Raw genomic sequence first — 54,447 nt, 5'->3', positions numbered from 1 at the left:
ATAGACCTCGCCGCTGTCGATGTGCCAGTCCCACAGCCCGTCGGCGGCCCCGGCCGCGGCAAGGGCGTAGCGTTCCTCACTCTGGCGCAGGCGCTGCTCGGCGGTCTTGCGGTCGGTCACGTCGGCTTGGCTGCCGACGAGGCGGATCGGCTTGCCCGCGGCGTCCAGAACGGCGATGCCGCGGCAGGCCATCCAGCGGATCGCCCCGGCGGCGTTGCGCATGCGGTATTCGACCTGGAAGGCCGCCTCCGCCCCGGTTTCCGATTCGGGCTCCGCCCGGCCGAGGGAGGCCATCGCATCGGTCAGGATGGCGCGGTCGGCAGCAAGGATGCGGCCCAGCCACTCCTGCGGTTCGTCGGTCAGGTCCGCCGGCGACAGCCCGAGAAGCGAGGCCCAGCGCGGCGAGTAATAGACGCGGTCGGTGACCAGGTCCCAGTCGTAGAGCCCGTCGTTGCTGGCCGCGGCGGCGAGCGCATAGCGTTCCTCGCTGCGGCGCAGCTCCTGTTCGGCATGCTTGCGGTCGGTGATGTCGGCGACCGACCCGACCAGCCGGATCGGCTCACCCGAATCGTCCATCACCGCCATGCCGCGGCAGACCAGCCAGCGCCAGTGCGGCTTCGCCGCAACGGACGCATCGGCGCGGCGGACGCGGTGTTCGATCTGGAAGGGGACGGACAGCCCGACCATCTGCGCCTCGAACGAGGCATGCAGCCAGTCGACATCCTCCGGATGGACCAGCGAAAGCCAGTCGTTCGGCCGGTTGGATTCGCGGCTGGAATCGCCCGGCGGCAGCCCAAGGAAATCCTTGAAGCGGGGGGAAAGGTACAGCGTGTCGCTGCGCAGGTCCCAATCCCAGACGCCTTCGGTTCCGGCCTTTTCCGCCAGCAGATATCGGTCGATGTTGGTGTTCAAGACCCCTCGTCGGACCTGTCGGCGGTCAGCGATTGGTGGGGCCTCCCACCGTTGAGGGTCCGATGGTAGGGGTATTTTGGTGAAGAAACCATAAATGCTCCAAGCACGCCGTTATCGCGGTTGCCGAGGGTTCCTTCTGCGAAATTTTTTCCTATATTAGGATAGCTCGCCACCTCTTCCGAAACCGGCACCGATGGATTGGTCCGATCAGGGAATCGTTCTGTCCTCCCGTCCCCAGGGGGAAGGGTCCGCCGTCGCGACTGTGCTGACGCGCGAACACGGCCGCCATGCCGGGATGGTGATGGGCGGACGCTCGGTGCGCCAGCGCGGCACGCTGGAGCCGGGAACCCTGGTCCATGCCCGCTGGCGCGGCCGGCTGCCCGAGCATCTCGGCCATTTCACACTGGAGTCGGTGAAGGGCTATGCCGCCAACTTCTTCGACGACGCCCAGGCGCTGGCCGCGCTCATCAGCGCCTGCGCGCTGGTGGAGGCGGCGCTGCCGGAGCGGGAGGCGCACCCCGCCCTGTTCGACGGGCTGCTCGCCCTGTTCGGCCTGCTGGACGGGCCGGCCTGGGCGGAGACCTATGTGCGGTGGGAGATCGGTCTGCTGGCCGAGCTTGGATTCGGCCTCGACCTCGACCGCTGCGCGGTGTCGGGGGCCAACGACTACCTCGCCTATGTCAGTCCGCGCACCGGCCGCGCGGTGACCGCGTCGGTGGGTGAACCCTACCGCGACCGGTTGCTTCCCCTGCCCGATTTCCTGGCCGGGCGCGGCGGCGGCGGACCTGCCGCGGTGGCGGACGGGCTGCGGCTGACCGCGCATTTCCTGGAACGCCACGTGCTGAACGGGCCGCTGCCGCCCGCGCGTGAACGCTTGAGAGAACGTTACGCGAACGCGGTAGCGCGTTCCGCCTGAAACTGCTAGACCCCCTCATCATGAAGCCGCAAAACCCCGCCTCCGAAATCCTGGAAAAGCCGCTGGCCGACGCGCTCGGCGAGCGGTATCTCAGCTACGCGCTGTCCACCATCATGTCCCGCTCGCTGCCCGACGTGCGCGACGGGCTGAAGCCGGTGCACCGACGCCTGCTGTTCGCCATGAGCCAGCTCCGGCTGGAACCGACGACGCCGCCCAAGAAGTCGGCCCGCGTCGTCGGCGACGTGATCGGCAAGTTCCATCCGCACGGCGACACCTCCGTCTACGACGCGCTGGTGCGGCTGGCGCAGGACTTCTCCGTCCGCTACCCGCTGGTCGACGGCCAGGGCAATTTCGGCAATATCGACGGCGATAACGCCGCGGCGATGCGGTACACCGAAGCCCGCCTGACCGAGGTCGCCAAGGCCCTGCTGGAGGGCATCGACGAGGACGCGGTCGATTTCCGCCCGACCTATGACGGCGACGGCGACGAGCCGGCGGTTCTGCCCGCCAACTTCCCCAACCTGCTGGCCAACGGGTCGAGCGGCATCGCCGTCGGCATGGCCACGAACATCCCGCCGCACAATGTCGGCGAGATCTGCGACGCGCTTCGCCACCTGATCAAGCACCGCGACGCCAGCATCGAGACGCTGGTCGGCTTCATGCCCGGCCCGGATTTCCCCACCGGCGGTCTGCTGGTCGAGTCGCGGCAGAATGTGATCGAGGCCTACCGCACCGGCCGCGGCGCCTTCCGCCTGCGCGCCCGCTGGGAGGTGGAGAAGCTGGGTCAGGGCACCTGGCAGATCGTCGTCACCGAAATGCCCTATCAGGTGCAGAAGGCCCGGCTGGTCGAGAAGATCGCCGAGCTGCTGCTGGCCAAGAAGCTGATCCTGCTGGACGACGTGCGCGACGAATCGGCGGAGGACGTCCGTCTCGTCCTGGTGCCGAAGAACCGCAACGTGGATCCCGAGGTGCTGATGGCCTCGCTGTTCCAGGCCACGGACCTGGAAATCCGCTTCTCGATGAACATGAACGTGCTGGGCGCCGACCATGTGCCGCGGGTGATGAACCTGCGCGAGGTGCTCCAGGCCTTCCTCGACCACCGGCACGAGGTGCTGGTCCGCCGCTCCAACCACCGGCTGAAGCAGATCGATCATCGCCTCGAGGTTCTCGGCGGCTATCTCGCCGCCTACCTGAACCTGGACGAGGTGATCCGCATCATCCGCGAGGAGGACGAGCCGAAGCAGGAGCTGATCCGCGCCTTCACCCTGACCGACGTGCAGGCCGACGCCATCCTCAACATGCGGCTGCGCAATCTGCGCAAGCTGGAGGAGATGGAGATCCGGCGCGAGCACGAGGCGCTGACCACCGAGAAGAACGGCCTGCTGGAACTGCTGGGCGACGAGACCCTGCGCTGGAAGCGGATCGCCGAGGGTGTGGCCGAGATCAAGAAGAAGTTCGGCGCCGGCGCACTCGGCAAGCGGCGCACCGACGTGGCCGACGCGCCGACGGTGATCGAGGTGCCGCTGGACGCACTGGTGGAGCGCGAGCCGGTGACCGTGATCTGCTCGGCCAAGGGCTGGATCCGCACGGTGCGCGGCCATCTGACCGACGTCGAAGCGGAGGATGTGAAGTACAAGGACGGCGACGAGCGCGGCTTCATCGAGCGGTGCGAGACGACCGACAAGCTTCTGGTCTTCGCCAGCAACGGCAAGTTCTTCACCATCGGCGTCGACAAGCTGCCGCGCGGCCGCGGTTTCGGCGAGCCGGTGCGCTTGATGATCGACCTCGGCAACGACGTCGACATCGTCGACCTGTTCCGCCACCAGCCCGGCCGTACCCTGCTGGTGGTGTCGGAGGACGGCCGCGGCTTCCGGGTCGAGGAAGCGGAAGTGCTGGCCCAGACCCGCGCCGGCAAGCAGGTGCTGAATTTGGAAGACGGCAAGTCCGCCCGCATCTGCCAGCCGGTGAGCGGGGATACGCTCGCCATCATCGGCAACAACCGCAAGATGCTGGTCTTCCCGCTGGAGCAGGTGCCGGTGATGACCCGCGGCAAGGGCGTCCAGCTTCAGAAATACAAGGATGCCAGCGTCGCTGACGTGAAGACCTTCACGCTGGCCGAGGGACTGAGCTGGAAGAACGGTGAGCGCAACTTCAACGTCACCGACCTGACCGGCTGGATGGGCGACCGCGCCGGCCAGGGCAAGATGCCGCCGAACGGCTTCCCGAAGAACAACCGCTTCCTGTGAGAATTGTATTTGGCGACAAGCGCCCTCTCTCCCCGGGAGAGGGCGTAATTGTTTTTACTTCGGCGTCGTGACCGTCGCCGTCAGCGGCACGCGGCGTTCGACCAGGGCCGAGGTGACCTCCTTGGCCTTCACCGGATCCATGGCGGCCAGGATGGGCGCGGTCTTCTGTTCCTTCATCTTCTGGATGACGCCCAGCAGCACCGGCATGTCGAGTTCCTCGAAGATGCGGGCCGCTTCCTTCGGCTTCATCGTCTCGTAGATCTTCACCAGGCTTTCCAGCTGGGCCGACTGCTTCTCGTCACCCTGGGCCATCAGCTTCTGGATGTCGGAGCGGGTCTTCTCCATCTCCGCCACCTTCTGGTCGATCCGCTTCTCGGCAGCGGCCAGCAGGGCCTCGCGCTGCTCCATCTCCTTGGTGCGGCGCTCGATCTCGGCGCGGCGGTCGGCGAAATGCTGGAGCAGTTCCTGGTTGTCGATGGGACCGAGAGGCGCCAGGGGCGCATTGGCCGCCGGAGCGTTGGCCGGACCGCTGGAACCGCCGGGAGCCGGAGGAGCGTCCTTGCCGGCCGGCTTGGTGGTCGCGGCGGGAGTCTGCCCGGCCGCCATCTGCACGGGCGGCGTCGCCGGGGTGGAGCCCTGCGGCCCCTGGGCGAGGCTGACCGGGAAATCGGGCAGGCGGGCGTCATGGGTGGCGAGGCGCCACAGATCGCCGACCCGCACGCCCAGCATCAGCACCGCGACGAAGATGGTCAGCGGCAGCAGGCGGAAACGGGCGCCGCGCATCCGTGCCCTCAGCCGCTGGGTCAAGGGTACCCGCGGCGTCGCCGGCTTGCGCGCCTTGGCCTTCGCCTTGCCCTTCTTCGCCGGCACCTTTCCCGCCGCAGGGCGGACGGCCGGCAGTTGCGCCTGCTGGGCCTGCTGGGCGGCCAGAGTGGGAGAGGTGCGGACGCCGGTCGGGGCGGCGCCAGCCGGGCGGATCACGACCTTGGGTTCGCCGCCCGCCGCAGCGGGCCTGCCGTCACTGGTGCGCATGGTCATCCAAGCCCCTTGCCGGCATTCTCGATTGCCTGAAGCAGTTCGCGTTCGGCCCGCGACAGGCTTTCCCCGTCGCGGGTAATGGGGTCACGGGTGATGGGGTCGCGCGCCTCGGCCGGCGGTTCGGCGCGGGCGGCGGCACGGCGCGGCGCAACGTCCAGCCGGGCCGGTGGTGGCGCATGGTCGTGATGGTCGTGGTCGTCCTCGACCGGCAGGCTGCGCAGGGCCGGTCGTGGCGCCACCAGCGGCGCCTTCGCCGGGCTGCGCGCGGCCAGCGTCGGGGCAACCGCCACGGAACGGCCGCCGTCACGCCCGCTGTCGCGGCGACCGCCATCACGTCCGCCGTCACGCTCACCGACGCCGCCCAGCCGGTTGGCCAGCGCGTCGGCCGCTTCGATCATGAATTCCAGTTCGTCGCGCAGGGTCTGCGCCTTGTTGACGGTGCGCTGGAGATCCTCGCCGGTGTCGCTCGCCGCCTTCTTCAGCGTTCGCACGCCGGTCTCCGCCCGCCCCATCGCGTCGTTCAGGCCCTGGATCAGTTCGGCCATCTCGCCACGGCTCTCGCGCAGCGCGATGATCTGCCGGTTCAGGATGATCGCATAGGCGATGGTGGCGGCCAGCAGGCCGACCATCACGACGTCGATGATGATGGAGACCAGCGGACTCATAACCTCATGACCTCCTGCTTGGGCAGTTCCTTTTCCAGGCGGACGGCGATATGCCCGCCCTTGCGCCCCATCCGCCCCTGGAACATCGACACGTCGCCGCAGCGCAGTTCTATCGCGCCGTCGGGGGTGGCGTTCAGCAGGATGCGGGTGCCGACGCGCCAGTTCAGCACGTCGTGCAGGGTCATCGTCACCTCGTCCAGCACGGCCGACAGATCGACGTCCGTCACCATCAGTTCCGAGGCCAGGTGGGTTTCCCAGATCGAGTCACGGCCGAACTTCTCGCCCATGAACATCTGGAGCAGCAGCTCACGCACCGGCTCCAGCGTCGCATAGGGGATCATCAGTTCCAGCCGGCCGCCGCGATCCTCCATGTCGATGCGCAGCTTGACCAGCACCGCCGCGTTGGCGGGACGCGCGATGGTGGCGAAGCGCGGGTTGGTCTCCAGCCGGTCGAAGCGGAAGGTGACGGGCGACAGCGGATCGAAGGCGGCGGACAGGTCGGACAGCACCACATGGACCATGCGTTCCACGAGGTTGCGTTCGATGGTCGTGTAGGGACGGCCTTCGATGCGCATCGCCGCCGTGCCGCGCCGGCCGCCCAGCAGCACGTCGACGATGGAGTAGATCAGCGCGGAGTCGACGACCATCAGGCCGTAATTGTCCCACTCCTCCGCCTTGAACACCGACAGCATCGCCGGCAGCGGGATGGAGTTCAGGTAATCGCCGAAACGCACCGAGGAAATCTGGTCGAGGCTGACCTCGACGTTGTCGGAGGTGAAGTTGCGGAGGCTGGTGGACATCATGCGAACGAGGCGGTCGAAGACCACCTCCAGCATCGGCAGGCGTTCGTAGTTGACCAGCGCCGAGTTGACCAGCGCCATGATGCCGGAATTGTCGCCGTCGCCGGCGCCACCCTGGTCGAAGCCCAGCAGGCTGTCGATCTCGTCCTGGTTCAGGACGCGGGTCGACCCGCCGCCGCCCATGTCGCCGACATCGCCGCTGTCCTCGGCCAATGCGGCCCATTCGGCAGCAAGCCGTTCTTCTTCGCTCAGTTCACCGGTGTCGCTCATCGGCCCCCATCCCCACCTGACCGGGCCCTCACTGGACCAGCATTTCCTTGAACAGCACGTCCTTCACCTTCACCGGGAACGCGGCGGCGGTGATGCGCAGAAGCAGTTCCTGGCGCAGCCGGTACATGCCGGCCGACCCGCGCAGATCCTCCAGGCGCAGCTCGCGCAGGTAGACCTGGAAATTGTCGATGATGCGCGGCAGCACATGCTCCACCGCCCCGACATCCTCCGGCTTCGACAGCTGGATGGAGATCTTGATCTTCAGGAAGGCCGGACGCTTGTTGCCGGTGTTCAGGTTCACCAGCATGTCCGGCAGGTCGTAGAAGATCGGGGCGGCATGGGCGGCGTCGCCCTTGCCGGCCTCCGCCCCATGTTCGCCTTCCGCCGCCGCCGCGTGCTCCCCCTCCTCCGCCGGCTTCTCCTTGCCCAGCAGCCCGTCGAGCAGACCGGAGAAATAGACGCCCGCACCGGCGCCGATCAGCAGGACCAGGGGAAGAACGACGAACAGGACCAGCTTCTTGCCGCTGAATTTCTTCCGGGGCAGGCCGTCGGTCAGTTCACCGGCATCGGTTTCGGCAGCCATGACATCCTGGGATCGTTCGAGGTACGCAACGGCTCAGGCATGCGCCGCCTGACAAGGGTCAAAGCTACTTTTGGGATAGTTAATAACTCCTTTCGAGTGGGGAATGGACCGCCCCGGACGGGCAGGTTTCCCCCGCCTGTCACCATTTCGGCACGGTTCTTGATTGGGACTGACCGGCAATCCGTGTCCGCACTGCGTCCGCTCTCCACTCGGAACGCAGGCACGCCTGGATTCCGCCTCCAGCGGCCCGCCGTCCCCATTGGGATTGCAGGCCTGCCGGCCATCGCCCTGCCGCACCCCTCTTGCGGCGGGAACGGGAGAGTCTTGCCCGGTGACACCCGGCAAGGAACGCCCTCCCCCCGGCAGATTCTGCCCGGCATCCCCTGCCCCACCCGGCGGGAACGCCCGCCCCTTGCCCGCATCCTGCGGATTCCAAGGCTTCGGCGACGTTGGCACGCCGCCTGCAATACCCCTTTCGCCGGTCGGACGCTGTCGTTCGATCCGTTCGCAAGGTGAAGAGGCCGCAAGATGGAAAATTCGATCTACGTCGCCCTGTCGCGCCAGATGGCGCTGCAACGCCAGCTGGACGTGACGTCGAACAACATCGCGAACATGAACACGACCGGCTACAAGAACCAGCGGATGCTGTTCACCGAATATCTGGAAAAGCCCGGCCTGCACGAGAAGGTCAGCTTCGTCCAGGACCGCGCGGTGGTGCGCGACCTGTCCAACGGCCCGATGACGCAGACCGGCAACCCGCTGGATCTGGCACTGACCGGCCAGGGCTACTTCACCGTCGATACCGCCAGCGGCCCGCGCTACACCCGCGCCGGCAATTTCCGCCTGAACGACCAGCGCCAGCTGGTGGATGCCGGCGGCCTGCCGGTGCTGTCCAACAACGGCCAGCCCATCACCATTCCGGCCGGCACCAGTGACGTGAAGGTGAGCGGCGACGGCACCGTCGCCACCGAGCTGGGCCCGGTCGCCAAGCTGAACATCGTCACCTTCAAGACCGAGCAGCTGATGACCGAGGTCGGCAACGGCCTGTACGTCACCGACGAGCAGCCGCAGCCCGCCCCGGTCGAGACGAAAGTGGCACAGGGCTTGCTAGAGGGTTCCAACGTGAAGCCCGTGGTCGAGATGACGCAGATGATCGACATCCAGCGTCAGTACATGTCCGCTCAGAAGATGATGGACAACGAACACGAGCGCATCCGCACGATGCTTCAGCGTCTGGGCCGCACCGCCTGATCCAGACCGACGACGAGAGGAGAAGACCAGAATGCGCAGCCTCGCCATCGGCGCCACCGGCATGATCGCCCAGCAGTTCAACGTCGAGACGATCTCCAACAACATCGCCAACTCGACCACCACCGGCTACAAGAAGCAGCGGGCCGAGTTCCAGGACCTGCTGTACCAGAACTTCCGCCGCATCGGCTCGACCTCGTCGGATGCCGGCACCGTGGTGCCGACCGGCGTGCAGGTGGGTGCCGGCGTGCGGGTCGCCGCGGTGGCCCGCGTGCTGGAACAGGGCAACCTGAACATCACCGACAACAAGCTGGACGTGGCGATCAACGGATCGGGCTACTTCCAGGTGACGCTACCCAGCGGCGACACCGCCTACACTCGCGCCGGCAACTTCAAGCTGTCGCCGGAAGGCATGATCGTCACCGCCGACGGCTATCCGATCCAGCCGAACATCACCGTCCCGACCAACGCGGTGGACATCTCCATCAACTCGTCGGGCGAGGTGCTGATCAAGCTGGACGGCCAGACCGCCACCCAGAATGTCGGCCAGATCCAGCTCGCCACCTTCGCCAACGCCGCCGGCCTGGAAGCCACCGGCGACAACCTGTTCATGGAATCCGGCGCGTCCGGGCAGGCAGTGACCGGCAACCCCGGCGCCCCCGGCTTCGGCCGCGTCACCCAGGGTGCGCTGGAGACCTCCAACGTCAACGTGGTGCAGGAGATCACCACCCTGATCACCGCGCAGCGCGCCTACGAGATGAACTCCAAGGTCATCAAGACCACCGACGAGATGATGCAGCAGGCCAGCCAGATGAAGTAACGCCGCCGACCTCGCCGTCGCCTCGCTTCAGCCTTCAAACCGGGAACCACCGCCATGATCCGCCACCTCGCCGACCGCCGCCTGCCCGCCCTGCTTCTCGGTGCCGCCCTGCTGACCGTTCCGGTCATGGGGTTCGGCATCGGGCAGGCCGCTGCGGCCTCGGCCATGGCTCCGGCCCCGGCCGGCTCGGGTCTGGCGCCCGACGTGGTGTACGGGATGCCGCATGTGGAGGCGGTTCTGTCGGATGCGCTGTCGCGGGTCATCACCGCCGGACGGCTGCAGATGGAGCTGGACAGCCGCGCGGTGGAGCTGCGCGCCCCCCAGGGCGCCGGCGGGCTGGCGGTCGAGAACCTCTATTACAGCCCGGTCCAGGGCCGCTTCGCCGCCGAGATCGTGGTGACCGGCAGTCAGGTCCGCCTGCCGGTGTCGGGCCGCGCCTTCGGCGTGGTGCAGATCCCGGTGCTGTCGCGCCGGATCATTCCCGGCGACGTCATCGGCCCGGGCGACATCGACTGGCAGGACGTGCGCGCCGACCAGACCACCAGCGACACCGCCGCCACCGACGCGCAGCTGATCGGCATGACGCCGAAGCGCGGCGTGTCGACCAACCAGCCCGTCCGCCTGCGCGACCTGCAATCGCCGCGCATGGTCGACAAGGGCTCGATGGTCACCATCACGCTGACCACCCAGTCGATGACGCTGACGACCCAGGGCAAGGCCCTGCAGGACGGCGGCAAGGGCGAGGTCATCCGCGTCGTGAACACCCAATCCAACCGCATCGTCGAAGCGACGGTTGCGGGGCCCAACGTCGTCGCCGTGGCAAAGCCCGGCATCATCGCGCAGTAAGGAGAAAGCTCCAATGTCCGCCACCATGACCGCCCGCCTGATCCGCTTCGCGATGATCGCCACCGCTGCCACCTCATTGACCGCCTGCGGCGCCGCCTCGCGCATCGCCGACATCGGCAAGGCCCCCGAGATGAGCGGCATCCAGGACCCGCAGGCCAAGACCGGCTACCAGCCGGTCAGCCTGCCGATGCCGACCCCGCTGCCGACGGAGCGCAACCCGAACTCGCTGTGGCGGACCGGTGCCAAGGCCTTCTTCAAGGACCAGCGTGCGGCCAAGGTCGGCGACATCCTGACCATCAACATCTCCATCGCCGATCAGGCCAAGCTGTCGAACGAGAGCAAGCGGTCGCGTGCCAACACCGAAAAGGCCGGCATGCCGAACCTGTTCGGCCTGGAAGGCGCCACGCTGAACCGCGTCCTGCCGGCCGGCGCCTCGGCCGCCAGCCTGGTGGATCTGTCGAGCGACACCTCGAACGACGGCAAGGGCTCGGTCGACCGCAACGAGAAGATCGAACTGAAGGTGGCGGCGCTGGTGACCCAGACCCTGCCCAACGGCAATCTGGTCATCCAGGGTCATCAGGAAGTCCGCGTGAACTACGAGCTGCGCGATCTGCAAATCCACGGCGTGATCCGTCCGGAGGACATCACCGCGCAGAACACCATCAGCTACGAGAAGATCGCCGAAGCCCGCATCTCCTACGGCGGCCGCGGCCAGATCACCGACGTCCAGCAGCCGCGCTACGGCCAGCAGCTGTACGACATCATCATGCCGTTCTGAGGATTGCCGGGGTAACGGCGGCGGAACCGGCGGCCATGGCGGGAAACATCCCTCCGTGGCCCTGCGGTGCGTTGGGAACCGCCGCGATCTCTGGAACTCATCGCCAGCGGATGGGAAATTGCTGCCGGCCGGAGGGTTGTGCCGGGCCGATGTTGCCGACTGGCCCTCTCTCGGCGAAACCGACGCGCTCCGCCGCTTCAGCCTTCCAGCGAATGCCGCGATGCCGCGGTGAATCCATCCATCATGCCGACGGCCATGTTGCCGCAGATCCGCCCCAAAGCCGGACCGATGAGTTCGGTGGCACGGCGGTAAGCCTCGCGTTGGGCGACGCAGTCGATCAGGTCCGCCGCGTTGGTGACGCTCTGGGACAGGGTGAGGTCGCTCGTCATGGTTCGTCTCCCTCATCCCGGCCATGATCGGCCGGTCGAGGATGACCATAAGCTCCACTCACACCGCCCGCTGTTGCGTGCATCACGTTTCCGGCGCGACGCCATGAAACGGCCCGGCCCCTCATCGGGAGCCGGGCCGTTTCATGGCCGTTCGTCCGCTTACTGGTAGCCGCCTTCGCGGGCGCGGTCCTTGGCGGCTTCCTCCTGCGCCTTCACGGTCTCGCTGCTGATCTTGCCGCCCGCCTTATTGCCGGGATCGGCGGGCTTCTGCGGTCGGTCGTCGCGGACGGCGTCGGCCGGTTGCTGGTTCGGCTGGTTGGCCATGATGCTGCTCCTCGATGGGTTTCGTCTGGCGATGACGAGGAAAACAGCAGAGGCGGAAGATCGTCGCGGAAATGGTCCGGCCGCCTCAGCCAGCCGGAGACTCGGGCTCGCCACCGGCATCGGCGCGCTCCAGGGCGGCATTGATCTGGTCCAGCGTGCGGCCGCAACCGGTACAGACATCGCCGTCGATGGCGCACATGCCCAGGCAGTCGGGATCGTCGCTCATGGAACTGGCTTCCTTCGGGATTGGCGCTCAGGGGCCATCCCTAACCGAAAGGCCGCTGTGCCTCAAGCGGTCCGGTTCGAAGGCGGGGGCTCCCCAACCAGGGGCTTCCCCTCCCTCGCATGCCTGCCGAGACAATGTAAGGTATCGGCGGCGGTGTAGATTGCCGATAAAACGATTAGGCCTTAAACCATCAACCCGTTTTCTCCCACGCGAAGGTGTGCATGCCCACGGCATTGCTGGTGTCCTGCGCGATGTATCGTTACGGTACCGCAAGGATGCCTGCCGCATTGAAGGCGGCAGGATTTCGGGTGTTCGTCATCTGTCCGAAGGACTCCCTGCTCGAGTTCTGCGACCAGATCGACGGCCGGCATTGTTTCTCTCCCGAATTGGCCGCCGATGACCTGACCGTGATCGCCGCACGGGCGGCGGCACAGTTCCGGGCCGACATCGTCATCGGCTGCGAGGAATCCGCCGTCCGCGTTCTCGGCCTGGCGGGACGGTTGCAGGAACGGGTAAAGGCGGACAGCGCCGACGCCCGAAATCTGCGGTTCGTCCAGGCTTGGTGCAGCGACGATCCCTGGGAAGAGAAGCGGTCTCGCTGTGTGGACATGGCCGCGGCGGCGGGCGTCCGGACGCCGCGTCAGGTCGCCGTCGATCCGCACCGTACCGCTGCGGCCGATCTGGCCGCGCTTGGCGAACCGCTTCTGCTGAAATACGACGGCAGTTCGGCCGGCCGCGGGGTACTTTTCGCATCCTCCGCCGGACAGGCACTGGCCATGGCGGCAAGCCGGTCCGCGGAATACCCGGACCAGCAGGCGGTCGCGCAGGAATTCGTGCGCGGGCGCGCAGCGTCGGTATCGTTCTGCGCGCTGGGCGGGAAAATGCTGGAAGGCTTCGCCTACACGGTCCTGCGTCATGAGCCGGCCCCCTTCGGCCCGGCATCCGTGATCGAACTGACCCCCCATCCCGGGCTGATCGACATGGCCCACCGGATGGTGGAAGTGACGGGCTACTCCGGATTCGGCGGCATCGACGCCATTCTGCCGGACGATGGCAGCCCGCCGGTTTTCCTGGAGTTCAATGCCCGGCCGACCCAGACAACCCATCTCGGCAACCTGGCTGGCAGCGACCTGTGCCGGGCGATGGCCTGCGCCCTGACCGGCGACCCCTATGACGCGGTCCTTGGCCGAACCTCAGGAAGGCAGGTCGCGCTGTTCCCGAGCGAATGGGCCCGCGACCCCAACAGTCCCTACCTGACCTCGGCCCACCACGATGTGCCATGGACCGAACGCCGGCTGACCGCCGCGATCCTGACCGTTACCCCACAGCTCCATGGCACCCGGGCCGTCACTCCGGCGGCTGTTCAAGCGACAGCTCACCCGTAACTTCGTGCGTCAGCCCGATACCGTCGACCGTCAGCACCATGCGGGCCGACAGGGACTTCACTCCGTCCAGCCGTCCTTCGGCCAGCGCGCGGCCGACCGCAAGCTCGATCTCCCGCTGCGAGGTGACGCCGACCTGCTTCAGAAATTTACGCAGGTCGAGGTTCAGGGTCTCGTTGTCCATGGCTGCCCTCCCGGCTTGGAACCGTCGTTTCGGATGACGTTCCGAACCCTGTGAGGACGGCTTGGTTCCATCGCCGGCCCTGAAGCCAACGGATGCAGGCGACGGCAACAGCCTTGAAACGACGAAAGCGCCGGTCGGGACCGGCGCTTTCCATCCGTTCGGTGCCATCTGTCCCGTGCAATGCCGACGCGGCGCGCCGCCCTGCCCCTGGTGAGCGGCACTGTGCGGGCCTGCGGGACCGGAAGGCGCGGCGTCAGTCGTCGCGCTGGGTCCGTTCCATCCGCTCGTGACGCTCCTGGGCTTCGAGGCTCAGCGTCGCGATCGGTCGGGCATCGAGCCGGCGAACGGAGATGGGATCGCCCGTCTCCTCGCAATAGCCGTAGCTGCCGTCGACCAGACGCTCCAGCGCGGCGTCGATCTTGGAGATCAGTTTGCGTTCACGATCACGCGTCCGCAGCTCCAGCGCACGGTCGGTCTCGGCCGATGCGCGGTCGGCGATATCCGGTTCTTGGATACCGCCTTCCTGGAGGCTGTTCAACGTGCCGGTGGATTCCGCCAGCAGTTCCGCGCGCCAGCGCAGCAGCTTCTGGCGGAAATACTCCCGCATGATCGGGTTCATGAACTCCTCGTCTTCCGACGGGGAATAGTTCTGGGGCAGAAGCGGCGACGTCATCCGAAAGCATCCAGCGAAAAAGGGGTGATCCGGGCGGCGCGGAGTATAGGCACGCCACGGCACGACCGCAACCCATTGGTTCGCCCCCGCAACGACCAAACAAGCCCTTGGAATAAAAAAGATTTGTCAGCGTTGCAGATTCGCCGCCACCGTCTGGCGGCCATGCATGGGCGAATCCGGCCGTCGCATGGGGCTCTCATCGGCGGCACCCTGCCCCACCGGCACGGGGCGCCCGCCTCAACGCTTGAAGCGACCGTAAAAGCGACCGGTCGGTTCAGGAGGTCAGCTTCGCCAGTTCGACCTGGGCGCGCAGATCGATCTCGTCGAGGATTTCGGCCAGCCCCGGATCGTCGACCTGGGCACGGCGCGTCTGCACCACCTTCGCCAGATCGGTCAGCTTCTGCACCGACAGCGTACCGGACAGCAGCCCGTGCTGGATTTCCTCCAGACGGTCAAGCATCTCCTCCGCCCGCATCTTGCCGCGGGACGCACGCGCGGTGGCGTCGTCGGTGACGTCAACCTCCTGCAAGGCCAGCACGCCCGAAACACCGGCGCTGGCGGCGGTGCCGCTGACGCCGTGGGCGGAGCCGGCCTCTCCCACCAATTGCTTGGAGAAGGCCGCGCCGGACGAGCCTTCGGCCTTGCCGGTGCGGCGGACAGACCCACCGCCGCGTATGTTTCCGGAGCCTTCGACTTTCATGATCCGTGCAACCGTTTGCAGTAAAGGATTCGTAAACGCGCACACAATAGATGGATCAACCTTAACATCCGGTCAAGGCTTGCCGCAATCGGGCAAAAATTGCCGGCCGGCTGTGACCGAAAGGCGCCATATTCCGGACGTTTTTCAGGACAGGCACCGAAAGCCGCCGTTTACGGTCTCTGGCACGGCGTTTGTATAGGGATGGGCACGAGTTCAGGAGTGTCCGCGTCATGATCCCCACCGCCTTTCGCCTTCTGCGCCGTCGTGCCGTCCTGGCCATGCTGACCGCCCTGCTGGCGTTCGGCATTCCGGCCGCACCGGCACTGGCCGCGTCGGCCCGTATCAAGGACATCGTCGATGTCGAAGGCGTGCGCGACAACATGCTGATCGGTTACGGGCTGGTGGTGGGCCTGAACGGCACCGGCGACAGCCTGAACAACTCACCCTTCACCGAGCAGAGCCTGACCGGCATGCTGGAACGGATGGGCGTCAACACCCGCGGCACCAACCTGCGCACCAAGAACGTGGCGGCGGTGATGGTGACGGCGACGCTGGGCGCCTATGCGGCGCAGGGTACGCGCATCGACGTCACGGTGTCGGCGATGGGCGACTCCAAGAGCCTGCTGGGCGGCACCCTGCTGGTCACTCCGATGATGGGCGCCGACGGCGAGGTCTATGCCGTGGCCCAGGGGCCGATCGCCGTGTCGGGCTTCACCGCCCAGGGCCAGGGCGCCAGCGTGACCCGTGGCGTGCCGACCTCCGGCCGCATCTCCTCCGGTGCCATCGTGGAGCGCGAGATCCAGTTCTCGCTGGCCGAGCTGCCGGTGCTGCGGCTGTCCCTGCGCAATCCCGACTTCACCACCGCCCAGCGGGTGGCGACCGCCATCAACATCCAGCTGCGCGGCAACCGCGCCCAGGCGACCGACCCGGCCTCCGTCCTCATCAACGTGCCGGACTCGCGCCGCGGCGACGTGGTGGGGCTGGTGACGGAGATCGAGCAGCTGCGCATCACCCCCGATCAGGTCGCCCGCGTGGTGGTGGACGAGAAATCCGGGGTGATCGTGATGGGCGAGAATGTCCGCATCTCCACCGTCGCCATCGCCCAGGGCAACCTGACCATCCGCATCACCGAAACCCCGCAGGTCAGCCAGCCCGGCCCGTTCAGCCAGGGCCAGACCGCGGTGGTGCCGCGCACCGACATCCAGGTCGACGAGCAATCCAACAACCGCCTCGCCGTGATGAATTCCGGGGTGACCTTGCAGGAGTTGGTACAATCCTTGAATGCGCTTGGAGTGGGACCGCGGGACATGATCGCCATTCTCCAGTCGATCAAGGCCGCCGGAGCCCTGCAAGCCGAGATCGAGGTGATCTGATGACCATGAGCCCCGCCCTTTCCACCGCTTCGGCACCGCGCAGCGCACCGCCCGCCTCGTCGTTGGTGGAGCGCGCCCAGGCCGCAGGGTTCGGCGTGCGCACCCTGGCAAAGATTTCCGATCTCGAGGCCAAGATCGACCCGGCAAAGCTTGCCCAGATCCGCAAGTCCGCCAACGAGTTCGAGAGCCAGTTCGTCTCGCAGATGCTGGGCCCGATGTTCGAGGGGATCGGCACCGACGAGACCTTCGGCGGCGGGCGCGGGGAAGAGATGTTCCGCCCGATGCTGATCGAGCAGTTCGGCAAGCAGATCACCCAGCGCGGCGGTTTCGGCATCGCCAATCAGGTTTACGGAGAGCTTCTTCGCGCCCAGGAGGCCAGCCATGGATAAGGTCGACGTTCGTTTCCCCCAGCAGCCCAAGCCGGCCGCCAACCTGCCGAAGAACGCCCAGGAGCGCGCGGTCGCGCTGATCGAGCTGATGGGCCGCCTGACCGCCCTGCTGGAACGGGAGGCCGCAGCCGTCCGCGCCCGCCGTCCGGCCAAGGAGCTGGCGCAGATCGTCAAGGACAAGCAGCCGATGACGCTGGTCTATGAGGAGATCAGCCGCATGCTGCGCGTCGACCGCGAGGGGTTGATCGCCCTGCCGCAGGAGTTGAAGACGTCGTTGAAGGACGCGACCGGCAAGCTCTATGCGGCCACCGCCGACAATGCCGAGGCCCTGCGCATCGGTGGCGAGGCGCAGAAGGTGATGGTCGACACCGTGGTGACCGTCATCACACGCCAGCAGAAGGCGCCGACCACCGCCTACGCCGCCCACATGGGTGGCGGCCGCGGCTATTCCGCACCGCCCAGCGGGCCGCGCACCTCGGCGGCGCTGAACACCCGGCTCTGATCCGATCGACCTCCATCCGTAACTGCCGAGCTTTTTCGGACGGCCGCCTCTCTCCACAGGGGCGGCCTTTTTCTTTTTGTGCCTTTCTTTTTGTGCCTGGCGGCTACGGCAAGAAAGGCCCCGCACCCGGCGGAATTTGCCGGTCAGGACCGTACGATGCGGCGGGAACTGCCGTCCGGCTCCCGATCAAGGGCGCGATAACAGGGGACCGCGGTTGGCCCGTCCGTTGCATTGGTCCCAGCGCATCGCCGTCGGTGCGTTCCGCCGTCCCTGAGAGGCCCTTCCATGGAAGTCCAATCGAACAAAATCGCCGCGTCCTTGTTCGACGGTCTCAGCCAGTCCCAGCAGACGCAGGGGACCGGAACGAAGAACGATCTATTTTCCAAGATGATGGACCGCATGCTGACCGATGCCGCGGCGCGCAAGCGCGAGCAGGCCGACGCGGCAGCCCGCGACTCCGCGAAAGACACGTCTAAGGAAGCGGCGAAGGAAGCGGCGAAAGATGCCGCAAAGGATGCCAGGGACGCCCGCGCCGCGGAGGCGCAGCGCCGGCAGCCGGTGCGCGCGGAGCCGAAGCTCGACCTGACCCGCGACAGGACCGCGGAAACCCGGCGCCAGCAGGATGCCCCCGACGCGACGCGCGCGGCCGAGACGAAGGCCGGCAAGGACGACGATCCGAAGGTTCAGGCCCGCCAGGAGGACCACCGTCCGGCCAAGGCCGAGAAGACGGCGAAAGACCAGCCCAGGACCGACAAGGCCAAGGGCAGCCCGGATAAGGCCAATGCCGACAAGGCGGATGCGGACAAGACCGATGCGGCGACGGCCGTCGGCAGCGCCGATGCCGAAGACGCTGCCGCGACCGGCGATTCCGCCTCGGCCGACGCCGCCGCACAGGGCGAAACCATGGCCGACGCCGGCGGTGAGGACCCGTCGGATGGTTCCGCCGAGGGACAGGCCACCGCCCAACCCGCCGACCAGCCGTTGCCGCCTGTCCAGCCGACGGCGCAGCAACCGATCCCGCAGGCGAGCGACCTGATCCTTGCCGGCCTGATGCCGGCCGGACAGACGAAGGCGCCGGACAGCACAGATGACGCGGCCGGCGGTGCCGACGCCCCTGCAACCGGAGTGGCCGGGCCTGTCGATCCCGCCGCCCAGCGTGCAGCCCAGCTTGCCCAGGCGCAGGCCGCCGCCACCGAAGCCGCGGCAGCCGGTCAGGCGGGTGCGGAAGCCACAGCGAAGGCCGGCGGCAAGGCCGCCGCCGTCGGTGGCGACGCCGCCCAGACGACGGATGCGGCCCAGGCCGAACCCGGCGCACAGCCCGACGCCGAGGCCCTGCCGACCGACGATGCCGCTTTGCCCGACCGCTTCGCCGATCTGCTGGCCGCCGCCAAGGCGAAGGCCGGCGATGCCAGGCAATCCGGCAAGCATGCCGGAACCGAGGGCGGCAGCCGGAATGATGCCCAGCCCCAGGCGCCGACCGCGATGCAGCAGCCGACCCCACCCACGGCGCCGGCCATGCCGGTGGCGGAAGCGGCCACAGCAGCCGCGACGGGCACCGCTGCCAAGGCGCTGGAGGGCATCGGAGGCGTCGAGGGAACCGCCGCGACCGGCGCGTCTGCCGCCAGCCCGCACACCCACCCGGCGCTCGCCGCGATGGAAGGAATGCATGCCGGCATTCCCGGCCTCGACCAGCCGCAGGCCGCCACCGCGACACTCCGTCCGTCGCGCGGCGCCGGCATGCCAATGGGCGTGCACGACCAGATCGCCGTCCACATCAGGAAGAGCGTCGCCGACGAGGTCGACCAGTTCACCATCAACCTGCATCCGGCCGAACTGGGCCGGATCGACATCAAGCTGGACATCGGCGCCGATGGCCGGGTCAATGCGATGGTCGCGGTGGAAAAGGCACAGACGCTCGAACTTCTGCAACGCGACAGCCGCGGGTTGGAACGCGCCTTGCAGGACGCTGGATTGCAGACGGACGCTAACAGCCTGAACTTCAGCCTACGCGGCGAGGGCAATCCCTTCGCCGGCGACGGCCGGGGCGACGGCAAGGGGACCGGATCGGGTAAGCGCGGCCGCGGCTTCGGCAGTGGCGGCGACGATGACGGGTCCGAGGCTGCCGTCTACACCGCGACGCTCGGCGACGGGCGCGTCGACATCCGCGCCTGAGCGGAGCGGCCGATCCGGCCGCATCCCGCCTTCGCATCAGAGATTCCGGCCGACAGGGCCATAGAGGACGACCGCCATGACCACGACCACCAACACCACCAACACCCCGACCGTGAACCAGTACGGCACCTATTCGGGTGGTCTCTCCACCGGGTCGAAGACGGCGTCCGAAACCTCCAAGACGCCCCAGACCGATGCCGAAAAGACCGCCTCGGCCACCAAGGGGCTGGGCGACAATTTCCAGACGTTCCTCACCATGCTGACCACGCAGATGAAGAACCAGGATCCGCTGAAGCCGCTCGACACCAACGACATGACCAAGCAACTGGTCGATTTCGCCAACGTCGAGCAGAACATCGGCACCAACAGCCGCCTGGACAAGCTGGTGCAGTTGCAGTCGGCCGGCACCGCCTCGACCAACCTTGCCTATCTCGGCCGCACCGTCGCCTTCGAGGGCGACAATTTCCAGTATTCGCAGGGCATGACCCAGGCGCCGCTGGGCTACGAACTGGCGACCTCGGCCAAATCGGTGCGCGTCGACATCCTGGACTCCAACGGCAACATCATCCGCTCGATGCCCGGCGAAACCACCGCGGGCACCAAGCATGCCGTCAGCTGGGACTTCAAGGACAACAACGGCCGCGCGGTGCAGCCCGGCACCTATCGCATGAACGTGGCGCCGGTGTCCGAGAACAAGAACGACACCATCAAGACCACCACCTACACCTTCGGCACCGTCGCCGGTATCGGCAACAACAAGGACGGCGAGACGGTGCTGAACATCGGCACCAGCGAAGTTCCCCTGTCGAAGCTGACCACCGTCTACTGACCCGGATTCGTTGTACCGGCCGACTGCTGCAAGCCTGGACGGATGGGCCACCGCGACCGCCCTGTCCGTTCGGGTGAGCAACTACCACCCGATAAAAAGTTAACCCTTTCGTTTAGGCATTTGTTAAGTGCCGGCGCATACAGTACCCCGAAATCGTGGAATCCACAGTTTGGGTTGGAGCGTCCGCGCATGGCACTCATCGAATTCGACATCGGCGACGATTCTGCAGCCGGTGCATCGGTCATTGGTCCTGAGGGGCGTCCCATGACCGAAAACGACCTTCCCCCGCCCGACACCAAGCGTTGGGTGATGCGCCGCAAGGCGGAAGTGGTCGCTGGAGTCCGTTCGGGCCTGATAAGCCTGGAGGAAGCCTGCCGCCGCTATACCCTGTCGGTGGAGGAATTCCTGTCCTGGCAGAGGCTGATCGACAGCCACGGCATGCGCGGTCTGCGCGCCACCCGGTTGCAGGACTACCGCCCCGGCCAGACGGTCCGCGACCGCATCGGCGCCGACTGACGCAGTGTGCCGACTTGGGAAAGCGCCGCGGGAGCGTCCCGCGGCGCTTTCTTGCGTTTGATGGAGCGCCAAGTCTCGGGTGACTATTTCTCCGCGCAGGCCCCGTCGATCAGGGCCGCAGCCGCACTCGCCACCGCTTCGTTGCCCGGCCCCAAATCCAGCACGCGGCCGGCGGCATAGGCGCCTTCCATCAGAAGCTGCAACTGACCGCACAGCCGGTCCGGATCGTCGGCGCCCGCCGCGACCGCCAGCGTGTACAGGCGGTCACGGACCATGCTCTTGTGCGCCAGCGCCAGCGCCCGTGCGGGGTTGGCGGGATCGCGCAGTTCGGCAGCAGCGGTGGTGAAGGGGCAGCCCTGGAATTTCGGATGATCGATCCAGTGGCCGAGCGCTGTAAAGATCGCCTTCATCTGGGCGCGCGAATCACCAATGTGGCGGGCAGTCACCCGGTCCCACCAGGCGGCGTGCTGAACCATGCTGCGCTCCAGATAGGCGCAGACCAGATCGTCCTTCGACGCGAAATTCCGGTAGAGGCTCATCTTCGCGACCCCGGAGCGGGCGATGATCGTGTCGATGCCGACCGCGCGGATGCCCTCGCGATAGAACAGCTCCGCCGCGGTGTCGAGAATCCGCTCGCGCGCCGGCTTCCTCTCACCTTCAACTCCACCCATCCGCCAATCCCACCCGCTCACAACAGTCGGGTCCAAGCCCCGCATTGACAATGATACAGACCTGTCTCTACCATCGCAACGAAGAGACAGGTCTGTATCATCAAGAATGGAGTTCAGGGGGATGCGCTATTTCGAGGATGTCACCGCGGGCGACCGCTTCACCGGCGGGCCGCTGACGGTCGTTGAGGCGGAAATCGTCGCCTATGCGGAAAAGTTCGACCCGCAGCCGTTCCACCTGGACGCCGAAACGGCGAAGGACACGCTGTTCCGCGGACTGGCGGCCAGCGGCTGGCACACCGCCGGGATGACGATGCGAATGATCGTGGGCAGCAACGCCGAACTGGCCGGCGGCTATATCGGCATGGGGGTCGACCAGATAAGCTGGCCGCGCCCGACCCGTCCCGGCGACGTGCTGCGCATCGAGATGGAGGTGCTGGAAGCCCGGCGTTCCGCCAAGCGGCCCGACCAGGGCGTGCTGCGGGTGAAGACCACCACCCTCAATCAGAACGACGAGGTGGTGCAGACCATGATCGCCAACCTGCTGGCCCCTGGCCGCCCGGCCTGACGGAAATATGCCTGAAAAAAGCCCCCGCATCCGGGACGGGATGCGGGGGCTGCAAACTTCAGCCTATGACGTCAGCGCTTCAGGCCGGCGGTGAAGGCGAAGTTGTCGAAGGAGTTCTCGGCCACCCGGAACCACAGATATTCGTCGTCGCGGAACTTCTTCCACGGCTCATAGATCTTGGCGAACTTCGGATTGGTCTTGGCGGTTTCGTCATACAGCTCGGTGGCGGCCTTGTAGCAGGCCTCCATCACCTCGCGCGGGAAGGGGCGTAGTTGGGCGCCGCCGGCGACCAGACGGCGCAGGGCCGCCGGGTTTTCCGCGTCGTACTTGGCGTTCATGGTCAGGTTGGCCTCGAAGCAGGCGGCCTCCAGAACGGCCTTGTACTGCTTGGGCAGCTGTTCCCACTGCTGCTTGTTGACCAGCAACGAGACGTTCAGCCCGCCTTCCCACCAGCCCGGATAGTAATAGTACTTGGCGACTTTGTTGAAACCGAGCTTCTCGTCGTCATAGGGGCCGATCCACTCGGCGGCGTCGATGGTGCCCTTTTCCAGCGACGGATAGATGTCGCCGCCGGCGATCTGCTGCGGCACCGTGCCCAGCTTGGCCAGAACCTGCCCGGCGAAGCCGCCGATGCGGAACTTCAGGCCTTTCAGATCTTCGACGGTCTTGATCTCCTTGCGGAACCAGCCACCCATCTGCACGCCGGTGTTGCCGGCCGGGAAGTTCATGACGCCATAGCCGTCGAAGAACTCGCGCAGCAGGGCCATGCCGCCGCCATTGTAAATCCAGGCATTCTGCTGGCGGGCGTTCAGTCCGAAGGGCACCGTCGCGTCGAAGGTGAAGGTCGGATCCTTGCCGACATAATAATAGCTGGCGGTGTGGCCGCACTCGACCGTGCCGTTCTGCACCGCGTCCAGCACCTGCAGGCCGGGGACGATCTCACCGGCGGCGAAGGGGCGGATGGTGAACTTGCCGTCGGTCGCGGCGGCGACACGGGCGGCAATGGTGTCGGCGGCGCCATAGATGGTGTCCAGGCTCTTGGGGAAGCTGGACGCCAGACGCCAATGGATCTCCGGCTGGCTCTGGGCGATGGCAGGGGCCGCCAGGGTGCTGGCGGCGACGCCGACACCGGCGGAGGTCAGGAAGGAACGACGCTTCATGAACGTTTCCTCATCGTTATGGCCATGGCGCCGGTTGAACGATGACGCCATTTGCCGAACACAAGACACTATGGTGTCCGAACAATCCTAGAAATCGCAACGGCTGTCCGACAATTCGTTAAATTGCATAGCTTCCATTCCGGTTTTATTTCGTCGCGTGAAAAATACAGAGTGCATACGCGACTGAAGCGACGCCAAGTGGTCATCGCTCTATCCGGGATTTCTCAAAGCAATGCATCACGGGATGACACGGGAATCGTTCATTCGCTCTGGCGAACAGCCATCAGCCGTATCGATCAACCGCAGAACCGTCTTGCCGTCGCCTGAATGGTTACATGTACCGATGATATATGCGACGGGCGAAATGGCACCCACCCCTACTTTCGTTCATGGGCTTGGCCGTGGCGACCTCACGATGCCAGCGGTTTCGCCGACAGTCTTCGCCCACGCGCAAGGGCGAACAAATGCAATTGCATGCGACTTCCAGCTGATCGGGATGCTCGGCATGTTTGCCGCGCAGTCGGGGCGGCGGAACGGCCACCGCCCGCGCCGTACTGACGGAGGGCGAGAGGATGGAGAAAATCCTCACTCTCCTGATCCTGCTGTTGCAGGTGGTCAAACTGCCGCTTGAGTACCTGGACCGCTGATCGGGCGGGCGTATCGGGGATAGCAGCCCCGGTACGCCCACCCCAAAAATAGTGCGTTTCCACCCCGCCGGCAACGGATCAGCCCAGCGTGCGCTTCACGATCAGCGACAGCTTTTCCAGCATCGCCGGATCGCGGTGGCCGGGCGCCGTCATGATGGCGTTGTCGAGCGCCGTGTGGCAGCCCTGGGCGCACAGCCCCTCGCGCCGCGCCACCTTCGGCGCCAGCGCCGCCACCAGAGAGCGGGCCTTGCCGGCATTGGCGACCACCACACGGATCACCGCATCGACCGAGACATGGTCGTGCCCCTCGTGCCAGCAATCGTAATCGGTGACCATGGCGACGGTCGCGTAGCACATCTCCGCCTCGCGGGCGAGCTTGGCCTCCGGCATGTTGGTCATGCCGATGACGTCGCAGCCCCAGCTGCGGTAGAGGTTCGATTCGGCGACGGTGGAGAATTGCGGCCCTTCCATCACCATGTAGATGCCGCGCCGCTGGTGCGGAATATCCAGCTCGGCCAGCGCCCCCTCGATCAGGTCGCCCAGCCGCCCGCAGACCGGATGGCCCAGCGCCACATGGGCGACCAGACCGCTGCCAAAAAAGGTCTTGTCGCGGGCGAAGGTGCGGTCGATGAACTGGTCGATCACGACGAAGGTGCCGGGCGGCAGATGCTCCTTCAAGGAGCCGACCGCCGAGACCGACAGGATCTCGGTCACGCCCAGCTGTTTCAGCGCATGGATGTTGGCGCGGAAATTCAGCTCCGACGGCGGGATGCGGTGGCCGCGGCCGTGGCGCGGCAGAAAGACCAGCTTCTGGCCCGCCAGCTCACCGGTCAGCAGTTCGTCGGACGGATCGCCGAAGGGGGTCGTCACCTTGACCCAGCGGGTGTTCTCCAGCCCGTCGATGTCGTACAGGCCGCTGCCGCCGATCACGCCCAGAACAGTCTCTCCACTCTTGCCGTCGCTCATGAACCGCCGTCCCCCGCTGAAGATCGCGCGAGTATTTCGGTGACCGGCGTCGAATGCAACCGCTCAAGGCACTTTCTAAAGTCCGCCGTTCGCCCGGCTTCGCCCGGGCAGGATCAGCACCGCGCCCAGCAGCAGCCCGGCGGCCAGCCCGCCGGCATGGGCGCCCCAGCCGACCTCCGCCAGCGGGGACTCCGCGTTCAGTGGCACAAGCGTCATCGCCGCATTCAGCAGCGCAAAGACCAGGATCGCCCCCTGCACCAGCCGCCGCGGCAGGCGCCGCGACAGCAGGCCGGCGCGTGGGCGCAGCCACAGGAAGGCTCCCATCAGCGCGCAGATTGCCCCGCTCGCCCCGATCAGCGGCGCCATCCGGTCAGCGGCCAGCAGCCCCTCCGTCAGCGCCGCCGCCACCGTTCCGGCAAGGAACAGCAGCAGATAACGGACATGACCGACCTCCCGCTCCACCACATCGCCCAGCAGCCACAGCACCGCCATGTTGGACAGCAGATGCGTGAGGTCGCCGTGAACCAGCACATGGCCGAACAGCCCGCGCCACAACGCGCCGGTGGGCAGCGGCCCGGCCAGCTCGACCGTTCCGAAGAAATAGGCGGGGACGAAGGCGAAGGATTCCGGCGGCAGCCGCAGGACGAAGGCCAGCACGCAGACCAGGATTACGGTGCGGTTGGCATAAGGCGGAGCGGCCATGGCGATGATCGGTCCACCTCTCCCGCCCCGGCCTTGCCGGTCCACCGCCAGCGCCATGCCCTGCCCCCGTACAATCAGGTACCGCAGTCCCATGCCGCCACGGCTTTGCGCGGCGATAGGTCTCACCCCAATGTAGGAAGGGATATTCCGGAAAAACAGCGGTTTCCCGCGGCATCAGGGACGCTCCTATACCGGTCGGACGGATTGGAGCATCGTTCCCCAACTGGCACAGTCATTCCACCATCCGGCGAGGATCCGTCTGCCGGACAAAGACAACCGGGGAAGAAACGACCATGAACGAACGTCAGGACACCGGCAGCATGACGGTTGAGCGCCAGGGCCGCGTCATGGTGCTGACCATGAGCGACGCCGGCACCCGCAACGCGCTTGGTTTGAAGATGATGGCCGACGGCCGCGATGCGCTGGACGAGGCGACGCACGACCCCGGCATCGGTGCCATCGTGCTGACCGGCGCCGGTGGCGCCTTCAGCTCGGGCGGGCATCTCAATAACCTCTATCACCATGGCAGCCGGTCACGGTCGGAGAACCGGGACGGCATCGAGCGTTTTCACGGTTGGGTCCGCGCCATGCGCGAATGCCCCAAGCCGATCATCGCCGCGGTGGAGGGTCCGGCCGCCGGCGCCGGCTTCTCGCTGGCGCTGGCCTGCGACCTGATCGTCGCGGCGGAGGACGCGCAGTTCCTGACCGCCTATGTCAAGGTCGGGCTGACCGCCGACGGCGGCGCCTCCGCCTCTCTCGCCCGCGCGCTGCCGCCGCAGCTCTATGCCGAGCTGATGCTGACCGGCGGCCCGGTCGATGCCGCGCGTCTGCATGCAGCCGGCGTGGTCAACCGCATCACCGCCCCCGGACAGGCGCTGGCCGAGGCCATCGCCTGGGCCGGGACCATCGCCGAAGGGCCGAGCGGTGCCATGGGCCGGGCCAAGAAGCTGATGGAGCTGGCCTATGGCAGCTTCGCCACCCAGCTTGCCCGCGAAAGCGACCTGTTCGTCGAAGCCCTGCACCATGGCGAAGCGAAGGAAGGCATCACTGCCTTCTTCGAGAAGCGGCCGCCGACGTTCCATAGGCGTTGACGGACGCGAACGGCCGGGCGTCGTGGGTGCGGCGCCCGGCCCTCGTATCCGTGGCCGCGCCCGTGCGCGTCACCGCACGAGAACGTGCGCCGCCTCCTTGGTCCTTTCGACCGCGCCGGACACCTGACTGACCGCGCTGGAGATGGCGGAGACGTTGGAGGTGACGGTCGCCACGGCGGCCGACGCGCTCTGCATGTTGGACGACATGTTCTGCGTGACGGCGCTCTGCTCCTCCACCGCCGACGCCGTGCCGGTCACATGCTCGCGCACCACCGCGACGGCTTCGCGGATGGCGTTCAATGCATTGGCGACCTCGGTCGAGGTCGATTGGATGCCTTCGATCTCGGCGGAGATCTGCTCGGTCGCCTTGCCGGCCTGATTGGCGAGGTTCTTCACCTCCGAGGCGACGACGGCGAAGCCCTTCCCCGCCTCTCCGGCGCGGGCGGCTTCGATGGTGGCGTTCAGCGCCAGCAGATTGATCTGGCCGGCGATGCTGTTGATCATCCCGACGATGCCGTTCATCGCCTGGGCTGCCGCTGCCAGCCGATCGGTGCTTTCCGCCACCGCCACCGTGCGGTCGAAGGCGCCGTCCGTCGCCGCGCGGGCGCGGGTCATGCTCTGGGAAATCTCGGCAATGGAGGCGACCAGCTCCTCGGCGCTCGCCGCCACAGCCTGGACGCTGGCGGAGGTCGAACCCGCGGCATGGTTGGCGGACTCCGCCTCCCCCATCGACAGGCGGAGCGCCTGATCGACCTCGCCGAAATTCTTGTCGATCATGATCTTGAGGTTGTTCAGCAACGAGACCTGCGCGGTCACGTCGACGGCGAACTTGACCACTTTGACGACCCGCCCCGTCTCGTCGAGGATCGGGTTGTAGGCGCCCTCGATCCACACGGGCTTGCCGGATTTGGCGATCCGCTTGTACTGCGCCGCCTGGAATTCGCCCCGCCGCAGCGTTTCCCAGAAACGGGCATAGTCCGCACTGTCGCGGTAGGCGGTCTCGACGAACATGCTGTGGTTCTTGCCGACGACCTCGTCCAGGCGATAGCCCATCACCTTCAGGAAATTGTCGTTGGCCCTGGTGATGATGCCCTCGGTGGTGAACTCGATCACCGCCTGCGACCGGTTGATCGCCGTCATCTGGGCAGCGTAGTCGAGGTTTTGCAGCCGATCCTTGGCGTCGGCCCATTCGACGACGAAACCGATGCGCTGGCCGTCTTCGGTCAGCGGCGTGACCAGCAGGTCGAACTGATGCCCGCCGACCTTGATCGTGGCGCTGTGCGGCTTGGTCAGCGACGCCAGCATGGTGCGTTGATGGCTGGGGTTCTTGTGGAAGACGTCGATGTTGCTGCCGACCAGACGATCGACGTCCAGGCGCGGCAGTTCCTTGCGCAAATCGCCTTCCGCCTGACGCAGCAGCCCGACCACGGCGGGGTTGACGTGGACGATGGTCAGATCGGCATCAGCCACCATCACCTTGGCGCGCAGCGCATCGAGCGCCGCCATCTTGCGCTTAAGCGCCAGATTGTGCTTTCCCCGTCCGAACATCGATCACCTCGCGTGAGTACTCTATTATGCATGCGAATGATAGCGATAATTGCAGAGAACTCCATAAGGATAAATTTGTCATGTTGTGACAATTTTCATTACCCATGAAGCATATGACTGTCATAAAAGACCAATAACCATAGACATTATGGGAAAAACTCAAAGATAAACCAAATCTAATATCTTAACTTTCCTTCAATTCTGAAACTTTATTGCCTGCATAGAATAAAATTGTTTCGCGCCAGCGTGCCGCCGAAGCCCTTCATGGGTCTCCCTACAGCCACAGCAGCGCCGAACCATCCAGGAGCAGAAATATCGCGCCAATCGCGAATTAGTGCGAATGCATGTTGAACCCCCCGATATCAGGTTGTAAATGTTTCCGGCATGACACAACCGCGCCGCCCTTTGACCGACGCCGAACGGCTCGACTGGATCCGCCTCATCCGGACGGAGAATGTCGGGCCGATCACCTTTCACCGCCTGCTGGACCAGTATGGCAGCGCCGCCAAGGCGCTCGACATGCTGCCGGATCTGGCGCGGCGCGGCGGACGGGCCAAGGCGCTGCGCATCGCCTCCAAGGCCGAGGCGGAGCGGGAGATGCAGGCCAACCGCCGCTTCGGCGCCCGTCTGCTCTGCGCCTGCGAACCGGATTACCCGGAACCGCTGGCCGCGGTGGACGATGCCCCGCCGGTGATCTCGATCATGGGTCACGCCCATCTGCTGCAACGGCGCGCGGTCGCCATCGTCGGAGCGCGGAACGCCTCGCTGAACGGCAAGAAATTCGCCGAATCGCTGGCGCGTGACCTCGGGACTGCCGGGCTGCTGGTGGTTTCCGGCCTGGCCCGCGGCATCGACACCGCCGCCCATGCCGGTTCGCTGGCCAGCGGCACCGCCGCGGTGCTGGCCGGCGGCATCGACGTCGTCTATCCGCCGGAGAATGAGAGGCTGTACCGCGACATCCTGGCGCAGGGCGTGGTGGTGGCGGAAAGCGCCATCGGCACCCAGCCGCAGGCCCGCCACTTCCCGCGCCGCAACCGCCTGATCTCCGGCCTGTCGCTGGGGGTGCTGGTGGTGGAGGCGGCCTTGCGCTCCGGCTCGCTGATCACCGCGCGGATGGCTCTGGAGCAGGGGCGCGAGGTGATGGCGGTGCCGGGCTCCCCGCTCGACCCGCGCTGCCATGGCACCAACAACCTGCTGCGCCAGGGCGCCACGCTGGTGGAGCGCAGCGACGACGTGCTGCGCGCCATCGAAACCCTGCGCCCGCCGATGCTGGCGGAACGGCAGCCCGACCTGTTCAGCGCACCCGCCCTCACCCATGGCCGAGCGATGGAACCCGACGAATCCGACCTTGCCAAGGCGCGTGCCGTGGTGCTGGAAAACCTCGGTCCCTCGCCCGTCACCATTGACGAACTCGTTCGCGGGTGCCAATTGTCCGCTCCGGTGGTGCTGACCGTGGTTCTGGAACTTGAGCTTGCCGGCCGAGTCCAGCGTCTTCCCGGTCATCAGGTCTCTCTCGCCTGATCGGCGCCGCCTTGGTTTGAGTGGGCATACGCGAAGGGCTGGTTTCTTGCCGGGCAGCAACGTCGTCATCGTCGAATCGCCGGCCAAGGCGAAGACCATCAACAAGTATCTGGGCGACGACTACACCGTCATCGCCAGCTTCGGCCATGTCCGCGACCTACCGGCCCGGGACGGCTCGGTGCGCCCGGACGAAGACTTCGCGATGGAGTGGGAGCTGGGCGACCGCTCCAAGCGCCACATCGACGAGATCGCCAAGGCGGTGAAGTCGGCCGACCGCATCTACCTCGCAACCGATCCGGATCGCGAGGGAGAGGCCATCGCCTGGCATCTGTCCGAACTCCTTCGCGAAAAGCATCTGTCCGACAACCGCGACGTTCAGCGCGTCACCTTCAACGAGATCACCAAGTCGGCCGTCCAGACCGCCATGGCCAACCCGCGCGCCGTGTCGCAGGAACTGGTCGACGCCTATCTGGCACGCCGCGCCCTGGATTATCTGGTCGGCTTCACCCTGTCGCCGGTGCTGTGGCGCAAGCTGCCGGGCTCCAAGTCGGCCGGCCGCGTGCAGTCGGTGGCGCTGCGCCTGATCTGCGAGCGCGAGTCGGAGATCGAGGTCTTCAAGCCGCAGGAATACTGGTCGATCGCGGTGGGCTTCACCACGCCGGCCGGCGCCGCCTTCACCGCGTCGCTGACCCAGCTGGACGGCAAGCGCCTCGACAAGTTTGGTCTGCCCAACCGCGAGGCCGCCGAGGCCGCGGTGGCGCGGATCCGTCCGCAGGCTTTCGCCGTCTCGACGGTGGAGCGCAAGCAGAGCCGCCGCAACCCGTCGCCGCCCTTCACCACCTCCACCCTGCAGCAGGAGGCCTCGCGCAAGCTGGGCTTCGGCGCCACCCGCACCATGCGCACGGCGCAGAAGCTGTATGAGGGCGTGGACATCGGCGGCGAGACGGTCGGCCTCATCACCTATATGCGAACCGACGGCGTCAGCCTGTCGCAGGAGGCCATCGACGGCGCCCGCGGCCTGATCGGCACGCAGTATGGCGAGCGCTATGTCCCGGCCCAGCCGCGCGTCTACAAGACCGCCGCCAAGAACGCCCAGGAGGCCCACGAGGCCATCCGGCCGACCGACCTGCACCGCCGCCCCGACTCGGTGGCCGGCTATCTGGAAAGTGACGAACTGCGGCTCTATGAGCTGATCTGGAAGCGTACGCTGGCCAGCCAGATGGAAAGCGCCGTGCTGGATCAGGTGGCGGTCGACATCGCCAGCCCGTCCAAGGACGTGGTGCTGCGCGCCACCGGCTCCATCGTCGTGTTCGACGGCTTCCTGAAGGTCTATCAGGAAGACCGCGACGACGCGGCCGAGGACGACCAGCAGGAACGCCGCCTGCCGGCCATGGACCAGGGCGATGATCTTTCCCGCGGTGACATCGACCCGGAACAACATTTCACCCAGCCGCCGCCGCGCTATTCCGAAGCCAGCCTCGTCAAGAAGCTGGAGGAACTTGGGATCGGCCGTCCGTCGACCTACGCCTCGATCCTTCAGGTGCTGCAGGACCGCAATTACGTGCGGCTGGACAAGCGGCGTTTCATCCCCGAAGACCGCGGCCGTCTGGTCACCGCCTTCCTGGAGAACTTCTTCCACCGCTATGTGGAGTACAACTTCACGGCGGAGCTGGAGAACCAGCTGGACGAGATCTCCGACGGCAAGATCGACTGGAAGACCGTCCTGCGCGATTTCTGGACCGCCTTCGACGTGGCGGTGAACGGCACCAAGGACCTGACGATCACCCAGGTGCTGACCACGCTCGACAACGAGCTGGGCGCCCATTTCTTCCCGGCCGCCACCGAGGACGGCCATGACCCGCGCGTCTGCCCGGTCTGCCGCGAGGGCCGGCTGGGGCTGAAGCTGGGCAAGATGGGCGCCTTCATCGGTTGCTCGCGCTATCCGGAATGCCGCTACACCCGGCCGCTGGCCGTCGCCAACGACGAGAATGGCGAGGCACAGGAAGGCCCGCGCGAACTGGGCAACGATCCGGAGACCGGCCTGCCGGTGACGGTGCGCCGCGGTCCGTACGGCGCCTACATCCAGCTCGGCCCGGCGCCCGCTGCTGCCGCCCCGCCGGTGGAGGAGCCGCTCGCGGAGGAGCCTGCGGCGGACGGCAAGAAGCCGAAGGCGAAGAAAAAGAAGAAGGACGAGGCACCGAAGCCCAAGCGGGTTTCCCTGCCCAAGGGCATGGCCGCGGCCGACGTCGATCTCGACACCGCGCTGAAGCTGCTGGCCCTGCCGCGCGTCATCGGCAACCATCCGGAAACGGCCGAGGAGATCAGCGCCGGCATCGGCCGCTTCGGTCCCTACCTGAAGCATGGCAGCGTCTACAAGTCGCTGACCCCCGACGACGACGTGTTGACCATCGGCATCAACCGCGCCGTCGACCTGCTGGCCGGTGCTGCCAAGAAGGCGTCGGCCCCGGCCAAGACCCTGGGCGACCACCCGAAGACCGGCAAGCCGATCACCATGGGGTCGGGCCGCTTCGGGCCTTATGTGAAGCACGCCAGCGTCTACGCCTCGATCCCCAAGGGGACCGAGCCGGACAGCGTCACGCTGGAGCAGGCGCTGGAACTGATCGACGCCAAGGTCGCCAAGGACGCCGCCAAGAAGGGCGGCAAGGCGGCCAAGGATGCCGAACCGGCCAAGGCGGAGGGTGCCGAGGCGGAGAAGCCCGCCAAGGCGAAGGCCCCGGCGAAGACTGCGGTCAAGAAGCCGGCCGCCAAGAAGGCGACCAAGGCCAAGGCTGCGAAGGATGCTCCCGCCGAAGCCGCCGCCGCGCCGAAGAAGAAGACCGCGAAGGCGTCGTAACCGCCTTCGCCACCCCGGCAATTCCCCCTCCTCCCATCGGGAAAAGGGGGAATTCCATACCCCTCAGCGTGGTCGTTTCACCGCCAGCATGCTGGCGATGGCCGCACCGGTCTTTCCGGCACGCTCCCCGATCACGGTCAGCGTCTCGCCCGGTGCGGCGTCGATGTTCGCGGCCTTCAGCACCTCCACCGCCTTGTCGGGCGCCAGCCCCAGCGCCGGAGCGGCGGCTTCCAGCCGGGCGCCGGACAGGGCACCGAACACCGCCCCCGGATTGGCCCCGCCGCCCCCGGTGGTGCCGGTCATGCCGGTGAAGACCACCGAGACGATCAGGCTGCTGGCGAAGGCCGCCCGGGCGGCGTGCCGCTTCAGATAGCCCATGAAGGCGCGCCAGTTCTTCGCCAGATGCCACAGCGCAATGGCGGAGAACACCACGCTCAGCCACTCGTGCGAGAAGCGCACCAGCCCGGCGTTCCAGTGCAGAAGCAGCATGATGCCGGTCACGGTGGACACGACGAAGGTGACAATGGTGACGGGCGTCACCACGTCGCGGGTCATGGTCCTGGAAATCGTCGTGCTGGAATTGGAGGTTTTGGAAGACATCTGGGAAACGGTCATGGCAGTCGCTCTCGATCCGGTGTCGCTTCTTGTTGCGGCCATGATCGCGCGCGACTGTAACCGGACGATATCGGCCAGGCTGACGCTGTGTAACAGTATGTAACGCACCACCCGCATAGGGCGCCCGCCAGCAATCCTGTCCAAGACGACCGGGGCGCCCGCCTGTTAGACTGCGGCATGGACCAGCAATCCGCCCTCGATCCTTCATTGAACCGGACAGCAACCGGCGGCGGCGACTTCGCCCGGCTGTGGCGGGAGGCGCGCTTCGACGGCATGGAATGCCTGAACGCCCGCTTCCAGCGCCACAGCTACGCCCCGCACACGCACGAGACCTATGTGGTCGGCGTGATCACCGCCGGGACCGAGCTTTACCGCTGCCGCGGCACCGAACGGGTGGCGCGGGCCGGACAGGTGGTGGTGTTGGATCCGGAGATCCTGCATGACGGCCGCCCGGCGGAGGACGGCTATGCCTACCGCATGTTCTATCCCTCGGTGGCGCTCTTCGAACAGGCGATGGCCGACGCGCTGGGCCGGCCGGCGGCACCGCATTTCTCCGCCATGGAACTGGACGACCCGGAGCTGTTCCAGATCCTGCGCGGCCTGCACCATGGGCTGGAGGGGTCGTACCGCGAACCGCTGCGCACCGACACCGACGCGCTGCGCGCCTTCACAGCATTGGCGTTGCGCCATGGCGACCTGACGGCGCGGCCACGCGAGGCGGGACAGGAGCCGGCGGCGGTCCGCCGCGCGCGGGAGTATCTGGACGCCCATCTCGACAACGCGGTCGAACTGGCCGATCTGGCGGAGGCGGCCGGGCTCAGCCGCTTCCATCTGCTGCGTGTCTTCCGGGCGGCGGTGGGCACGACCCCGCACGGCTATCTGACCGACCGGCGGGTCGCCCAGGCCAAGCGGCTGCTGGCGGGGCCCCTGCCGCTGGCCGACGTGGCGCTGGCCTGCGGTTTCTGCGATCAGGCGCATTTCAACCGGGTGTTCAAGGGACGGGTCGGCGTTTCCCCCGGCCAATACCGCCGCGGCAGCAATCCCATCCAAGACGCGCCCGCAGCAGCAGCCTAGCGTCCCCACCCATGAGCACAGAAATGAGCACGGGCAGCTTCGCCGTACCGGCATCCCCGCGGCAGGACTTCGCGTCGGGTGTCGTCCATAGCCTGCCCATCGTGGCGGGCGCCATCCCCTTCGGCTTCCTTCTGGGCAGCCTAGCCGCCAAGGCCGGCCTGTCGGCGCTGGACATGGGACTGATGAGCGCCCTGGTCTTCGCCGGCAGTTCGCAGTTCGTGGCAGTCGAGCTTTTGGATAAGGGCAGCGCCGGGCTGGCGGTGGTCGGTGCCATTCTGCTGATCAATCTGCGCCACCTGCTGATGGGGGCGACGCTGGAGCCGCGCTTCCGCGGCGTGTCCAGGGCGCGGGCCGGGCTGGCGCTGTTCTTCATGACCGACGAGCAGTGGGCGCTGGCCCTGCGCCGCGGACCGGAGTTGTCGCTGGCCTACTGGTACGGCGTGGCGACGACGCTCTATCTGGCGTGGCTGTCCAGCACGGTGGCCGGGACGCTGGCCGGCACATTGATCGCCGACCCCGCCGCCTGGGGGCTGGATTTCACCTTCATCGCCGTCTTCCTCTGCCTGCTGGCCGGGCTCTGGCGCGGAGCCGGATCGCTGCCGCCCTGGCTGGCGAGTGCCGCCGCCGCACTGGCGGTCCATGCGATGTCGTCCGGCGGAACCTGGCACATCCTGGCCGGCGCCGTTGCTGGCGGGGCGGTCGCGGCCCTCCAAGCGAAGGGGCAAGGGAGGACCCGCAATGCCTGAGGCCCTGAATCTGGACTGGAGCGTCTTCGCCATCGTGCTGGGCGGGGCGCTGGTCACCTGGATGACGCGGATCGGCGGACCGTGGCTGATCGCGCGGGTGCGGCTGGGTCCGGCGGCGAATGCGGCGCTGGAGGCGACGCCGGGCGCGGTGCTGGTGGCCCTGGTGGCGCCGGCCGCGCTGTCGCGCCCGTCCGACGCGCTGGCCGCCGCCTTCGTCTGCCTGATCGCCCGGCGCGTGCCGATGGTGGTCGCGGTGGTCGCCGGCGTGGTGGCCGTGGTGGTACTGCGCCGCCTGATCTGACCCTTGCATTGCTCCCTGTTGCAAACTGCCGTCTGGTGAAGCGCGCGGGGGATGCCTATAAGTCGAGGATGACCGACCCGATCTCCGCCCCCGCCGCTGCCACCACCGCTGCCACGGCCGCTTTCGACCCGCATGCCCTGCCGCCGTTGCGCGACGTGATCGCGCGCTTCGGGCTGGAGGCGCGCAAGTCGCTGGGGCAGAACTTCCTGCTCGACCTGAACCTGACGGGACGGATCGCGCGCTCGGCCAACCTGCCGGCCGGCACCACCGCCATCGAGGTCGGTCCCGGTCCCGGCGGCCTGACCCGCGCGCTGCTGGCGACCAACGCGGTGAAGGTCATCGCCATCGAACGCGACCGCCGCTTCATCGAAGCCCTGGCCGACGTCATCGAGGCCTCGCAGGGCCGCCTGTCCATCGTCGAGGCCGACGCCCTGACGGTCGATCCGGAGGAACTGGCGCCGGCCCCGCGCGCCATCGTCGCCAACCTGCCCTACAATGTCGCCACCCCGCTCCTGCTCGGCTGGCTGGCGCGGATCGAGGCCTATGTCAGCCTGACGCTGATGTTCCAGAAGGAGGTCGCCGACCGGCTGGTGGCGAAGCCGGGCAGCAAGGCCTATGGCCGGCTGTCGGTCATCACGCAATGGCGGTCCGACGCCCGCGTGCTGTTCAACCTGCCGCCGCGCGCCTTCACTCCACCGCCGAAGGTCGAATCCACGGTCGTCCACCTGACGCCGCGAGCCAATCCGGAACCGGCCGACTGGCGCGCCCTGGAACAGGTCACCGCCGCCGCCTTCGGCCAGCGCCGCAAGATGCTGCGCCAGAGCCTGAAGTCGCTGGGCAGTGCCGAGGCGCTGCTGGAGGAGACCGGCATCGTCCCCACCGCGCGGGCGGAGGAGATCGACGTCGCCGGCTTCGCCGCGCTGGCCCGCGCCTTCCGCGCCCGCAACCCACTTGAGAGTCCGGCATGATCCGGGTCAACCCCCGCATCAGCCTGGACGAAAGCGAGTTGCAGGAGGAGTTCGTCCGCGCCTCCGGCCCCGGCGGACAGCACGTCAACAAGACCGAGACCGCGGTCCAGCTGCGTTTCGACGTGCGCCACTCCCCCAACCTGCCTGACCCGGTGCGCTACCGGCTGGAGCGGCTGGCCGGGTCGCGGCTGACCCAGGACGGGGTCCTGATCCTGGTGGCCGACCGCCACCGCTCGCAGATGCGAAACCGCGAGGACGCTCGCGAGCGCCTGATCGACCTGATCCGCGAAGCCGCCGCCCCTCCCCCGCCACCCCGCCGCCCGACCAAGCCGACCAAAGGCTCCAAGGAACGGCGGCTGGAGGGCAAGGCCAAGCGGTCGGAGGTGAAGAAAATGCGCGGGAACGTGCAGGACTGATCCGGACGTTCACCCGGCATGCCCGCCATGAGACGGGCGCATTGGACGGTTCAACCATCCCGTGCCAGCCTTGCCCTTCGCTTGCCTGCAAAACATTCCCCCGCGAGGACAAATCCGGGGCCGGAGACGTTCGATGAGTCATCCATCCGCCAGCGCCGCCCTGCCGTCGCCGACATCGGCCCGTCTGTCCGTCGGCTTCGCCTGGGTCGGACATTCGCTGATGCATATCGTGTCGGCGCTGTTCCTGACCATCGTGCTGGCGCTGGAGACCGAATGGAAGCTCTCCTATGACGAGCTGATCCGGCTGTGGACGCTGGGGGCCTTCATGATCGGGCTGGGGGCGCCGCTGGCAGGCTGGCTGGGCGACCGCTGGAGTTCGGCCGGCATGATCGCCGTCTTCTACCTGATGACCGGCGGCGGAGCGGTGCTGGCCGGGCTGTCGGACGGGCCGGAGATGCTGATGTGGTCGCTGGCCCTGCTCGGGCTGGGGGCATCGATCTACCACCCCGTCGGCATGGCCTGGATGATGGCGAATGCCGAGAACCGCGGCAAGGCGATGGGCTGGCTCGGCCTGTTCGGCACCTTCGGCGTCGCCACCGCCGCGGTGGTCGCCGGCAGCCTGACGCAATGGCTGAACTGGCGCATGGCCTTCATCATTCCCGGCGCGGTCTGCCTCGTGCTGGGCGTCGTGCTCGCCCTGCTGATGATGACCGGCGTGGTTCAGGACCGCCATGCCGACGTGAAGCCGCAGCCCAAGCCGTCGCGCGGCGACGTGGTGCGCGCCTTCTTCGTGCTGTCGCTGACCATGGTCTGCGCCGGGCTGATCTTCAACGCCATGCAGGTGGTGCTGCCCAAACTGTTCGAGGCTCGGCTTGGGGGGTGGTTGGGTAGCGGCACGCTGGGCGTCGGCGGGTTGGTGACAGCGGTCTACCTGATCTCCGCCCTGCCGCAGATGATCGGCGGCGTGCTGGCCGACCGGCATTCGCTGAAACGGGTCTATGTCCTTTGCCTGCTGGCCCAGATTCCGCTGATGGCCGCGGTGGCCGTCCTGGCCGAGCTGCCGCTGGTGGCCGCCGCCGCCTTCGTGGTCATCGCCTCGCAGACGCAGATTCCGGCGGAGAACATGCTGCTGGCCCGCTACACTCCGGACAAGCATCGCGGGCTGGCCTATGGCGCCAAATACATCCTGTCCTTCGGCGCCGGTCCGCTGGCGGTGCAGCTGGTCGCCTGGGTCTATGAGCGCACCGGCGACTTCACCATGCTCTATCTGACCCTGTCGGTGCTGGCGGCCATGGCCTTCGCCGCGGCCCTGCTGCTGCCGGACGACCGCCGCAAGGCCGAGCCGGTGGCGGAGCCGCTGCCGGCGGCGGAGTGACCCGCCGCCGGTTTCCCGGACCTTACCCCAGCGTCTTGTTCAGCGCCTGATCGAGGTCGGCGATGATGTCCTCCGGCGTCTCCAGCCCGATGGACAGGCGGATCACGTCGGGGCCGGCGCCGGCCGAGGCCTGGGCCTCCGCCGACAGCTGGCGGTGAGTGGTCGAGGACGGGTGGATGATCAGCGAGCGGGCATCGCCGATGTTGGCGAGGTGGCTGAACAGCTCCACGCTCTCCACCACCTTCACACCGGCCTCGAAGCCGCCCTTGACGCCGAAGGTCAGCACCGCACCGGCGCCGCGCGGCAGGTACTTCTTCGCAAGCTCATTGTACTTCGACGAGTCCAGCCCGGCATAGCTGACCCAGCCGACCGCCGGATGGCTTTCCAGGAACGTGGCCACCTTCAGCGCGCTGTCGGCGTGGCGCTGCATGCGCAGCGGCAGCGTCTCGATGCCGTTCAGCGTCAGGAAGGCGTTCATCGGCGCCTGGCTCGGCCCCAGGTCGCGCAAGCCCACGGCATGGCCGTGGATGGTGAAGGCCAGATGGCCGAAGGTTTCGTGGAAACGCAGGCCGTGATAGCCGGGGTCGGGCTCGCTCAGCGCCGGGAACTTGCCGGACTTGCTCCAGTCGAACTTGCCGCTGTCCACCACCACGCCACCGACCGAGGTGCCGTTGCCGGACAGGAACTTGGTGGTCGAATGCACAACCAGCGTGGCGCCCCACTGGATCGGGTTGATCAGGTACGGCGTCGCCAGCGTGTTGTCGACGATCAGCGGGATGCCGGCCTCGTCGGCGATCCTGGCGATGGCCTCGATGTCGGTCACCACGCCGCCGGGGTTGGCGAGGCTCTCGACGAAGATCGCCTTGGTCTTCTCGGTCAGCGCCGCCTTGACGTTGTCCACCGTATCGGTGTCGACGAAGCTCGGCTGCCAGCCGAAGGCGCGCGGGAAGCTGATGCCGAGCTGGTTCAGCGAGCCGCCATAGAGCTTCTTCGACGCGACGATGTGGTCGCCCGGCGCCATCAGCGGGAACAGGGCCAACAGCTGCGCGGCATGGCCCGACGAGGTCGCGGTGGCACCGGCGCCACCTTCCAGATTGGCGAGACGCTCCTCCAGCACCGCCACAGTCGGGTTGGTCAGGCGGGAATAGATGAAGCCGACCTTCTGCAGGTTGAACAGCGAGGCGGCATCGTCGACATTCTCGAAGACGAAGCTGGTTGTCTGGTAGATCGGCGTCTGGCGGGCGCCGGTCGCCGGGTCGGGAGCGGCGCCGGCATGGATGGCGCGGGTCTCGAAGCCGAAGCTCTTCTGCTCAGTCATCTGTGAGATTCCCCCAGTTTTTCAGATCAGTTTTTTGAAGGATTTCGTCGGCGCCCTGCGGCGCGTCACCAGCACGTTGGAATTGACCCCGATCCGGCCGATCTCGCCGTAAAGGCGCTGGATTTCCATCTTCGGACAGCGGTCCATCACCACGGTCAGGCCGGCGGCCTGGGCACGTGCCGCCGCCTCGTCGTTGCGCACGCCGAGCTGCATCCACACCACCTTGGCCCCGGCCGCGATGGCCTCGTCCGTCACCCCGCCGGCGGCGGCGGAGTTGCGGAAGACATCGACCATATCCGGCGGCTCCGGCAAATCCCTCAGGCTGGCATAGACGGCCAAGCCGAGAATGGTCTGGCCGGCCATCTTCGGGTTGACCGGGATGACGGTGTAGCCCTTGTCGCGCAGGTACTTCATCACGAAGAAGCTGGCCTTCACCGGATCGGCGCTGGCCCCCACCACGGCGATGCTCTTCGCGCTTTCCAGAACGCCGCGCAGGAAGGCGTCGGTGTAGTCCGCCGGCTCGGTGATTGTCTGGTCGCTCGTCCTGGAGCCGCTCATTGCCCGCACCAGACCGGCGTGCGCTTGCCGAGGAAGGCGTCGATGCCTTCGGCGGCGTCCTGCGCCATCATGTTCTCGGTCATCACTTTGGCCGCGTAAGCATAGGCGCCTTCCACGTCCAGATCGATCTGGCGATAGAAAGCCTCCTTGCCGGTGGCGAGCGTCAGCAGCGATTTCGACGCGATCTTGGCGGCGACGCCGGCCACCACCTCGTCCAGCTGGTCGGCCGGCACCGCGCGGTTGACGAGGCCGATGCGCTCCGCCTCCTCGGCGTCGATCAGGTCGCCCAGCAGCAACATCTCCATCGCCGCCTTGCGCCCGACCGCACGGGTCAGCGCCACCATCGGCGTCGAGCAGAACAGCCCGATGTTCACGCCCGGAGTCGCGAAGCGCGCGTCCTCCTCGCAATAGGCCAGATCGCAGGTCGCCACCAGCTGGCAGCCTGCGGCGGTCGCCACGCCGCGCACCTTGGCGATCACCGGCTGGCGGATGCGGTTGATCGTCAGCATCAGGCGCGAGCACTGGGTGAACAGCGCCTCGTACAGCTCACGCGACGGGGCGGCGCGCATCTCCTTCAGGTCGTGCCCGGCACAGAAGGCCCCGCCGGCTCCGGCCAGCACCACGGCGCGCACGGAGCGATCCTCGTCGATGGCGTCCAGCGCGTCCTGCAACGCCGCCATCAGCCCGACCGACAGCGCATTGCGCGCCTTCGGCCGGTTCAGCGTCAGCGTGGCGACCCCGTCGAGGTCTTCGCGCAGGACCAGCGGCTGATTGGGATCATGGGTGGTGACTGCGGCGCTCATGGTTGTTGTCCTCCCGTGCGTCTTCGGTTTTTGCACCGCGGGCAGCTTACCGCGCCGGGCCTGCGGGCAACACGGGGAACCTGCAAGGCAGGAAGGATGAGACGACATGCAGCAGAGGAATTCAACAGTGATTTCTGTTGTTCATCAGTTAAAATCTTCTATTAAAATAGGGAATTCGCATGGAAAGACGGCGCCGCCCCATCCGCGGAACAAGCGCGCCTTTTACTCCTCGTCGCCGTCACCGAGCAGATAGTCGATGTCGCCGCCGTCCAGCGCGCTGACCAGTCCCTTGCCTTCGATGGTGGCGTCGGACAGGCTGCCCTTGCGGCGCTGGAGGTCGAGGATGCGCTCCTCAACCGTGTTGGCGGCGATCAGCTTGTAGACGAAGACCGGCTTGTCCTGGCCGATGCGGTAGGCGCGGTCGGTCGCCTGATCCTCGGCGGCCGGGTTCCACCAGGGATCGTAATGGATCACCGTGTCGGCGGCGGTCAGGTTCAGGCCGCGGCCGCCAGCCTTGAGGCTGATCAGGAAGACCGGGACCTCGCGGTTCTGGAAGCGGTTCACCGGTTCGGCGCGGTCCAACGTGCGGCCGGTCAGTTCGACATAGGGGATGCCCGCCTTCTCCAGTTCCAGCTTGATCAGGTCGAGCATGGTGGTGAACTGCGAGAAGATCAGGATGCGCCGGCCTTCCGGCACCATCTCCTTCACCATCTCGGTCAGGGCGTGCAGCTTGGCGCTCGGCCGCGCCTTGCCGCCCAGGGCCGCAATGGATTTCAGCAGGCGCGGATCACAGCAGACCTGCCGCAGCTTCAAAAGCGCGTCGATCACCGCGATGGCGTTCTGGCCCAGCCCCTTGCCGCTCGCGGCCAGCGCCGCGCGCACCGTCTCGTTCACCGACAGGCGGATGGTCTCGTAGAGGTCGCGCTGGTCGCGCTCCAGGTCGATGCGCACCACCACCTCGGTCTTCGGCGGCAGTTCCTTCGCCACCGCCTCCTTGGTGCGGCGGAGCAGGAAGGGGCGGATGCGGCGCATCAGCAGGTTGGCGCGGGTGTTGTCGCCGCGTTTCTCGATGGGCACGCGGTAGCGCTTGCCGAACTCCTTGCGGTCGCCCAGCAGGCCCGGCATCAGGAAGGCGAACTGGCTCCACAGCTCGCCCAGATTGTTCTCCACCGGCGTGCCGGACAGGCAGAGCCGGTGCCGCGCCGGCAGTGCCGCCACGGCGCGGGTCGCCTTGCCGTCGGGGTTCTTGATCGCCTGCGCCTCGTCCAGCACGATCATGTGCCAGGTCAGGCGCTTCAGCAGATCGACGTCGCGCGCCACCACGCCATAGGTGGTCACCACGATGTGGGCGCGGTCGATCTCCGACAGCTTGCCGTGACGGTCGATGCCATGCAGCACGACGACGCGCAGATGCGGGGTGAAGCGTTCCGATTCCGCCACCCAGTTCGGCACGAGGCTGGTCGGCACCACCACCAGGCAGGGCTCGGTCAGCCGGCCCTCATGCTCTTCCATGGCGATGTGGGCCAGCGTCTGGGCGGTCTTGCCGAGCCCCATGTCGTCGGCCAGGATTCCGGCGACGTTGTTGGCGCGCAGGCTCTGCATCCAGGCGAGGCCGCCGCGCTGGTAGTCGCGCAGTTCGCCCTTGAAGCCCGGCGGCGGGGTCATGTCGCCCGGCATCTCGTCAGCACGCAGGCGCTGGAGATAGCCGTCGATCTGCGCCGTCTCGTCGCCGCGCCGGGCGATCAGGTCGTCGATGTCCAGCAGCGAATCGGCCTCGGCCAGTGGCACCTTCAGCCGGTCGCCGCTGCTGCGCCCGCTGTCCAGCATCGCTTCCAGAACGCTGAGCAGCCGCTCAATGCGCTCGGCCGGCAGGGCCAGGACGTTGCCGTCGTCGAGCACGATGTGGGCGCGGCCATCGATGATGCGGGTGCTCGACAGGCCGCCCTTCTCGACCAGACGGGCGAGGATGGGGAGAAGCGGCTGGCGCTCGCCGTCGATCTCGACACCGACATCCAGGTCGAACCAGCCGTCGCCGGCATCGCGCACGGCGACCTCGACCTCGGCCCCCGGCTCGATCACGCGGGTGCCGAAATCGGCGCCGACCTCGACGATCCAGCCGGCCTTGGCCAAGGCGGGAACCTCGTTGGTCAGGAAATGCTGCCAGCGCTCCTCGACGTCCCGCCCGGTCAGCCAGTGGACGCGAGAGCCGCGGGCGTTCAAGGCACCCTTGGGCGGCTCGATCCGCGCCTGGGCGAAGCCGAGGCCGGACAGCCGGTCCAGCGCCGCCTGCTCGTCGGCCTTGTCGCGGCGGACGAAGATGACCTCGTTGAACTCATCCTCGTAACGGGCGAACTGGCGCTGGTCGTCGGGCTCGATCTCCACCGCATTGTCGGGTTCGCCATAGTCGAAGGACAGGCGCAGCACGTCGACCAGCCCATCGGCCGGCGTCACCACGCGGCCAAGGCGGGCGATGATGCGGGGGGAGCGCTCGACGATGGCCGCGGCCTCCGCCGCCCCGCTGCGAACGCCGGGAATGCCGCTGTCGCGGAAGCTGGGCGTGGAAATTGACGGAGGTGGAGGAGTGATGCGCGGCATCGACGCGACACCACTGCGCGACGGACCGAACAGGCGCGACGGGTTCGCCTTCGACGGCACCGGCGGCGGTGGCGGGGCGGGCGGCACCGGTTTGGCCTTCGGCACCTCCACCACCTGGAGATCGACCGGGAAGACGGTGCCGGTGGCGCTGTCGACGCACCAGTAGGACTGGCCCTTCACCAGCACGCTGCGCTCGGGCAGGCCGGTCGGGCGCAGCTTGCGCGTGGCCGGGTCGCGGAAGGTGCGGACGGTACGGCCCGGCGCCTCGGCCAGCGGGGTGCCGTCGCGCCAGCGCAGGCGGCCGGTGGAGAGCAGACGGCGCAGCAGGCGGTCCACCGCCTCGCCCCGGCTCTTGGCGACGGGGGTGCGCTCGGTGCCACCACCGCCGAGCAGACGGGCGATGGCGCGGTCGGCATCGCCGTCCAGCGAGCGCGGCGCCTTGGCCAGCACGTCGCGCGGCGTGGCGGGGCTGCTGTCGGCAGAACCCTCGGCCACGAACTCCGCCAGGATATAGCAGGCGACATCGCCCTGCCCCGGCTCCAAAATCCAGCGCAGGCTGCGCACCGGCTCCGGCTTGGGAGTGGGGGGTGGTGGCGGCGGGGGTGGCGCCACGCTGCGGACCGGCGGTGCAACCGGCGGGCGGACCAGTGTGAGCGGGGGTTTGGGAGCAGCCGGCGGCACAGGAGGAGGCGCCGATGGCTGCACGGTGGCAGCAGCGACCGGCGGGGATGCGACCGGAACCGGCGGAGGAGGAGGAGGCGGGGCGAGCGGCGCCTTCACGTCGGCCACGTCGAACAGGGAGGCGCGGCGCCATTCCGGACGGCTTTCCAGCGCCAGCATCGCCGCCGCCGCCATGTGGGCGCAGGCGTTGCGGCCACAGGAACAGGTACGGTCGAGCACCACGCTGCGCTTGCCCTGCACCGGGGTCACCGTCACCGACAGCCGGCGGCCGAGGTCGCTGACCTCCGCCTCGATCCGGTCGCTGCCGGGCGCACCCAGCGTCACCGCACCCGTCATCATCAGCGTGCGGCCGCGCTGCAGCGTCTTGGCATCGAAGACGCGCGTCAGGTCATCCTGACCGAAGGGGACGGCGGCGCCACCCGACAAAGGGCCACGCGGCAAGGCATCGAAGAGCGACATGCGGTGCGGGGGTGACCAGGGCAGTTTGGATGGATTGGGTGCGGAAACGGAACGGAACGGAAACGGGGCGTCGGTATAGGATCTTACGCGGCGCCGCGCAAGCCTTTGGCTTAAGCATTGACGTGAACGGCGCCGTGTTGCCGGGACCGTGCGCGGCCGTCCGTCATAACACAGGATGCCGCCGGCTTCACCCCGGTTGGTGACTTATCCGCGGCTGCCGGGGAAGACACGGCCGGCCAGCTCGCACAGGCCGGCCCCGCTGCCGAGCTGATGGGCGGCCCAGCGGATGGTCCCCTCCACGAAGGACGGGTCGCCGGCATGGACCAGCAGGGCGAGCCCGAGCACCATCGCACTTGCCAGCCAGGGAGAGGGACGCAGCCGCGGGGCGCCGTCCTTTCGGCTGCTCCACAGGAACAGCAGGGCCGACAGCCCGCCGATGGTCAGCCCGGCCACCACCTCCGCCCCGGAATGGGCCGAGACGGCGACGCGCGAGGCCCCGATGGCCAGCACCAGCGCCACCGCCCCCAGCGGCAGGCCGATGCGCAGCCAGCGCGATTCAGCATTGCGTGCCGCCAGCGCCGACACCGACCCGTAGAAGACGGCGGAAAAGGCGGCGTGGCCGCTGGGGCTGATGAAGCGGTCGCCGGCGAACAGCGAGGGGAACAGCGGAAAGTCCGGCAGGCCGCAGCCATGCCCGATCAGCTTCAGCACGACCATTGCGCCAAGGCAAAGCGCCAGGGCCAGCAGCCAGCGCAGCGCCAGCGGCGCCGAGTGATGCCGCCACAGCGCGGTTGCATAGAGGGCGGACAGTGGAACGAGAAGGCTGCTGCTGCCCAGATGGGTGATGGCGCCGCTGGCGGTGGCGAGCATCTGATCCCCAATGATGCCGGTGGAAAGGAACGGCTTTGCCACATGGTGCGGCGCAGCAGGGACAGCAAGGGGACGAAAAAGGGGTGCGGACGCCCGGTCCGCCCCTCAACCCTCCAACTGGTCGGCGCGGGCGTCGGCGATCACGCAGTTGCGGCCCGAACGCTTGGCCTCGTACAGCGCCTCGTCGGCCCGGCGGACCAGACCCTCGGCGGTATCGCCCAGCCGGCCGCCGATGGAGATGCCGATCGACACCGTCACGTTGATCTCGCCGCGGTCGGCCGAGACGGCGAAGGGGAAATCGGCGATGCGCGAGCGCAGGCGCTCGGCGACGATCAGCGCCGCTTCGCCGTCGGTGTCCGGCAGGATGACGATGAATTCCTCGCCGCCCAGCCGGGCGACGAGGTCGAAGGTGCGCAGGTTGCGGCTGGCGCGGGCGGAAACCTCGCGCAGCACCTCGTCGCCGATGGCATGGCCGTAGGTGTCGTTGACCACCTTGAAGTGGTCGATGTCGAACATCAGCACCGACACCGGCTTGTGGCTGTCGATGGCGCGCTCCAGCAGCCGGGGCAGATGGGCGTTGACGTAGCGGCGGTTGAAGACGCCGGTCAGGCTGTCGGTCAGCGCCATCGACAGGCTCTGCTCGTAATTGGAGCGCAGCCGTTCCTGATAGCGCTTGCGCCGGATCTGGGTGCGGGCGCGGGCCAGCAACTCATTCCGGTCGACCGGCTTGATGACGTAATCGTTGGCGCCGAGTTCCAGCCCCTTCGCCACCTGCCCAAGGTCGCCGTCGTCGACCATCAGCAGGATCGGCACCTGCCGGGTGCGCTCATGCGAGCGCAGCTGCGAACAGAGCCGCAGCCCGTCCTCGTTCAGCAGGGTCAGGCTGACCACCACCAGATCGAGCGGGTTGCCCAGCGCACGTTCCAACGCCTTGGCGCAGGTGTCGGCGGAGGTCACCGTGTTGTGGTCACGCTCCAGCGTGTCCGTGATCTTTTCGAGATCGAGCGCGGAATCCTCCAGCACCAGCACGCTTGCGCGCTCGAAGGATTCGCTCAGCATGGTGCCGCTGCGCTCGATGACGCCGAACTGACCCGACGTGGTTTCGCGCAGGCGCCACTCGTCCATCATCATCTTCAGCCGCACCAGCGAGCGGACGCGCGCGAACAGCGCGATGTCGTTCACCGGCTTGGTCAGGAAATCGTCGGCTCCCGCCTCCAGCCCCCGGACGCGGTCGGCGATGTCGGACAGCGCCGTGACCATCACCACCGGAATGTGCATGGTAGCGGGGTCGGAGCGGATCTTCTCGCAGACCTCGAACCCATCCATGCCCGGCATCATGACGTCCAGCAGGACGATGTCGGGCGATTCCTTCCGCACCATCTCCAGCGCGTCGGGTCCGTTGAAGGCGGTCAGCACATTGAAGTATTCGCGCGTCAGCTTTGCCGCGAGCAGCTTCACATTGGGCAGAACGTCATCGACAACAAGGACACGCGCGGACATCGGAAGGGAAATCCTGCAGAATTGGCACAGTTGAAAGCGACTTATCCGAGAAACTTTTTGACCGTTTCAAGGAATTTCATGACCGAGATGGGCTTCGCCACATAATCCTCGCAGCCGCCCTGACGGATTTTCTCTTCGTCGCCCTTCATGGCGAAGGCGGTGACTGCGACGACCGGGATGCTCTTCAACTCCGGATCGTCCTTGATCCAACGGGTGACCTCCAGCCCCGACACTTCGGGCAGCTGGATGTCCATCAGGATCAGGTCGGGACGATGCAGGCGCGCCAGACGCATCGCCTCCATGCCTTCGCGGGTCTGCAGCGTGCCATAGCCGTGCGCCTCGAGCAGGTCATGAAAGAGCTTCATGTTCAGCTCGTTGTCCTCGACGATGAGGACGGTCTTGGTCGGCTTACCACCGGTCTCCAATGGTCCGCACGGCTCCGCTGGCATGCATCCTCCCTGGGTGTGACCCCCGCGTTCACGCTGTCCCGTTCACGCGGTCCGATGCCGCACCTTGCGCACCGCGGACGCGCTTCCCCCGGCCGGCAGGCCGAAGGCACGGTTGCGGGACCGCAGATCCGGTATACCCCCTTTCTGATTAGGTCGCGACGGTTAAATAGTCGTTACCGAACCGCTGGCCGGCATCCCTTATCGGACTGCGATCGCCCTGTCGGAAAACGGAAAACCGCCCGCGACGGACGCGGGCGGCCTCGATTGTCCGGAACAGCAACAACAGGCGGCGTCCGGCCTTCTCAGGCCGCCCGCTTCGCCTTGCGCTTGGCGTCGCGGCGGCGGGCACCCTTGGCGCCATACATCATGGCGTCGGCGCGGCGCATCACCTCGTCCTCGCTGTCCTCGGCACCATAGGGCTGGGTGCCGACGGAGAAGCGGACCGGCAGGGTCTGGCCGCCCCACTCCACATGGGTGGCATCGGCGATGGCGGCCAGCTGGCGGGCGCGGGCGAGGCCGTTGGCGGTGTCGGTGTTGGTCAGCAGTACGGCGAACTCGTCGCCGCCCAGCCTGGCGACGACATCCTCCTGCCGGACATTGCCGACGATCATCCGGGCCACCTGCCGCAGATAGGCGTCGCCGGCGACATGGCCGTGGGTGTCGTTGATGGCCTTGAAGCCATCCAGGTCGATCATGACCAGCAGCCCGCCGGCAGTGCCGTTGCGCCGGGCCGAGGCCAGTTCACGCCGGAAGTGGCTGTAGAAGCCGCGCCGGTTCAGGAGGCCGGTCAGCTCGTCCGTCATCGTCAGGCTTTCCAGGTAGGCGACACGCTCCTGCAACTCGGCGATCGTATCTTTTGCTTCGGCGAGCAACGCGATCGTCTCGTCCAGAGTCTGGCGCTCGGTCCCCCGCAGAAGCCCGACGCGCGAGGCCAGCGCGACCGGTGACCAGCCTGCCGGCACGTCGAAACGGTCGGCGGCGTGATGCTTCAGGTCCAAGGCGGCGACGATGGCGTTCATGGGGTCGGCTCCTCTGATGAAGGTCGGAACACTTCGCCTTCCTCTAAGCAACCCCCGTGCCAACCCGCCGCACCCCGGAGATACCGAGCATTTTATGCATTTCCGGCGGATTGCCCCGGCGGATCATTCGGCAGGGGTGGAGCCTCTTTCCCACCAGACCGGCATCTTCTGCCCACTCCAATCGTTCGGGGCAGGAAATCCCTGCCGGGGATGCCGGGCAGACGATGTCAGGCAGTGGTGGGCAGGCAGCGGAGGGCGGCCGGCAAAAGGCTCCCCCCTCCCGTCACACCACCCGGTCCGGCGCCGGCCGGCCGGCCGTCACCGCGTCGACATTGTCCAGCGCCTTGAACCCCATGGCGTTCCGCGTCTCCACCGTGGCGCTGCCCAGATGCGGCAGCAGGAAGGCGTTGGGCAGGTCGCGGTAGCCGGGATGCAGGTTCGGCTCGTTCTCGAACACGTCGAGCCCAGCCGCCGCGAGGCGCCCCCGCTTCAGCGCATCGATCACCGCGCCGTCGTCCACCACGCTGCCGCGCGCGGTGTTGATCAGGATGGCGCCGGGCGGCAGTCGTTCGATCCGTTCGGCGTTCAGCCAATGTCGGGTTTCCGCCGTGGCCGGGAAATGAAGCGACAGGACATCGCACACCGGCAGCATCGCCTCGGGGTCGGCATGGTAGGTGGCACCCAGTTCCAGCTCCGGGGCCAAGCGACGGCGGTTGCTGTAATGGATGGTCATGCCGAAGGCGCGGGCGCGGACCGCCACCGCCTGCCCGATGCGGCCCATGCCGACGATGCCCAGCCGCTTGGCCCCGACATGGGTGCCCATCAGCTGGGTTGGGGTCCAGCCGGTCCAGGCGTTGGCCCGGATCATCCGCTCGCCCTCCGAGGCGCGGCGCGCCGCCCCCAGCAGCAGAAGCAGGGCGATGTCGGCGGTGGCGTCGGTCAACACGTCAGGCGTGTTGGTGACGGTCAGGCCGCGGGCGCGCGCCGCCTCCAGGTCGATGTGGTCGGTCCCGACCGAGAAGGTCGCCAGCACCCGAACGCTCTGCGGCAGGGCGGCGATGGCGGCGGCGTCCAGCCGGTCGCCGGCACAGCAGAGCACGGCATCGGCCCCGACCTCCGCGGCGCGGGCGGCGATCTCCTGTCCGCTGAAGGCGCGGTCCTCCGGGTTGAGCACCGCCCGGTAGTCGCGCGAGGCCCGCGCCTCCACCGCATCTGGAAGGCGGCGGGTCAGCAGCAGCACGGGCCGGGCGGAGGAGTCGGAGACGGGACTGTCCGACTGCGTCACGGGCTGCACCTCGGCAGGGCTTGTCATTCCGGCGGTTCCCTTCCATTGATAGGACATTCGGGTGGCGGGCCTTTCGGACCGCGGCAAAAACACCCATACTCCACCAAGAGCCGTCAATCACCTGTGGATCCCGTCTTGCTCGACCGTCTCTCTGCCCTTCCGGCAACCGTTGGTGCGGTCTTCGCAGCCGCCGTTTCCGCCGGTGCGCTTCTCGCGGCCTCCCCTGTCCTGGCTCAGCCGGCCGCGACCTCGCTGGCGGCGGTGGCGGCCAAGATCCAGCCCCACCGGGCGATCTACGCCATGTCGCTGGGGTCGGCGCGCAACGGCTCGAAGGTCAGCGACGTCCGCGGCCGCATGATGTTCGAATGGGCCGACGCCTGCGACGGCTGGACGACGGAGCAGCGCTTCCAGCTGCGCTTCGTCTACAGCGAGGGCGAGGACATGGCGATGAACACCAACTACACGACGTGGGAGGCGAAGAACGGTCTGCGCTACCGCTTCAACGTCCGCAAGCTGGTGAACGGCGAGGTCGACGAGGAGGTGCGCGGCGAGGCGAACCTGAGCGAAGGCGGCGCCGGCAGCGCCCAGTTCACCAAGCCCGATCCGCAGGAGATGGAGTTGCCGGCCGGCACCATGTTCCCGACCGCCCACACGCTGGCGATCCTGGATCATGCCGAACGCAAGGAGCCCTTCTTCACCCGCACCATCTTCGACGGCTCCGACGCGGAGGGCCCGACCGAGGTGTCGACCGTCGTCGGCAAGCCCGGTGCGCCGAAGGACGCCGGAAAGGATCCGCTGCTGAAGGTGGGCAAGGCCTGGCCGGTCCGCATGGCCTTCTTCCCGGTGCAGAGCGATTCGGCCCAGCCGGAGTATGAGATGAGCCTGCATCTGCTGGAAAACGGCATCGCCGAGTCCATGCAGATCGACTATGGCGATTTCACCGTCAACGCCGTGCTGGAAAAGATCGAGGCTCTGCCGAAATCGGGCTGCTGAGAACGCTGCCGATAAGCCGGCAGGCCGTGACATTTCACCGTGCGTTTACCGGCCTGTGGGATATTCGACGGTTTCTCTGTTGATCGCGACATGTTGCTGCGCTTAACTGTCGGTTGAGTTTTGCGCAACAGGCCGGCTCCCCCATGGGTGACCGGCCGTCCGAGGGTTTTCCGTCATGAGCAAGAAGCATGTCCAGATCGGGCAGGTCTTCCAACCGGTCGGCAGCGCCGGCGGCCGCGGTTGGCGGGTGACGGCAACGGTCAACCTGCTGGGCATCCCCCACGCCCGCGTCGTCAGCACCGAGGACGAGGGCGTCTCGAAGACCCTGAGCTGTTCAGTCCTCGCCGACACCAGCCATTACCGCCTGATCGCCTCGGCCCCGGCCGATGGGATGGCGGCGTAAGAGCCATTTGTTTTCGGGCAAGTCATTCGCCCTGTCCCGCGCGTCGGCGTAGGACGGGGCGAAATCGCTTTCCCTACTCCTCTCCCCGCCGCTCGCGCAGCTTGGCCCAATAGTCCAGCCGCTTGCGCAGATCGCGTTCGAAACCGCGCTCCACCGGTTGATAGAACTCGCGCCGCGCCATGCCGTCGGGGAAATAATTCTGGCCGGAGAAGCCCTCCGCCGTGTCGTGGTCGTACTCGTATCCCTTGCCGTAGCCGATGGTCTTCATCAGCTTGGTCGGTGCGTTCAGGATATGCTTGGGCGGCATCAGCGAGCCGGTCTCCTTCGCCGCCCGCACCGACGCCTTGTAGGCGGTATAGCCGGCGTTCGACTTCGGCGCCGTCCCCAAATAGATGACCAGCTGTGCCAGGGCCAGTTCGCCCTCCGGGCTGCCCAGCCGTTCATAGGCCTCCCACGCGGCAACCGCCTGGGTCAGCGCGTTGGGGTCGGCCAGCCCGATATCCTCCACCGCGAAGCGGGTCAGACGCCGCGCGATGTAGCGCGGGTCCTCGCCGCCGTCCAGCATGCGGCTGTACCAGTAGAGGGCAGCATCGGTGTCGGAGCCGCGCAGCGACTTGTGCAGGGCGCTGATGAGGTTGTAGTGCCCTTCCTGCGACTTGTCGTAGAGCGGGGCACGGCGCTGGATGGTGGCGGCGAGCGCGTTGGTGTCGAGTATCGTTTCACCCGGCAGCGCGAACAGCTCCTCGCACAGGTTCAGGCAGAAACGGCCATCGCCATCGGCCATCGCCTTCACCGCGGCACGCGCATCGGCGTCCAGCGGCAGCGGCCGGTCCATCTCCGCCTCGGCCCGCGACAGCAGCTTTTCCAGCGCAGTGTCGTCCAGCCGGTTGAGCACGAACACCTGCGCCCGCGACAGCAAGGCGGCGTTCAGTTCGAAGGACGGATTCTCGGTGGTGGCGCCGACCAGCGTGACGGTGCCGTCCTCGACGAAGGGCAGGAAGCCATCCTGCTGGGACCGGTTGAAGCGGTGGATCTCGTCGATGAACAGCAGCGTCCCCTGCCCCGCCACCCGACGCGCGCGCGCGGCGTCGAAGACCTTGCGCAGGTCGGCGACACCGGAGAACACCGCCGACAACGGTTCGAAATGCAGGTCGGTGCTGTGGGCCAGCAGGCGGGCGATTGTGGTCTTCCCGCAGCCGGGCGGCCCCCACAGGATCATGGAGGCCAGCCGCCGCGCCGCGACCATGCGGCCCAGCGGGCCGTCGGGCTTCAGCAGATGATCCTGCCCGACGACCTCGTCCAGCGTGCGCGGACGCAACCGGTCGGCGAGCGGACGGGGAGCCGCCGCAGAGAACAGCCCGGCATCCCCGCCCGACTCGCCGCGTTTTGCCATGACCGCCGCCTCAGCGCACCGAGGTGCAGCGCTGGTAGCACTGCTTCAGCTGGTAGCTGCAATTGTCGGTCGGGCTGAAGGGAGTCGAGTCGGTGCGGTCGATGCCACCCTGGTTGCGGGCCGCGACCGAGTCCATGCAGGAATTGTGGCTGCGCTCGCACTGGGCCTGGCAGGACGCGCCGGCACCGGTGCCCCCGTCGATCCGCAGCGACTGGTCGTCGGCGCCGGCGCGCGGGGTGGACGGTCCCGGGACCACGGTAACGGTGGGGGCCGGGCCGGCGGCGGGGCGCGAGGCCGGATCGGCGCAGGCCGACAGACCGAGCAGAGCCACGGCCACGAGCGGGGCAACGAGACGGACCGGACGGAACATAGCCACGACGGCTCCTATTGTTCTTGTTGTGGGAATGGCCTTTGGCATGACGGAATGCCACACCCCTCTGGACCATCCCCCATTCGGTCCCCACTATGCCGATAACCGTAGCAAGAAGGGAATGACTGAAATGACACCGGAATCGGACGGCAGATCGACACGCAACCCGCCGCGCCACCGGTCCTTGCGGCTGCTGCTTGCGCTGCTCGTCCTCGGCCTCGTCATGCTGGCCTCGCGCGTGCTGGCGCTGCCCAACATCGGCATGGGGGAGATGATCGTGCCGCTGCTGGGCGGTCTGTTCGTGGCGGTTGCCATCGTGCTGATCGTGCGCCGCGACCGCGCCGACCGCGACGCCCTGCCCCCGTCCCGGCGTGACCGCCAGGACCAGGGCATGCCGGACTGAATAGAGGGAACCGTGTGATTCACGCTTCGGGCATTTCCGCTCGAAGCGATCTCACTCCGGAGCGTTCAGACGAACTTGAAGCTGAGGAGGCCGCCGACCACCACGACCAGCAGGACGGTGGCCACCAGCATCAGGCGCTTTTCGATGATGTGCTGAACCTGCGGGCCGTAGAAGTGCAGCAGGATGGCGATCATGTAGAAGCGGGAAAAGCGCGCGACGATGGAACAGAGGATGAAGACCGTCAGGTCGAGATGGGCGAAGCCGGCGGTGATCGTCAGCAGCTTGTAGGGGATCGGCGTCACCCCCTTCAGGATCAGGAACCAGGGGCCGAACTCGGAGAACATCTCCTGAAAATGCTGGAACGACTCCTGCGCGTTGTAGAAGTCGATGATCATCCGCCCGACGCTCTCGAACAGATAGAAGCCCAGCGCATAGCCCAGCATTCCGCCGAGCAGCGACGCGAAGGCGCAGATGTTGGTGTAGAACCACAGCCTCTTCGGCTTCTCCAGACACATCGGCACCAGCATCACGTCCGGCGGCAATGGGAAGAAGGAGCTTTCGGCGAAGGAGATCGCCGACATCCACCAGACGGCATCGTCGCGGGCGGACAGGCGCTGGAGGCGTGTGTAAAGAGAACGCAACATTTGACCGGCCACAAATGAGAAAACCCTTCCTCCGGCGAACCGGAGGAAGGGTCTAATATATCACCGATATCGGCGATCCCGTCCTGTGCGATACGGGGCCCTGGGACCCGATGCCGCACAGGGGGTGAGACCGGCGCGATTGCCGGTCATGTTACTCGGCGGTCTCGCCTTCGGCCTCGGCGACGTCCTGCGTCGGGCCGGAGTTCTGACCCTTGGCCGAAACGTCACGCTCGACCAGCTCGAACACCGCCATGTCGGCGGCGTCGCCGTAGCGGAAGCCGGCCTTCAGGACGCGGCTGTAGCCACCCTGACGGTCCTTGTAGCGGTCGGCCAGGACGGTGAACAGCTTGGTCACCGTCTCGTTGTCGCGCAGCTGGGCGAAAGCCAGACGACGGTTGGCCAGGCCACCCTTCTTGCCGAGCGTGATCAGCTTGTCGACGATCGGACGCAGGTCCTTCGCCTTCGGCAGGGTGGTGGTGATCTGCTCGTGCTTGATCACCGCGTTCGCCATGTTCGAGAACATGGCCTTGCGGTGGCTGCTGGTCTTGCTGAACTTACGTCCCGAAACGCCGTGACGCATGGCGGTCCTCCTTCATGGCATGGCCCCCCTCGGGGAGCCGATCGTGAACCCCGCCGCCCAGTCGTAATGCTGGTACGGCAGCCGGGTCGGGCCGTGGCGGCCCTGGGGAATGCGCCCCTCCCG

58 protein-coding genes (1 of these 58 running past the window's edge) are annotated in these 54,447 nt (G+C 67.2%); 28 read left to right on the top strand and 30 right to left on the bottom strand.

The window, feature by feature from the left end; all coding sequences use genetic code 11:
• A protein-coding gene (locus ABNQ40_RS21910; RefSeq protein WP_109047807.1) for a GGDEF and EAL domain-containing protein crosses the window boundary here: on the bottom strand, window positions 1-912 show its 5' portion. 1,629 nt of this gene lie to the left of the window's left edge; only the first 912 of its 2,541 coding nucleotides appear in the window; the start codon lies at window positions 910-912; its stop codon lies off the left edge, out of view.
• 193 nt (window positions 913-1,105) lie between these two features.
• Here ABNQ40_RS21910 and recO point away from each other — a divergent pair, with 193 nt between their 5' ends.
• Window positions 1,106-1,828 (top strand): DNA repair protein RecO, encoded by a 723-nt coding sequence (gene recO, locus ABNQ40_RS21905; RefSeq protein ID WP_098739584.1) that lies wholly within the window; start codon window positions 1,106-1,108, stop codon window positions 1,826-1,828.
• A gap of 20 nt (window positions 1,829-1,848) precedes the next feature.
• Window positions 1,849-4,074: a DNA topoisomerase IV subunit A gene (gene parC, locus ABNQ40_RS21900; RefSeq protein ID WP_109047806.1), complete on the top strand. Its 2,226-nt coding sequence runs from the start codon at window positions 1,849-1,851 to the stop codon at window positions 4,072-4,074.
• A 54-nt stretch (window positions 4,075-4,128) separates the two neighbouring features.
• Here parC and ABNQ40_RS21895 read toward each other — a convergent pair whose 3' ends face one another.
• From ABNQ40_RS21895 to ABNQ40_RS21880, 4 genes are read right to left on the bottom strand one after another with little or no spacing between them, the layout of a single operon-like run.
• Window positions 4,129-5,112 (bottom strand): MotE family protein, encoded by a 984-nt coding sequence (locus ABNQ40_RS21895; protein WP_109047805.1) that lies wholly within the window; start codon window positions 5,110-5,112, stop codon window positions 4,129-4,131.
• Window positions 5,109-5,777, bottom strand: a complete 669-nt coding sequence (locus ABNQ40_RS21890) for a DUF6468 domain-containing protein (RefSeq protein WP_109047804.1) — start codon at window positions 5,775-5,777, stop codon at window positions 5,109-5,111. The genes ABNQ40_RS21895 and ABNQ40_RS21890 overlap by 4 nt, the downstream gene beginning before the upstream one ends.
• Window positions 5,774-6,847 (bottom strand): flagellar motor switch protein FliM, encoded by a 1,074-nt coding sequence (gene fliM / locus ABNQ40_RS21885; RefSeq protein ID WP_085089732.1) that lies wholly within the window; start codon window positions 6,845-6,847, stop codon window positions 5,774-5,776. The genes ABNQ40_RS21890 and fliM overlap by 4 nt, the downstream gene beginning before the upstream one ends.
• A 28-nt stretch (window positions 6,848-6,875) precedes the next feature.
• Complete coding sequence (locus ABNQ40_RS21880; protein WP_109047803.1) at window positions 6,876-7,430, bottom strand: flagellar basal body-associated FliL family protein; 555 nt, start codon at window positions 7,428-7,430, stop codon at window positions 6,876-6,878.
• 528 nt (window positions 7,431-7,958) lie between these two features.
• On the opposite strand from ABNQ40_RS21880, the gene flgF reads away from it, so the two are divergent.
• Genes flgF through flgH form a run of 4 tightly spaced genes read left to right on the top strand, consistent with a single transcriptional unit; the run spans window position 7,959 to window position 11,122 of the window.
• Window positions 7,959-8,681, top strand: a complete 723-nt coding sequence (gene flgF, locus ABNQ40_RS21875) for a flagellar basal-body rod protein FlgF (RefSeq protein WP_098739578.1) — start codon at window positions 7,959-7,961, stop codon at window positions 8,679-8,681.
• A gap of 31 nt (window positions 8,682-8,712) precedes the next feature.
• Entirely contained in the window at window positions 8,713-9,498 is a 786-nt protein-coding gene (gene flgG / locus ABNQ40_RS21870) for a flagellar basal-body rod protein FlgG (RefSeq protein WP_109047802.1), read from the top strand.
• A 54-nt stretch (window positions 9,499-9,552) separates the two neighbouring features.
• The gene (gene flgA / locus ABNQ40_RS21865) at window positions 9,553-10,344 is read left to right on the top strand and encodes a flagellar basal body P-ring formation chaperone FlgA (protein WP_109047801.1); all 792 of its coding nucleotides are present in this window, start codon (window positions 9,553-9,555) and stop codon (window positions 10,342-10,344) included.
• Window positions 10,345-10,357: 13 nt separating this feature from the next.
• Window positions 10,358-11,122: a flagellar basal body L-ring protein FlgH gene (flgH, locus tag ABNQ40_RS21860; protein ID WP_199235230.1), complete on the top strand. Its 765-nt coding sequence runs from the start codon at window positions 10,358-10,360 to the stop codon at window positions 11,120-11,122.
• Between the two features lie 197 nt (window positions 11,123-11,319).
• On the opposite strand, the gene ABNQ40_RS21855 is transcribed toward flgH, so the two are convergent.
• The 3 genes from ABNQ40_RS21855 to ABNQ40_RS21845 form a co-directional block, all read right to left on the bottom strand.
• Window positions 11,320-11,511 (bottom strand): hypothetical protein, encoded by a 192-nt coding sequence (locus tag ABNQ40_RS21855; protein WP_109047800.1) that lies wholly within the window; start codon window positions 11,509-11,511, stop codon window positions 11,320-11,322.
• Between the two features lie 159 nt (window positions 11,512-11,670).
• The gene (locus ABNQ40_RS21850; protein WP_158285527.1) at window positions 11,671-11,835 is read right to left on the bottom strand and encodes a hypothetical protein; all 165 of its coding nucleotides are present in this window, start codon (window positions 11,833-11,835) and stop codon (window positions 11,671-11,673) included.
• An 85-nt stretch (window positions 11,836-11,920) separates the two neighbouring features.
• A complete protein-coding gene (locus tag ABNQ40_RS21845; protein ID WP_109047799.1) occupies window positions 11,921-12,061 on the bottom strand; it encodes a DUF1289 domain-containing protein in 141 nt (46 codons plus the stop codon).
• A 221-nt stretch (window positions 12,062-12,282) separates the two neighbouring features.
• Here ABNQ40_RS21845 and ABNQ40_RS21840 point away from each other — a divergent pair, with 221 nt between their 5' ends.
• Window positions 12,283-13,446 carry an ATP-grasp domain-containing protein gene (locus ABNQ40_RS21840; protein WP_109047798.1) on the top strand — a complete coding sequence of 388 codons (1,164 nt, stop codon included), beginning with the start codon at window positions 12,283-12,285 and terminating at the stop codon, window positions 13,444-13,446.
• On the opposite strand, the gene ABNQ40_RS21835 is transcribed toward ABNQ40_RS21840, so the two are convergent.
• From ABNQ40_RS21835 to ABNQ40_RS21825, 3 genes are all read right to left on the bottom strand, one after another.
• Complete coding sequence (locus tag ABNQ40_RS21835) at window positions 13,409-13,627, bottom strand: DUF6494 family protein (protein WP_109047797.1); 219 nt, start codon at window positions 13,625-13,627, stop codon at window positions 13,409-13,411. The two genes, ABNQ40_RS21840 and ABNQ40_RS21835, sit on opposite strands and share 38 nt — an antisense overlap.
• 253 nt (window positions 13,628-13,880) lie before the next feature.
• Window positions 13,881-14,300 (bottom strand): RNA polymerase-binding protein DksA, encoded by a 420-nt coding sequence (gene dksA, locus ABNQ40_RS21830; protein WP_012974451.1) that lies wholly within the window; start codon window positions 14,298-14,300, stop codon window positions 13,881-13,883.
• Window positions 14,301-14,574: 274 nt separating this feature from the next.
• Window positions 14,575-15,000 (bottom strand): flagellar assembly protein FliX, encoded by a 426-nt coding sequence (locus tag ABNQ40_RS21825; RefSeq protein WP_109047796.1) that lies wholly within the window; start codon window positions 14,998-15,000, stop codon window positions 14,575-14,577.
• A 230-nt stretch (window positions 15,001-15,230) separates the two neighbouring features.
• Here ABNQ40_RS21825 and ABNQ40_RS21820 point away from each other — a divergent pair, with 230 nt between their 5' ends.
• The 6 genes from ABNQ40_RS21820 (at window position 15,231) to ABNQ40_RS21795 (ending at window position 20,781) form a co-directional block, all read left to right on the top strand.
• On the top strand, window positions 15,231-16,373 hold the full coding sequence (locus ABNQ40_RS21820; RefSeq protein ID WP_109047795.1) for a flagellar basal body P-ring protein FlgI: 1,143 nt from the start codon (window positions 15,231-15,233) through the stop codon (window positions 16,371-16,373).
• 5 nt (window positions 16,374-16,378) lie between these two features.
• Window positions 16,379-16,762: a rod-binding protein gene (locus ABNQ40_RS21815; RefSeq protein WP_391348872.1), complete on the top strand. Its 384-nt coding sequence runs from the start codon at window positions 16,379-16,381 to the stop codon at window positions 16,760-16,762.
• Window positions 16,755-17,264, top strand: a complete 510-nt coding sequence (locus ABNQ40_RS21810) for a flagellar basal-body protein (protein ID WP_109047794.1) — start codon at window positions 16,755-16,757, stop codon at window positions 17,262-17,264. Before ABNQ40_RS21815 ends, ABNQ40_RS21810 begins: the two co-directional genes overlap by 8 nt.
• Window positions 17,265-17,549: 285 nt before the next feature.
• Window positions 17,550-19,436, top strand: a complete 1,887-nt coding sequence (locus ABNQ40_RS21805; RefSeq protein WP_109047793.1) for a flagellar hook-length control protein FliK — start codon at window positions 17,550-17,552, stop codon at window positions 19,434-19,436.
• A 76-nt stretch (window positions 19,437-19,512) separates the two neighbouring features.
• Complete coding sequence (locus ABNQ40_RS21800) at window positions 19,513-20,265, top strand: flagellar hook assembly protein FlgD (protein WP_109047792.1); 753 nt, start codon at window positions 19,513-19,515, stop codon at window positions 20,263-20,265.
• Window positions 20,266-20,454: 189 nt separating this feature from the next.
• A complete protein-coding gene (locus ABNQ40_RS21795) occupies window positions 20,455-20,781 on the top strand; it encodes a DUF1153 domain-containing protein (RefSeq protein WP_109047791.1) in 327 nt (108 codons plus the stop codon).
• A gap of 83 nt (window positions 20,782-20,864) precedes the next feature.
• On the opposite strand, the gene ABNQ40_RS21790 is transcribed toward ABNQ40_RS21795, so the two are convergent.
• Window positions 20,865-21,452 carry a TetR/AcrR family transcriptional regulator gene (locus ABNQ40_RS21790; protein WP_109047790.1) on the bottom strand — a complete coding sequence of 196 codons (588 nt, stop codon included), beginning with the start codon at window positions 21,450-21,452 and terminating at the stop codon, window positions 20,865-20,867.
• A gap of 121 nt (window positions 21,453-21,573) precedes the next feature.
• Here ABNQ40_RS21790 and ABNQ40_RS21785 point away from each other — a divergent pair, with 121 nt between their 5' ends.
• Window positions 21,574-22,017 carry a MaoC family dehydratase gene (locus tag ABNQ40_RS21785; protein ID WP_109047789.1) on the top strand — a complete coding sequence of 148 codons (444 nt, stop codon included), beginning with the start codon at window positions 21,574-21,576 and terminating at the stop codon, window positions 22,015-22,017.
• 71 nt (window positions 22,018-22,088) lie between these two features.
• On the opposite strand, the gene ABNQ40_RS21780 is transcribed toward ABNQ40_RS21785, so the two are convergent.
• Entirely contained in the window at window positions 22,089-23,177 is a 1,089-nt protein-coding gene (locus tag ABNQ40_RS21780; protein ID WP_109047788.1) for a TRAP transporter substrate-binding protein, read from the bottom strand.
• Between the two features lie 509 nt (window positions 23,178-23,686).
• Between ABNQ40_RS21780 and ABNQ40_RS21775 the strand changes: the two genes are divergently transcribed.
• Entirely contained in the window at window positions 23,687-23,824 is a 138-nt protein-coding gene (locus ABNQ40_RS21775; protein ID WP_158285526.1) for a hypothetical protein, read from the top strand.
• Between the two features lie 78 nt (window positions 23,825-23,902).
• Here the strand turns inward: ABNQ40_RS21775 and ABNQ40_RS21770 are convergent, their stop codons facing one another.
• Entirely contained in the window at window positions 23,903-24,790 is an 888-nt protein-coding gene (locus ABNQ40_RS21770) for an S-methyl-5'-thioadenosine phosphorylase (protein ID WP_109047787.1), read from the bottom strand.
• Window positions 24,791-24,865: 75 nt separating this feature from the next.
• A complete protein-coding gene (locus tag ABNQ40_RS21765; protein ID WP_247879541.1) occupies window positions 24,866-25,585 on the bottom strand; it encodes a rhomboid family intramembrane serine protease in 720 nt (239 codons plus the stop codon).
• A gap of 200 nt (window positions 25,586-25,785) precedes the next feature.
• Between ABNQ40_RS21765 and ABNQ40_RS21760 the strand changes: the two genes are divergently transcribed.
• Window positions 25,786-26,583: an oxepin-CoA hydrolase, alternative type gene (locus ABNQ40_RS21760; RefSeq protein ID WP_109047785.1), complete on the top strand. Its 798-nt coding sequence runs from the start codon at window positions 25,786-25,788 to the stop codon at window positions 26,581-26,583.
• 69 nt (window positions 26,584-26,652) lie between these two features.
• Here ABNQ40_RS21760 and ABNQ40_RS21755 read toward each other — a convergent pair whose 3' ends face one another.
• Window positions 26,653-28,131, bottom strand: a complete 1,479-nt coding sequence (locus ABNQ40_RS21755; protein ID WP_391348864.1) for a methyl-accepting chemotaxis protein — start codon at window positions 28,129-28,131, stop codon at window positions 26,653-26,655.
• 384 nt (window positions 28,132-28,515) lie between these two features.
• Here ABNQ40_RS21755 and dprA point away from each other — a divergent pair, with 384 nt between their 5' ends.
• Window positions 28,516-29,652 (top strand): DNA-processing protein DprA, encoded by a 1,137-nt coding sequence (gene dprA / locus ABNQ40_RS21750; RefSeq protein ID WP_109049842.1) that lies wholly within the window; start codon window positions 28,516-28,518, stop codon window positions 29,650-29,652.
• 46 nt (window positions 29,653-29,698) lie between these two features.
• Window positions 29,699-32,506: a type I DNA topoisomerase gene (topA, locus tag ABNQ40_RS21745; RefSeq protein ID WP_109049841.1), complete on the top strand. Its 2,808-nt coding sequence runs from the start codon at window positions 29,699-29,701 to the stop codon at window positions 32,504-32,506.
• A 63-nt stretch (window positions 32,507-32,569) separates the two neighbouring features.
• Here the strand turns inward: topA and ABNQ40_RS21740 are convergent, their stop codons facing one another.
• A complete protein-coding gene (locus ABNQ40_RS21740; RefSeq protein WP_247879778.1) occupies window positions 32,570-33,061 on the bottom strand; it encodes a DUF4405 domain-containing protein in 492 nt (163 codons plus the stop codon).
• Here ABNQ40_RS21740 and ABNQ40_RS21735 point away from each other — a divergent pair.
• The 7 genes from ABNQ40_RS21735 (at window position 33,060) to ABNQ40_RS21705 (ending at window position 38,001) form a co-directional block, all read left to right on the top strand.
• Window positions 33,060-33,224, top strand: a complete 165-nt coding sequence (locus tag ABNQ40_RS21735; RefSeq protein WP_247879777.1) for a hypothetical protein — start codon at window positions 33,060-33,062, stop codon at window positions 33,222-33,224. The genes ABNQ40_RS21740 and ABNQ40_RS21735 overlap by 2 nt on opposite strands.
• Window positions 33,225-33,298: 74 nt before the next feature.
• Entirely contained in the window at window positions 33,299-34,195 is an 897-nt protein-coding gene (locus ABNQ40_RS21730; protein ID WP_109049839.1) for an AraC family transcriptional regulator, read from the top strand.
• Window positions 34,196-34,218: 23 nt separating this feature from the next.
• Window positions 34,219-34,941 carry an AzlC family ABC transporter permease gene (locus ABNQ40_RS21725; RefSeq protein ID WP_109049838.1) on the top strand — a complete coding sequence of 241 codons (723 nt, stop codon included), beginning with the start codon at window positions 34,219-34,221 and terminating at the stop codon, window positions 34,939-34,941.
• Complete coding sequence (locus ABNQ40_RS21720) at window positions 34,934-35,242, top strand: AzlD family protein (protein WP_109049837.1); 309 nt, start codon at window positions 34,934-34,936, stop codon at window positions 35,240-35,242. The genes ABNQ40_RS21725 and ABNQ40_RS21720 overlap by 8 nt, the downstream gene beginning before the upstream one ends.
• 68 nt (window positions 35,243-35,310) lie before the next feature.
• Window positions 35,311-36,210, top strand: coding sequence for a 16S rRNA (adenine(1518)-N(6)/adenine(1519)-N(6))-dimethyltransferase RsmA (gene rsmA / locus ABNQ40_RS21715; protein ID WP_109049836.1), 900 nt, complete (start codon window positions 35,311-35,313; stop codon window positions 36,208-36,210).
• Window positions 36,207-36,626 (top strand): alternative ribosome rescue aminoacyl-tRNA hydrolase ArfB, encoded by a 420-nt coding sequence (gene arfB / locus ABNQ40_RS21710; RefSeq protein ID WP_109049835.1) that lies wholly within the window; start codon window positions 36,207-36,209, stop codon window positions 36,624-36,626. The genes rsmA and arfB overlap by 4 nt, the downstream gene beginning before the upstream one ends.
• Window positions 36,627-36,759: 133 nt before the next feature.
• On the top strand, window positions 36,760-38,001 hold the full coding sequence (locus tag ABNQ40_RS21705) for an MFS transporter (RefSeq protein WP_109049834.1): 1,242 nt from the start codon (window positions 36,760-36,762) through the stop codon (window positions 37,999-38,001).
• A gap of 22 nt (window positions 38,002-38,023) precedes the next feature.
• Here ABNQ40_RS21705 and ABNQ40_RS21700 read toward each other — a convergent pair whose 3' ends face one another.
• From ABNQ40_RS21700 to ABNQ40_RS21660, 9 genes are all read right to left on the bottom strand, one after another.
• Complete coding sequence (locus ABNQ40_RS21700; protein ID WP_109049833.1) at window positions 38,024-39,319, bottom strand: O-acetylhomoserine aminocarboxypropyltransferase; 1,296 nt, start codon at window positions 39,317-39,319, stop codon at window positions 38,024-38,026.
• A 21-nt stretch (window positions 39,320-39,340) separates the two neighbouring features.
• Entirely contained in the window at window positions 39,341-39,877 is a 537-nt protein-coding gene (locus ABNQ40_RS21695) for a CoA-binding protein (RefSeq protein WP_109049832.1), read from the bottom strand.
• Entirely contained in the window at window positions 39,874-40,680 is an 807-nt protein-coding gene (locus tag ABNQ40_RS21690; protein WP_109049831.1) for an enoyl-CoA hydratase, read from the bottom strand. Before ABNQ40_RS21690 ends, ABNQ40_RS21695 begins: the two co-directional genes overlap by 4 nt.
• A 222-nt stretch (window positions 40,681-40,902) precedes the next feature.
• On the bottom strand, window positions 40,903-44,415 hold the full coding sequence (locus ABNQ40_RS21685) for a DEAD/DEAH box helicase (protein ID WP_109049830.1): 3,513 nt from the start codon (window positions 44,413-44,415) through the stop codon (window positions 40,903-40,905).
• A 204-nt stretch (window positions 44,416-44,619) separates the two neighbouring features.
• The gene (locus ABNQ40_RS21680; RefSeq protein ID WP_109049829.1) at window positions 44,620-45,285 is read right to left on the bottom strand and encodes a phosphatase PAP2 family protein; all 666 of its coding nucleotides are present in this window, start codon (window positions 45,283-45,285) and stop codon (window positions 44,620-44,622) included.
• 105 nt (window positions 45,286-45,390) lie between these two features.
• Window positions 45,391-46,785 (bottom strand): PleD family two-component system response regulator, encoded by a 1,395-nt coding sequence (locus ABNQ40_RS21675; protein ID WP_109049828.1) that lies wholly within the window; start codon window positions 46,783-46,785, stop codon window positions 45,391-45,393.
• Window positions 46,786-46,826: 41 nt separating this feature from the next.
• A complete protein-coding gene (locus tag ABNQ40_RS21670) occupies window positions 46,827-47,234 on the bottom strand; it encodes a response regulator (protein WP_109049827.1) in 408 nt (135 codons plus the stop codon).
• A gap of 302 nt (window positions 47,235-47,536) precedes the next feature.
• The gene (locus tag ABNQ40_RS21665; protein WP_109049826.1) at window positions 47,537-48,253 is read right to left on the bottom strand and encodes a GGDEF domain-containing protein; all 717 of its coding nucleotides are present in this window, start codon (window positions 48,251-48,253) and stop codon (window positions 47,537-47,539) included.
• Window positions 48,254-48,536: 283 nt separating this feature from the next.
• Window positions 48,537-49,565 (bottom strand): D-glycerate dehydrogenase, encoded by a 1,029-nt coding sequence (locus tag ABNQ40_RS21660; RefSeq protein ID WP_109490928.1) that lies wholly within the window; start codon window positions 49,563-49,565, stop codon window positions 48,537-48,539.
• A gap of 108 nt (window positions 49,566-49,673) precedes the next feature.
• Between ABNQ40_RS21660 and ABNQ40_RS21655 the strand changes: the two genes are divergently transcribed.
• Window positions 49,674-50,531: a cell envelope integrity EipB family protein gene (locus ABNQ40_RS21655; protein ID WP_109490927.1), complete on the top strand. Its 858-nt coding sequence runs from the start codon at window positions 49,674-49,676 to the stop codon at window positions 50,529-50,531.
• A gap of 175 nt (window positions 50,532-50,706) precedes the next feature.
• Window positions 50,707-50,934: a hypothetical protein gene (locus ABNQ40_RS21650; RefSeq protein WP_098739542.1), complete on the top strand. Its 228-nt coding sequence runs from the start codon at window positions 50,707-50,709 to the stop codon at window positions 50,932-50,934.
• 73 nt (window positions 50,935-51,007) lie between these two features.
• Here the strand turns inward: ABNQ40_RS21650 and ABNQ40_RS21645 are convergent, their stop codons facing one another.
• Both ABNQ40_RS21645 and ABNQ40_RS21640 read right to left on the bottom strand, forming a co-directional pair.
• On the bottom strand, window positions 51,008-52,327 hold the full coding sequence (locus ABNQ40_RS21645) for a replication-associated recombination protein A (RefSeq protein ID WP_109049825.1): 1,320 nt from the start codon (window positions 52,325-52,327) through the stop codon (window positions 51,008-51,010).
• Between the two features lie 10 nt (window positions 52,328-52,337).
• Entirely contained in the window at window positions 52,338-52,703 is a 366-nt protein-coding gene (locus ABNQ40_RS21640; protein ID WP_146255487.1) for a hypothetical protein, read from the bottom strand.
• A gap of 124 nt (window positions 52,704-52,827) precedes the next feature.
• Between ABNQ40_RS21640 and ABNQ40_RS21635 the strand changes: the two genes are divergently transcribed.
• On the top strand, window positions 52,828-53,100 hold the full coding sequence (locus tag ABNQ40_RS21635; protein WP_109049823.1) for a hypothetical protein: 273 nt from the start codon (window positions 52,828-52,830) through the stop codon (window positions 53,098-53,100).
• 65 nt (window positions 53,101-53,165) lie between these two features.
• Here ABNQ40_RS21635 and ABNQ40_RS21630 read toward each other — a convergent pair whose 3' ends face one another.
• Window positions 53,166-53,744: a YqaA family protein gene (locus ABNQ40_RS21630; RefSeq protein WP_098739538.1), complete on the bottom strand. Its 579-nt coding sequence runs from the start codon at window positions 53,742-53,744 to the stop codon at window positions 53,166-53,168.
• A gap of 151 nt (window positions 53,745-53,895) precedes the next feature.
• Entirely contained in the window at window positions 53,896-54,324 is a 429-nt protein-coding gene (rplQ, locus tag ABNQ40_RS21625) for a 50S ribosomal protein L17 (protein WP_109049822.1), read from the bottom strand.
• Window positions 54,325-54,447 lie beyond the last annotated feature (123 nt).

The sequence above is a fragment of the Azospirillum sp. A23 genome, from assembly GCF_042938965.1.
Classification (GTDB): Bacteria; Pseudomonadota; Alphaproteobacteria; order Azospirillales; family Azospirillaceae; genus Azospirillum; species Azospirillum melinis.
This window is presented reverse-complemented; position numbering and strand designations above follow the sequence as displayed.

Coding starts and splice junctions, on each gene's coding strand:
- ABNQ40_RS21795 (WP_109047791.1), top strand. CDS start 20,455: ATGGCACTCATCGAATTCGACATCGGCGACGATTCTGCAGCCGGTGCA.
- rsmA (WP_109049836.1), top strand. CDS start 35,311: ATGACCGACCCGATCTCCGCCCCCGCCGCTGCCACCACCGCTGCCACG.
- ABNQ40_RS21670 (WP_109049827.1), bottom strand. CDS start 47,234: ATGCCAGCGGAGCCGTGCGGACCATTGGAGACCGGTGGTAAGCCGACC.
- ABNQ40_RS21685 (WP_109049830.1), bottom strand. CDS start 44,415: ATGTCGCTCTTCGATGCCTTGCCGCGTGGCCCTTTGTCGGGTGGCGCC.
- ABNQ40_RS21735 (WP_247879777.1), top strand. CDS start 33,060: ATGGTCCTGGAAATCGTCGTGCTGGAATTGGAGGTTTTGGAAGACATC.
- flgF (WP_098739578.1), top strand. CDS start 7,959: ATGGAAAATTCGATCTACGTCGCCCTGTCGCGCCAGATGGCGCTGCAA.
- flgG (WP_109047802.1), top strand. CDS start 8,713: ATGCGCAGCCTCGCCATCGGCGCCACCGGCATGATCGCCCAGCAGTTC.
- ABNQ40_RS21675 (WP_109049828.1), bottom strand. CDS start 46,785: ATGTCCGCGCGTGTCCTTGTTGTCGATGACGTTCTGCCCAATGTGAAG.
- ABNQ40_RS21630 (WP_098739538.1), bottom strand. CDS start 53,744: ATGTTGCGTTCTCTTTACACACGCCTCCAGCGCCTGTCCGCCCGCGAC.
- ABNQ40_RS21700 (WP_109049833.1), bottom strand. CDS start 39,319: ATGACTGAGCAGAAGAGCTTCGGCTTCGAGACCCGCGCCATCCATGCC.
- ABNQ40_RS21725 (WP_109049838.1), top strand. CDS start 34,219: ATGAGCACGGGCAGCTTCGCCGTACCGGCATCCCCGCGGCAGGACTTC.
- ABNQ40_RS21650 (WP_098739542.1), top strand. CDS start 50,707: ATGAGCAAGAAGCATGTCCAGATCGGGCAGGTCTTCCAACCGGTCGGC.
- ABNQ40_RS21705 (WP_109049834.1), top strand. CDS start 36,760: ATGAGTCATCCATCCGCCAGCGCCGCCCTGCCGTCGCCGACATCGGCC.
- ABNQ40_RS21695 (WP_109049832.1), bottom strand. CDS start 39,877: ATGAGCGGCTCCAGGACGAGCGACCAGACAATCACCGAGCCGGCGGAC.
- ABNQ40_RS21835 (WP_109047797.1), bottom strand. CDS start 13,627: ATGGACAACGAGACCCTGAACCTCGACCTGCGTAAATTTCTGAAGCAG.
- ABNQ40_RS21805 (WP_109047793.1), top strand. CDS start 17,550: ATGGAAGTCCAATCGAACAAAATCGCCGCGTCCTTGTTCGACGGTCTC.
- ABNQ40_RS21645 (WP_109049825.1), bottom strand. CDS start 52,327: ATGGCAAAACGCGGCGAGTCGGGCGGGGATGCCGGGCTGTTCTCTGCG.
- ABNQ40_RS21760 (WP_109047785.1), top strand. CDS start 25,786: ATGAACGAACGTCAGGACACCGGCAGCATGACGGTTGAGCGCCAGGGC.
- ABNQ40_RS21855 (WP_109047800.1), bottom strand. CDS start 11,511: ATGACGAGCGACCTCACCCTGTCCCAGAGCGTCACCAACGCGGCGGAC.
- dksA (WP_012974451.1), bottom strand. CDS start 14,300: ATGACGTCGCCGCTTCTGCCCCAGAACTATTCCCCGTCGGAAGACGAG.
- arfB (WP_109049835.1), top strand. CDS start 36,207: ATGATCCGGGTCAACCCCCGCATCAGCCTGGACGAAAGCGAGTTGCAG.
- ABNQ40_RS21825 (WP_109047796.1), bottom strand. CDS start 15,000: ATGAAAGTCGAAGGCTCCGGAAACATACGCGGCGGTGGGTCTGTCCGC.
- ABNQ40_RS21820 (WP_109047795.1), top strand. CDS start 15,231: ATGATCCCCACCGCCTTTCGCCTTCTGCGCCGTCGTGCCGTCCTGGCC.
- ABNQ40_RS21635 (WP_109049823.1), top strand. CDS start 52,828: ATGACACCGGAATCGGACGGCAGATCGACACGCAACCCGCCGCGCCAC.
- ABNQ40_RS21840 (WP_109047798.1), top strand. CDS start 12,283: ATGCCCACGGCATTGCTGGTGTCCTGCGCGATGTATCGTTACGGTACC.
- flgA (WP_109047801.1), top strand. CDS start 9,553: ATGATCCGCCACCTCGCCGACCGCCGCCTGCCCGCCCTGCTTCTCGGT.
- ABNQ40_RS21765 (WP_247879541.1), bottom strand. CDS start 25,585: ATGGGACTGCGGTACCTGATTGTACGGGGGCAGGGCATGGCGCTGGCG.
- ABNQ40_RS21690 (WP_109049831.1), bottom strand. CDS start 40,680: ATGAGCGCCGCAGTCACCACCCATGATCCCAATCAGCCGCTGGTCCTG.
- ABNQ40_RS21785 (WP_109047789.1), top strand. CDS start 21,574: ATGCGCTATTTCGAGGATGTCACCGCGGGCGACCGCTTCACCGGCGGG.
- ABNQ40_RS21790 (WP_109047790.1), bottom strand. CDS start 21,452: ATGGGTGGAGTTGAAGGTGAGAGGAAGCCGGCGCGCGAGCGGATTCTC.
- ABNQ40_RS21730 (WP_109049839.1), top strand. CDS start 33,299: ATGGACCAGCAATCCGCCCTCGATCCTTCATTGAACCGGACAGCAACC.
- ABNQ40_RS21660 (WP_109490928.1), bottom strand. CDS start 49,565: ATGACAAGCCCTGCCGAGGTGCAGCCCGTGACGCAGTCGGACAGTCCC.
- ABNQ40_RS21720 (WP_109049837.1), top strand. CDS start 34,934: ATGCCTGAGGCCCTGAATCTGGACTGGAGCGTCTTCGCCATCGTGCTG.
- ABNQ40_RS21800 (WP_109047792.1), top strand. CDS start 19,513: ATGACCACGACCACCAACACCACCAACACCCCGACCGTGAACCAGTAC.
- ABNQ40_RS21755 (WP_391348864.1), bottom strand. CDS start 28,131: ATGTTCGGACGGGGAAAGCACAATCTGGCGCTTAAGCGCAAGATGGCG.
- ABNQ40_RS21815 (WP_391348872.1), top strand. CDS start 16,379: ATGAGCCCCGCCCTTTCCACCGCTTCGGCACCGCGCAGCGCACCGCCC.
- ABNQ40_RS21850 (WP_158285527.1), bottom strand. CDS start 11,835: ATGGCCAACCAGCCGAACCAGCAACCGGCCGACGCCGTCCGCGACGAC.
- rplQ (WP_109049822.1), bottom strand. CDS start 54,324: ATGCGTCACGGCGTTTCGGGACGTAAGTTCAGCAAGACCAGCAGCCAC.
- dprA (WP_109049842.1), top strand. CDS start 28,516: ATGACACAACCGCGCCGCCCTTTGACCGACGCCGAACGGCTCGACTGG.
- ABNQ40_RS21880 (WP_109047803.1), bottom strand. CDS start 7,430: ATGGCTGCCGAAACCGATGCCGGTGAACTGACCGACGGCCTGCCCCGG.
- ABNQ40_RS21740 (WP_247879778.1), bottom strand. CDS start 33,061: ATGACCCGCGACGTGGTGACGCCCGTCACCATTGTCACCTTCGTCGTG.
- ABNQ40_RS21770 (WP_109047787.1), bottom strand. CDS start 24,790: ATGAGCGACGGCAAGAGTGGAGAGACTGTTCTGGGCGTGATCGGCGGC.
- recO (WP_098739584.1), top strand. CDS start 1,106: ATGGATTGGTCCGATCAGGGAATCGTTCTGTCCTCCCGTCCCCAGGGG.
- ABNQ40_RS21845 (WP_109047799.1), bottom strand. CDS start 12,061: ATGAGCGACGATCCCGACTGCCTGGGCATGTGCGCCATCGACGGCGAT.
- ABNQ40_RS21780 (WP_109047788.1), bottom strand. CDS start 23,177: ATGAAGCGTCGTTCCTTCCTGACCTCCGCCGGTGTCGGCGTCGCCGCC.
- flgH (WP_199235230.1), top strand. CDS start 10,358: ATGTCCGCCACCATGACCGCCCGCCTGATCCGCTTCGCGATGATCGCC.
- ABNQ40_RS21810 (WP_109047794.1), top strand. CDS start 16,755: ATGGATAAGGTCGACGTTCGTTTCCCCCAGCAGCCCAAGCCGGCCGCC.
- ABNQ40_RS21895 (WP_109047805.1), bottom strand. CDS start 5,112: ATGACCATGCGCACCAGTGACGGCAGGCCCGCTGCGGCGGGCGGCGAA.
- fliM (WP_085089732.1), bottom strand. CDS start 6,847: ATGAGCGACACCGGTGAACTGAGCGAAGAAGAACGGCTTGCTGCCGAA.
- ABNQ40_RS21665 (WP_109049826.1), bottom strand. CDS start 48,253: ATGAACGCCATCGTCGCCGCCTTGGACCTGAAGCATCACGCCGCCGAC.
- ABNQ40_RS21890 (WP_109047804.1), bottom strand. CDS start 5,777: ATGAGTCCGCTGGTCTCCATCATCATCGACGTCGTGATGGTCGGCCTG.
- parC (WP_109047806.1), top strand. CDS start 1,849: ATGAAGCCGCAAAACCCCGCCTCCGAAATCCTGGAAAAGCCGCTGGCC.
- ABNQ40_RS21680 (WP_109049829.1), bottom strand. CDS start 45,285: ATGCTCGCCACCGCCAGCGGCGCCATCACCCATCTGGGCAGCAGCAGC.